A 57,671-nucleotide genomic window follows, 5' to 3' on the forward strand; every position below is an offset into this window, starting at 1 on the left:
TTCGTGGAGAGCACCACCAGGAGTGCCGCAACGAGGAAAAGAATCTTAAAAAAGCCGGCAAATTGGTCATGCATATACATTCCTTGCAGGAATGCCGCATTTCCACCATAGAAGAAATCATAGACAGCATAAGCAAGGGTTCCCAAAAGGGCGAATAAGGTAAGAGGGAACATGCCTTGTCTTGACCCGCGGGGAAGGATGAGACCTACTGCCAATAAGCCAAGGCCAAGGACTGCCATAATGATTTCTGTTGAGAGTAAAGATAATTCGAAACTCATCATTAGAACAACCCTCCCATCTTCGCCTGAGTCACAGCTTCAAGCACCTTAGCTAACCCTGAAGATTGAACCCCGGTGTCGATCAATTGCAGCACTGTGTTCGGGAAGACACCCGTTATGATGATGACAAAGACCAGGACAACCAAAGGAACAAGCTCAGGGCCACGCAGGTCTTTCAGATGATCCCATTCCTTGCGGCGAGGTCCGAAGAGGACATTGGCAATGAGTCGGAGGGAATACACAGCTGTAAAGATAATCCCGGCGATACCAGCCACCGCATGGACCGGCAATACCTTAACCGTGCCGATGAAGATGGTGAATTCACCGATAAAATTCACTGTACCGGGCAATCCCAGACCGGCCATACCAGCCAGCAAGAAGCCTACAGCCAGACGGGGCATCTGGTGAGCCAGTCCGCCCAGCTCCGCAATATTGCGGGTATGGGTCTTCTCATAGATAAAGCCAATCATGGAGAAGAAGAGAGCCGACATCACGCCGTGAGCAAACATCATGGCAACTGCGCCATTGATGCTGGTTATATTAAGTGCCGCCACGGCAATCAGAACATAACCCATATGGCTGACGGAAGAATATCCGACCACATACTTGAGGTCTTTCTGGGCTAAAGCGATGAAGGCTGCATAAAGAACGTTAACGACCGCCAGAACGGCAATCACCGGTGCCCAGAATTTGGCACCCAAGGGGAACACCATCAGCCCCAGACGAATTAAACCATAGCCCCCGATCTTTTTCAGGACTCCGGCATGGATCATACTGACCGCTGTGGGAGCGCCGGCATAACCGTCGGGAGACCAGGAATGGAAGGGGAACATAGAAATCAGTGAACCAAAACCTACCGCCAACAGACCGAAGCAAATGATCTGGAAGGTCTCACTGTATTGAAGCCTTGCCAGTTCATCGAACATAAAGGTTGGCCCCTGGCCCATGGCCGCCAGCTGATTGGTAGCATTGACCCAAAGGGAAACCATAGCCACCAGCAATAAAGCGGAGCCCAGCAGCAGGTAGATGGTCAGCTTCATCCCTGCATACTCTTTGGTCACCCGTTTGGTGCTTCCCCAGATGATAACCATGATATAAATAGGAATAACCACGATTTCATAGAACAGGAAGAAGATAAACAGGTCGCGGGCAATGAAGGTTCCCATAACCCCGGCAATCAGGATTAAGAGCAACACGAAGAACTCTTTGACACGATTCTCGATGTTCCAGGAAGAATACACGGCCGTAAAGGCGATGAGGTTCGTGAGCAAGAGCATCGGAATACTGATACCGTCCACCCCGAAAGCCAGATTAACACCGATATCCGGAATCAGCGGAATCGTGAGATTAAACTGCATACCAGCTAAGGAGCGGTCATAGGCAAAGAATACGTAGAGAGAGAGCAACAAGGAAGTAAGTGTTCCCAGTGCTGCCACCAGTTTGATCGTTTTTCCTTCTTCTTTGGGAAGGAAAACAATGATAAATGCTGCTAGAATCGGTGCTAACAGTGCGAATGGCAGAATAAAGGAGCCTACTTCAGGCTGAAGTGCCAAATACGACATTACTTAACACCTCCTAGCATAGCTGCGGGATTAAGCGCTGAAAGCTGTCCTTCGCCCAGGGCGAAGACAAGATAGATAACAACAATGGCAAAGAAGAATACCAAAGCATAGGTTTGCATCTGGCCTGTGGTGGTACGGCGCAAGACGCGGCCTGAACCCCGGGTAAGGGCTGCCAGACCATTAACAATACCGTCCACAATATAGAGGTCAAACCAGTAAAGGACTTTGGCCACAATGCCATCCATAACCTTATGAATGAACCAGAGATAAATCTCGTCGATATAGTACTTGTTTTTAAGAAGTTTATAGACACCAGGGAAACGGGCCACCACATTCTCAGCCTTGATCGCCCGGGTCACATAAGTGATGTAGGCCAAACCAATGCCCAGAACTCCGGCAATGATTGAAATGGTCGCAATCATCCAGTTAATGCTTTCATGGTGGAATTCACCATAATGCACGAAATATCCGAAGTTATGCTCAGGCAAGGCAACCCAGCCGCCGACAATACTGAAGAAGGCCAAGATGATTAGGGGCAGGGTCATAACCCAGGGAGATTCGTGGGGATGGTTCTCCGGGTTCTCTTTGCCCATGAAGGCCACAAAGAAGAGACGGCTCATATAGAAGGCGGTCAGGAAGGCAGTAAACAAGCCTACCGCAAAGATAATGGGATGACCATGGTAGGCCGCCAACAAGATCTCATCTTTGGAGAAGAATCCGGCAAAGGGCGGAATACCGGCGATAGCCAAGACCCCAATGAAGAAAGTGGTGCCTGTAATCGGCATCTTCTTCCAAAGTCCACCCATATCCCAGATATTTTGCTTATGATGCAGGGCATGAATAACAGAACCTGCTCCTAAGAACATTAGGGCCTTAAAGAAAGCATGAGTCATCAGGTGGAACATGGAAGCGGTTAAGGAACCGACGCCCAGAGCAAACATCATATAGCCCAATTGGCTTAAGGTCGAATAAGCCAGGATGCGTTTGATATCGTCCTGCGCAATAGCTATCGTGGCCGCAAAAATGGCCGTAAAGGCACCCATTCCTGCCACCAGCTGCAGAGCAAAAGGAGATGCGTTATCAAAGAGGAAGAACATCCGCGCCACCAGATAGACCCCGGCCACAACCATGGTAGCGGCGTGGATCAAGGCACTGACGGGGGTAGGACCTTCCATGGCATCCGGCAGCCAAACGTGTAAGGGGAACTGACCGGATTTCCCAACGGGTCCGATGAAGACCAAGACAGCCATGATGGTAAGATAGCTTACGCCGCCGATCAGGGCAAAATCATGGAAGCTGGTCGCCATCTGCACCGATAAGGAACCAGGACCGTAGAAATCCAAAGTACCAAAGGTATTGTAGAGGAACAAAATTCCCAAGAGCAAACCAAAGTCCCCGACACGGGTGGTAATGAAAGCCTTTTTGGCCGCTTCCCGTGCAGACACCTTAAAGAACCAGAAGCCGATGAGCAGATAAGAGCATAGCCCCACCAGTTCCCAGAAGATAAACAATTGCAGAAGGTTTGTTGCTAAGACCATGCCCAGCATGGAAGCTGCGAATAAGGATTGAAAGGCATAATAACGTGAAAAACCGGGGTCCCCATGCATATATCCGATGGAGTAAATCTGAACCATGGATGCCACCAAGGTCACGACAAATAACATCATCGCACTCATCGGATCAATGAGTGTTCCAAAGTCAATATGAAGTCCGCCGATGCTGAGCCAGTTCACAGTGGTCAACACGGGGTTTTCAACGATTTGCGAGCCAGACTGAATAACACCAAGACCGATAGCTATGGACAATCCAAACGAAGTAAGAATCGCCAAAATAGAAATGGTGGAGGACAGTCTTTTGGAACGCTTTGTGACTAAGGCGATGATTAGAAACGACAGGAAGGGCAAAAAGGGAATCAACCATGCCCATTGAAAAAGATCATTCATTTCCTTGAACACCTACCTCTCCATAGACTCTCTACCATTTCAACCAATTGAATTCATCCACATTCGTGGTACGGCGATTGCGATAGATCGCGATAACCAAGGCCAATCCCACGGCAATTTCCGCTGCAGCAACAACGATCACAAAGATGGCGGCTACCTGTCCAATGAGGGGATTTGTCCCGGGGTTAGCCCAGGGGGCAAAGCGGCTAAAAGCAATGAAATTGATATTCACTGCGTTAAGCATCAATTCAATGGACATGAGAATGGCAATGATATTTCGCTTCACGAAAACTCCGTAGAGCCCCAGGCAAAAAAGCATCGCTCCAACCAAAAGATAGGATCCAAGCCCAACGCTTATACTCATTTGCTTTCATGCCCTCCTTTCGCGATAATCACTGCCCCAATCAAGGCTACAGTAACCAGGATGGCCGCCGCTTCAAAGGGCACCATATACCATGACAAGAGCAGTTTGGAGAGTTCTACTGTGGTCCCTCCAGAAAGTGCCGGCATGGCAAGAATCCGCCAATCACTATTGGTCAGAATAACCAAGGCCAAAACAATAAAGACAAGAGAGCTCACTAAAGCCCCTTGGGTCCATTTTTTGGTGACAGGGCTGCTTTCAGCCACATCGCCCCTTAAGGTCAGCATGACTGCAAAGATCACCATAATCGAAATTGCTCCTGCATAAACGAGAAGTTGAACTGCTGCAAGATACTCAGCATTTAAGAGGACATACAGGACGGCAACCCCGGCAAAGGAAAGCGCCAGGAAAAAAGCACTGTGAACAATGTTTTTCGAGGTGACAACTCCCCATGCTGAAGCCACGGCGATTATGGCGAAAATGAAGAACACAATGGTCGCCATAGTACTCATTCGTTGCCCTCCTTCCCATTACGCTTCGAACGCTCAATCATATCCCAATACAAATCCTCAGGATAGAAGACCGAGTTCTCAAACTCTTGAGTCACTGTCAGTGCAGCCGTAGGACATGCTTCCGTGCAAAGCCCGCAGAACAGACAACGGCCTACATCCATGTGATAAGTCCTAAGAACTTTTTTATTGTTTTCGTCCTTTTCACTGGTCAAGGTAATGACCTTATTCGGACAGGCCAAAACACATAATGTGCAGGAGATGCATTTATCCGGTTCCAGTCCCATCGAGCTGCGAACGGTCTTAGGAAGATTCGGCATAACCTCTGGATAGAATTCTGTGACGTTTGGTCCGAGCATCTTCTTGAGTACGATGCCCATTCCCGTTAATAACCCTTTACCTAACACTCTGTCACCCTCCAATCACGAGCTGATAGATATAAATCCCCAAACCCGTCAACAAGATGTTGAGAAGCGCGAGCGGTAACAAGACCTTCCAGGCAAAATGCATTAAGTGGTCAATCCGAATCCGTGGGAATGTCCAACGAACCCACATGGAGATAAAGATCAAGAGACCTACTTTTAGCCAGAACCATGCCCAGCCTGGTAAGATTGCCGGCCCCTGCCAACCACCGAGGAATACGGTTGCAGCCAATGCACACATAGCGACAAGGTTAGCGTACTCACCAAGGTAGAACAATCCCCAGCGCAGTCCGGTGTACTCCGTAAAGGGTCCGGCGATGATTTCCTGGTCAGCTTCGATAAGATCAAATGGCGCCCTGTTGACTTCCGCTTGTCCGCATATCAAAAAGATAATAAATGCTATAGGCTGCAAGAAAATAAAGGGCAATGCTGCCTGTGCTTCAACGATTTTTGTCAAGTTGAAGGTCTGAGTCAGCATGACAACCCCCAGAAGTGAAAAAATCAAGGGAATTTCATAACTGATCATCTGAGCAACCGCACGCATACCGCCCAGCAAGGAATACTTATTGTTGGAACTCCATCCTGCCATTAAAAAAGCAAGAGTAGATAGTGAGGTAATCCCCAGGTAGAAGAATACTCCCAATTCCAGATCAATAACGGTCATATAATAGCCAAATGGAATAATGGCTAAAGTCAAAATGGGGATACCAAAAACAAACATCGGAGCAATTTTAAACATGAATTTATCAGCGTTACCGGGTGTAAGATCCTCTTTACCCAACAACTTCAGAGCATCGGCTATCGTCTGAAACCATCCCCGTGGACCTAAACGGTTGGGACCGGGACGTTGTGATCCCCAACCAGCAATTTTACGTTCGAGAACAATCAGTAAAAGTGCTGAGATGACGATAATCACGATGACAAGTATCATCCCGATCAACGTCATGGTTAAGTCGGCCCAAATCGAATTAGGATCCGTATACAGACCACGGATGGCAGCCGCAATATTCTTTGGCAATTCGTTTAACGCACGTATAGCTTCCATCTTCTTCTCCCCTCGTTGAGAGTATTACTTATCCACTTCTCCAAGTACTGCATCCAGGGATGCAAAACTAACGATAAGATCTTGAATATAGGTCCCCACTGCAAGTTCGCTTAAACATTGCATATTGACGAAGGCACCGGCCCGAATCTTCACCCGCTCAGGTTTCGGAGTTCCATTACTGACAATATAAAAACCCAGTTCACCTTTAGGATTTTCCACGCGATGGTATACCTCACCAGCCGGCGGTTTAATAATCTTCGGTACTTTGGCCATAATCGGACCTTCGGGAATATCCCGTACCGCTTGCCGAATAATCTTCAAGCTTTCGTTCATCTCCATAAACCGGATCAGGTTGCGATCATAGGTATCACAGCCGTAGAGCACGGGAACTTCAAAATCAAAGCGATCGTAGATCCCATATGGTTCCGCTTTCCGAACATCATATTGGACACCGGAAGCTCGCAGAGCAGGTCCTGTGATGCAGAGATTTTCTGCTTTTTCTTTCGTGAGGATACCAACCTTTTTCATCCGGGCTTGAGCAATTTCATTGCCCATATAGATGTTGAAGTATTCCTCAATTTTCTCCGGCATATCATCAAGGAGTGATTCTAAGGCAGGCCAGAACTCTGCGGGAGGCTCTGCACTGACGCCGCCAATCCGCATGCAATTTACTGTTAAGCGACTGCCCGCAATCATTTCAAAGAGGTCGAGGATTCTTTCCCGATCCCGGAAAGGATATCCCCAAGCGGTCCAACCCGCTATATCAAGTGCCGCACTACCGATAAACACTTGATGACTGGCCAGGCGAGCCAGCTCGGCTAAGATAATTCTAAGGTATTCCGCTCGCTCAGGAATTTCAAGACCCATCAGTTTTTCTACGGCTTGGACATAGGCCAGATTATTATGAGGCGAAGCCAGATAATCCAAACGGTCTGTATAAGGAATAAATTGCGGATAGGTACGGCTTTCCGCGATCTTTTCTAATCCGCGATGAAGATAGCCGATTTTGGGCTCAATGCCGGTTACTGTTTCCCCCTGTAAATGAACGATCATCCGAAACACGCCGTGCATACTCGGATGTTGGGGACCCATGTTTAAAAGGAGCTCTTCTGTTTCTTCATTGTATCCATGAGACATGGCTCTACCCCCCTACTCATCTTTCCTGCGCACACGTGTAACATTTCGAACTTCCACAGGCTCAGTTACATAATCCTTGCGAAGTGGGAACCCTTCGAAGTCATCCCACATATAAATACGTTTTAAATTCGGATGTCCTTTGAATTGAATCCCGAACATATCATAGGCTTCCCGCTCCATGAAATCGGCCCCTGCCCAAATGCGGGTTACGGAATCAATCACCGGGTTGTCGCGATCGACAATCGCTTTGACTCTCAGCTTTTGGGGTCCGCGCAAGCTTGTCAATTGATAGACCACTTGGAAATGGTCTAACTTATCCACTCCCCCGATGTCGTGGAGAAAGTCACAAGGTACTTCTCCGAAGCTTTTTGCTGCCGTTAGGGTTTCCGTAATATAAGGTGCCTTAACGGTAAGCACTAAAGTATCGAGGAGCTCTTCGACGGTACCGCCGACTCGGGATGCTAACTCATCCACATGTTTTCTTAACACTTCATTATTTCCCATGTTTCAATAACCTCACCTTGTCTGGGTGATTCACCTTATGTTGAAGCTGAAGCAACCCATATACTAAGGATTCCGGCCGTGGAGGGCAGCCGGGAATATAGACATCGACGGGGACTACTTTGTCCACACCTGTCAACATGGAATAGGAATCCGCAAAAGGGCCACCTGCACTGGCACAGCTGCCCATAGCAATAACCCATTTTGGCTCAGGCATCTGGTCATAAATCATGCGCAGAAGAGGAGCCATTTTGCGGGTACATGTTCCAGCAACAATCATGACATCGGCATGGCGAGGTGATGCCCGGAAGACCTCATACCCAAAACGAGAGATATCAACACGCGGACCACCTGCAGCCATCATTTCGATAGCACAGCAAGCTAAACCGAAGGTTACCGGCCAAAAAGAATGCCCCCGACCCCAGTTCAGAACTTTATCAATACTGGTGAGCAGCACATTTTTTTCCATAAGAGCTTCGGCTTCGCGGAGTTCTTTCTCTTTTGCTACATCCACTCTAATGCACCTTCCTTCCAAGCATACCAGAAACCAACTAAAAGAATGACAATGAATACGAACATTTCAATAAAAGCGAAGGTTCCAAGTTGTCGGAACGACAACGCCCACGGAAACAGGAATACCGTTTCTACGTCAAAGGCTGTAAAAACAAGAGCATAAAGAAAATAATTGCTTTTGAAACCTAACCAGGTCCGTCCGATGGTTTCGTTACCGCTTTCATAAGGTACCGCCTTCTCTGGAACCGGTTTTTTCGGAGCTAAGAGTTTTGGCATCAACATCATAATCAAGTTGATGGCAATTGCCACCACAAGCGCAATCCCCACAGCAGCAAAATTATCTGACATCTCCTTACCCCCCTTCATATTAAAAATAAAGTTTCCGATAAACCAAACTCATTGTGCCATATTTGTTTATGAATAGTCAACATCTATGTATGTCTAATATCTTGAATGCTAATTATAAGTATTTTCAAACAATATCCAGTTGCTGTTGAACCGGAGCAAAGCTTCGGCGATGGATGGGACTCACTCCATAACGGCGCAGAGCCATCAGATGTTCCCTGGTGCCATAACCCTTGTTCTTGGCAAATCCATACTCAGGATAAAGTTTGTCCAGTTCACCCATTAAATGATCCCTGGAGACCTTGGCCAAAATGGATGCGGCTGCGATACTGGCGCTTAGGGCATCTCCATCGATGATACCTTTTTGGGGTATCTTGAGACTGGATAATTCCAAAGCATCAATCAGCAAAAAATGGGGACGGACTTTTAAGCCTTCTACGGCTCTCTTCATGGCTAGTTTGGTAGCCTGAAGTATATTCAAACCATCGATCTCAGCGGGCTCCGCACTGCCGACAGCATAGCCGATAGCCTGTTCTTTGATCTGTTGGAACAGTTTTTCCCGTTTACTCTCCGTCAATTTTTTGGAATCGTTAAGCCCGGGTAAATTAAATTTGGCGGGAAGAATACAGGTAGCTGCGACGACGGGACCTGCCAAAGGCCCCCTCCCCGCTTCATCAATTCCGGCAATATGTAAATACCCTTTGATCCACAGTTGTTTTTCTTCCCTTAACAGGGCTTCGATGCGTTCTTCTTCGACCAGGCGAGCTTCCCATTCCTTATAATAACGAACAATCAGATTCTGTACCCCTTGACGTGAGTCCTGAGCACAGGCTTTAAGAAATTCCTCCGAAGGTTCAGTATTGAGAACCTCGCTCACCTCACGGATACTCATTCTAGATATTCCCTTCAACGTATTTTTCCTCTTTCCTACTCTCTTTTACTGGAATCCTGATGATTCACAAAACAAACCTGAAATTTAAATCAACTCTCATTTGAGATTATTATAAGCTATTTCACAGTGTGATCTAAAGTGAATTTTCCTAAAGAACCTGCCCGGAATTCCCTTAGGAAGATCTGAGCTGCTTTCAAAGTATCCACTTGTCCCCCTTTAACCAAGCAGCCTCTCTTTCGTCCAATACCCTCCAGATCCAAGGTTTGAACATCTTCAGTATACCGTGTTAAAGCCTCCGGATAATTTTCCTTGAGCTGCTCCAGTACCCAAAGGGACAGTTCTTCAAGATTGAGTACTTCATCCCGGATAGCACCTACGGCCCCTAACTTTTTGCCCACTTCAGGATCTTCAAACTTTGGCCAAAGCAACCCTGGTGTATCCAGCAACTCCACTCGCTCATGAATGCGGATCCACTGATTGCCCCGGGTCACTCCCGGTTTATTGCCTGTCTTAGCTTTTGCACTTCCAATAAGATTATTCACCAGGGAGGATTTTCCACAATTAGGTATACCCACGATCATCACCCGGATGCTGCGGGCACGAATTCCTTTGGCCGTCCATTTTTCTATCTTATGGGCCATGAGCCGCTCGACTTCGGGAACAATTTTTCCTACTCCGGCGCCGCTGGTTGCGCTTACCGCCAAGACAGGATTGGATTGTCGAAGTTTACGTGTCCAGATCTCTGTCCAGTAAGGATCAGCCAAATCCACCTTGTTCAGTATAATTATTTTCGGCTTATCTGCCAACATCTCTTGCAACAGAGGATTTCTGCTGCTTTCCGGTAAGCGGGCATCCCCTAATTCGATGACTACATCTACCCAACGCAGCTGTTCCAACAACAAGCGCTTTGCTTTGGCCATATGGCCAGGAAACCACTGAATACTCAACGAAACACCTTCTTATCTACCCTCTACCAAAAGAACTTAATTCTTTGGAAGGGACTATAAACAAACCATGCTTTCCCAATAATATAGCTTCTGGGTAGAACCCCCCATTCTCTTGAATCACCGCTCTCCCGACGGTTATCGCCCAAAACAAAGATATTTTCAGCAGGGATGGTTTCAGGTTCAAAGGGTGAATAATCCCCTTGCTTCAGATAAGGCTCCTGAATCAGTGAGCCGTTGACATAAACCTGATTACCCTTGAGCTCAACGGTCTCACCATCCACAGCAATGACCCGTTTGACAAAGGTGCGGCTGGTATCTTTTGGATAGGCAAAAACCACAATATCGCCCCGGGTGGGGGTTCCGTATTGGTAAGCAAAACGATTCACGAGAATTCTATCCCCTGGAACCAAAGTAGGCTCCATGGAATTTGAAGAAATAGTATAGGGCTGAAGTACAAACAAACGTAAAAGAGCAGCACAAACAACCACTGCTGCCAGGACCCAGATTAACCATCCGATTCTTGTCTTATGCTTCACCGTTTTTCTCCTCCCTGTTTCAAACTCTACACGAGTGTAATGGCGCGTTCACTTTCAGCTGAATGACGCAGGATGAATTTTCAGTCTGCAAGGCGAAGAAGTGAGGCATAGTGGTGCTACGCCGATTGACGACAACGCGGCAGATGGAAATTCAGACAAGTCATTAAGCGAAACGTGAGCGTGTCGCTACACTAGTATGAGCAGAAATTTTAAGGAGCATACAGCATTTTTCAAGACAAGAAAACCCGACTTCACCCGAAGACAAGGCTATCGCACTTGTTTGCCTTAAATGCCTGCTCGCAAATGAGGCGAAGTCGCTGGTTGCTCTTATGCTTTCTGATAGTGCGAAAAAGCGAACGGGATTTTGTATATAATAAAAGGGCCGGATAGCTCCAGCCCATCTTATTGCTAGCGGCGGTCGCGAATCCGCGCTGCTTTACCTGAAAGTTGACGTAGGTAGTAGAGTTTGGCACGGCGTACGATACCGCGGCGTATTACCTCAATACGGTCAATGCGAGGAGAATGCAGCGGGAAAGTCCGCTCTACTCCTACACCATAAGTTACCCGGCGCACGGTGAAAGTCCGGCGAAGACCGCCGCCTTTCATCTTGATAACAACCCCTTCGAAAGCCTGAATACGTTCCCGAGTACCCTCGACAACCTTGACGTGGACACGTACGGTATCTCCAGGACGGAAGGCAGGAAGATCTTTTTTCATTTGTTCTTCTTCAATCATGCGAATAAAATCCATTATTGATTCCCCCCTTCCTTGCCTAGATGTTCATACACTGAGCCGATGTTTCATCACCAAGCTTTTCACAGTGAGCGGACCATCCGTTTTACCGTGATATTGTATCACAAACAATAAGCTGAGTGCAACTTTAAAATCGCAAACACCTTAAAATCTTAAAAATAATATTTAATGTCCTCTTAAGCGATCCAAAATAATGGCTGCCGCAGAGCGGACGGAAAGATGATTCCATTCTCCAGGCCCATAGATCGGTTCCAGAATGATATCACACTCTTCCATAACCTCCCTGAGCAGGCCCCAGCCTGTGCCAAAGAGCAGAAGCAACGGCTCTTCCCCATTCTCGATTTTATCCCGTACGGCTGTATAGCCTAAGGTATTGGGGTATCGTCGGGCATCCGTGGCTATCTTCAAAGGCCTTCTCCCTTGCTCCTTAAAGATCTCCTCTTCAACCTCGGCAAGCTCACTGGCTAATTTAACCCGGGCAAAGGCTTCCTGGCGATTGGGATTATATTCGGCACCAAAGCCTTCCTGCCAATACCCCATAATCCGTTGAGCCAGGGCTCTTTGAGCTTCAGCAGGATGGACAATATAGTAACGCTTCACTCCGTATGTGGTAGTGCTGCGAGCGATATCATGAATGTCCAGATTGGTGATGGAGGTGGCTATGGTTTCCATATTTTTATTATAGACTGGTGCATGAAGCAATGCGACATATAGATCCCCCATAATGGCTCCTCCTATCTGCGTTTTTTGGGCTTAGGCCTTAAATGTTCCCAGCGTAAGCGCTCTTGTGCCAGCTCAGGATGCTCTTGAATCAGCTCTTCTAATAAATTGAAATCGCCTGCTTGAAATTCGACCTTAGCGAACAAATCAGGACGCTTTAAGAAAGTACGGCGCAGGGCTTCCTTTCTTCGCCACCTTTCAATACGCCGGTGATGGCCGGATAAAAGAACATCCGGTACCTCCATCCCCTCAAATACAGGGGGACGGGTATATTGAGGGTATTCCAAAAGCCCTCCGCTATGAGAATCTTCCTCAGCCGAGGCTTTTTCTCCCAGAACACCGGGCAATAAACGAGCTACGGCATCCATCATCACCATGGCTGCCAGCTCTCCTCCGGTAAGAACAAAATCCCCTAAAGACACTTCTTCATCAGCAAGTCTGCGAATGCGTTCATCAAATCCCTCATAGTGACCGCAAATAAAGACCAACTCGTCCAACCAGCTCCATTCTTTGGCCTTCTGCTGTTGAAACACTTCCCCTTGAGGAGAAAGCAAAACAATCCGCCGCCGGCCGCCGCTGGGCGGCAAGTCCCGCAGAGCAGCAAAGAGGGGCTCAGGTTTGAGTACCATGCCCGCTCCTCCCCCATAAGGAACATCATCCACATTCTTATGCTTGCTCGCAGCGTAATCCCGAAAATTAATTAAACCTACCTCAATGAGCTGTGCTGCTTGAGCCCGTTTTAAAATACTCTCATGAACAGGGGCAAACATCTCCGGAAACAAGGTTAACACAGTGAACTTCATCATCGTATTTCTTCACCATCGATGAGTCCGGGGGGCAGTTCCACATCCATCCGCTTCCCGGCTACATCCACATGCTTCACTACCGTTTTCAAAGCCGGCACACAGATCTCCCCTTGATCCCCCTTGACCAGATAGACATCATTGGCCCCCGTCTGAATCACCTGGGTCAAAGTCCCCAAGAGAGCATCTCTTTCATAGACCTGCATACCCTCCAGTTCAAAGTAATACCAGCCTTCCTTAAGCGGCGGAACCTCGGACCGATCCGCTTTAATAGCCCATCCTCTGATGGCTTCAGCCTTATCTCTGGTATTAATCCCTTCCAAAGTCAGATACACTTCCAATTGATGGACTTTGGCATCCAGAACCTTCAAGCGGCGCTGTTCCTGATTCTGCACCAGGATAACTTCCTTAAGCTTCTTGAAGCGCTTCGGGTTATCCGTAATGGGATATACTTTGATTTCCCCTTGGACTCCATGGGGTTTTATGACTTCACCGATTAAGACCTCATCCATAGAACATTGCTCCTTTTTTGAGGAAAGTATACTTTAAACCGACCTGCAAGCCTGAAGCCTCCAGGATTTTGCTTTACGCCGTTCGCTCCATAAGCTGCGCGGACAAAACTAACGCTCAAGCCCTCCACTCCGTCGGGTCCACCTGCGCCGCTAAGTAGTCTCTGTGGCATTGGCGGCTTGGGCGAAACCCTCGTCCGGCTTTCGTGGCCAAATCGCTCCTCGAAAGCACTGCTTTCGCACTTTGTTCTCAATGGCCGGTTGGAAACGTCCTGTTTCCAACCCGACTCCGCCGCAGGCTTTTCGCGAAGTTTTGTTTCCGCTCGCTTAAATTCGCTCACATCTGTAAAGCAAAATCCTTGGGCTGCTTCTCGGGATTGAGTGGCAGGGCGTTGTAGGTTCTTAGCTTAGTCTGCTTTCCAGCCTGAGCAGGTGTTATAGGCCCTTCTCCTAGCCATTCTGTTAGCCTTGCCGACGCCGCTTGCGGCATGGTCGGCGAATTGAGAGAAGGCTTAGACTAAGCCTCAAAAGAAAACTAAAGCAAGACCCGTGAAGTGTAGCTTTACGTACAAAAGACGTGAACTCCGGAGAAGAAACCTTCCGGTGGAAGGTTTTAGGATTCACGCCCGAAGGTAACGGATTTAGCGGAGGGGCGGTTAGGTGAACGTCGCTTTCTTAACGTAGCGCAGCCACGGTTCACATCAGGTATTACCCTGAGGTTTGGCACGAAAGTGTCCAGTGGACAGTTTCGCTCAAGGCGGCATTCCACAGAGCATACTTATCCGCCGCAGATAGCTGTTAAGAAAGCGAGTGAACCAGCCCCGGAGCTATGGAGAACGTGAGTCTCCGATCAAGAAACCTTCCGGTGGAAGGTTTCAGGAGATCACGCCCGAAGGTCCGTTGTGCGTAAAGCTACACAACCCGAGCAAAGCTTAAACGATACCGCCCAAACAAGGCGTCATTCCCCTCCTTATGGATCCCACCAAGCAAGCATGCAAGCCCGGACACTTACAAGCACCTAATGTCAAAAAGGGCTTAAAGCCCTTCTCAACACATCACTGATCAATGTCAACATGCACTCTGCGGCCATCTTTGACTGCAGCAGCTTTTACTAACGTACGTATAGCGTTAGCAATTCTTCCCTGCTTACCAATCACTTTGCCCATATCCTCCGGAGCAACGGTGAGCTGCAGGTGAACGGATTTCTCCGTTTCCGATTGAGCAACCAGAACTTGCTCCGGGTGATCGACTAAAGCTTTCGCAAGGACCTCTACGAGTTCCTTCACAGGAGCACCCCCAATAATCCAATTACTTCTTGGACTCATGGTACTTAGCCAGAACCCCAGCCTTGCGAAGAAGAGACTTCGCTGTATCTGAAGGTTGAGCACCAGTTGCTAACCATTTCATTGCTTTTTCTTCATCAATGTTCAGGACTTCCGGTTGTTTCGTAGGATCATAGAAGCCAATTTCCTCAATGAAACGACCATCGCGTGGAGAATTGGAATCCGCAACGACTAAACGATAGAAGGGATTCTTCTTAGCGCCCATGCGGCGAAGACGAATTTTTGTTGCCATGTTTTTCACCTCCTCATCAGGATACTTATCACCTTTCGGAAAGATAAGCAGAACTAGAAAATTATTTAAAAGGGAAAGGCATACCTAATTTCTTCCCTTTTTTACCCTTTTTGCCCTTGCCCATCATCCCCATACCCGAACCACCGGCAAATTGCTTCATCATCTTTTGCATCTGCTCGAACTGTTTCAGCAAACGTCCCACTTGTTGAACGCTGGTTCCACTTCCTGTGGCGATGCGGCGCTTTCTGGAATCCTTGATCAGGGCGGGTTTTCTGCGCTCTTCAAGAGTCATGGAGTGAATAATGGCTTCCACATGAGCCATATCTTTTTCGTCAACCTGAACGTCTTTCATCTGCTTCCCGACACCGGGAATCATTTCCAGCAGAGAATTCAAGGGTCCCATCTTTTTCAGCTGCTGCATCTGATCCAGAAAATCATCCAGGGTGAATTCCTGCTTGCGCAGCTTCTGCTCCATTTCCCGGGCCTGCTTCTCGTCAAAAGCTTCCTGAGCCTTTTCAATCAGGGTCAGGACATCTCCCATTCCTAAAATACGGGAGGCCATCCGCTCCGGGAAAAAGGGCTCAATAGCATCCATCTTTTCTCCGACACCGGCAAATTTAATCGGGCAACCGGTTACAGCCTTCACAGAGAGAGCCGCTCCACCACGGGTATCCCCATCCAGCTTGGTCAGGATGATGCCATCGACCCCCAGCTCGTTATGGAAGCTTTCCGCTACATTCACGGCATCCTGCCCGGTCATGGCATCGACCACCAGCAGGATTTCATGGGGTTTCACCGAGGACTTAATCTCCCTGAGTTCTCCCATAAGCTCTTCATTGATATGCAGGCGGCCTGCCGTATCGATGATGACCACATCCAGGCCCTGGCTGTTGGCATGCTGAAGGCTGGCGGCGGCGATCTTTACCGGGTTTTCCTGGCCTAAGGAAAACACAGGCACCTTGATCTGTTCACCGAGGACTTCCAGCTGTTTGATGGCTGCCGGACGATAAATATCGCAGGCGACCAAGAGGGGATGTTTGCCTTGCTTCTTCAGCATATTAGCCAGCTTGGCACCGTGGGTTGTCTTACCGGCTCCTTGCAAGCCCACCAGCATAATGACTGTAGGAGGCTTCGAGGAAATATTTATCTTGCTGGAAACACCGCCCATTAAGGCGACCATTTCCTCATTAACAATTTTGATCACCTGCTGTCCAGGGGAAAGAGATTCGAGAACCTCCTGTCCAATGGAACGCTCCTTGACTTTGGCGACAAAATCCTTAACCACTTTAAAGTTCACATCAGCTTCCAATAAGGCCATACGGACTTCCCGCATCGCTTCATTGACATCCGCCTCAGTGAGCTTGCCTTTACTCTTTAACCGCTTGAATGTTTCTTGTAATTTTTCACTTAGACCTTGAAACATACCAGCCCTCACTTTCCGGACTCAACCTAAGAAGCTTCAATATCCCGATATATTTCATCAATTTTTTGACTTATGGATTGATGCCGTTCCCAGGCTTTCTCGTTGGAAAAATCCTTATGCTCGAATTCCTGCACTAATTGGTGAACTTCGGATAATTTATGCTGCTCGTCGGCAAAGCGGCGAATCAGTCCCAGCTTATCCTCATACCCCTGCAGGATCTTTTCCGTCCTCTTCAACAAGTCATACACTGCTTGCCGGCTGATCTTCTCAAGATCAGCAATCTCCACCAGGGAAAAATCCTGTTCATAATGGAGATCCCAGATCCTCCCCTGCTTGGGAGTTAAAAGAGGACCATAAAAATCCGCCAGTAATGCCATTTTTGCAAATCGTTCCAATGCAAAAAGCCTCCCGTAAAGGATTTTTACTTTACTGCGCTATTTTAGGGCATATTCATCAGTTTGTCAAGTAATTTTACTTTCCTGCACTTGTAATTTTTAAAGGACTTAATTTTTAAAGGTAATTTTTCAAACAGCAATTCTTTATATAACACTTGATACGACACTTGCATTTCCTGTTTTAAGAACACTGCACCTATATTCACATATATTAATGAAGGGAAAATTATATTTTATAGAATTTAAAAAACCTATAAGCCTTGTGCTATCCCTTTGGCCCGCCTTTCCACCTCTCGGCAAACCCGTTTGATATCTATGGTCATGAGCTGACGTTCCTGCATGAGAATCTTGCCATCGACCATGACTGTACGCACATCGCCGGCATGGGCGACATAGACCAAATGGGCAGGAATGGAGAATCTCGGGTAAAAATGAGGCTGATCAAAATTGATGGAGATCAAATCCGCCTTATAGCCCGGTGCCAGCACACCCACATCGTGAAGTCCCAAAGTCCGTGCCCCATCCACTGTAGCCATCTGCAGCACCTCATAAGCAGGCAGAGCCGTGGCTCCTTTGACAAGCTTTTGCTGAAAGGCCGCCGAGCGCATCTCCCCGAACATATCCAGATTATTATTGCTGGAAGTGCCATCCGTACCCAAGCCAACCACAACCCCCCGTGAACGGAGTTCGGGAATCGGCGCCGTGCCGCTGTTTAATTTCATATTGCTCTCGGGATTATGGGCCACAAACACCTTGCTTTGGGCCATAATCTCCTGATCTTCCTCAGTCAGGTGCACACAATGGGCGGCCACCACATGTCCTCCGAATAAACCCAGTTCTTCCAGCCATTGAACAGGGGTCTTACCGTATTGCTCTTTGATGGTTTTGATCTCATCTTCCGTCTCCGCCACATGGATATGAATCCCTACTCCCAGACGGTCCGCTTCCTGCTTAACCCGCTGCAGAAACTCTCCGGAACAAGTATAAGGAGCATGGGGACCAAACATAACCTGAATCCGCCCCTGACCTGCACCATGATAATTCTTGACCAAGTCTATGTTCTCGGCAAAAGCTCTTTCTCCATTAGGTGCGTTGCCAATCAAGCCCCTTGATAAAACGCCCCGGGTACCGGCCTCCAAAACGGCTTTCGCCACCTGATCCATAGAAGCATACATATCCAGCATCGTCGTCGTCCCGGATTGGATCATTTCCCCCAGAGCCAGCAAGGTTCCCCAATAGATATCTTCATCGGACATTTTATCCTCAAAAGGCCAAATCTTCGTCTGCAGCCAAGGCATCAAGGGCAGATCATCGGCATAACTTCTTAACATGGTCATAGCCGCATGAGTATGAGTATTAATAAGTCCCGGCATAACCACATCCTCAGGCAGATCGATGATCTGATCAGGAATAAAGCTGCCCGGAGCAGAACCTTTCTCCCCGACAAAGAGAATCCGGTTATTTTCAATCCCTATTTCTCCCTCGGGATAGAAATCTTCCGGGCCGGTCATGGGCAATACCATAGCGCGAATGAGAATTTTGGACATAACTATCACTCCTTACAACCAATGATTTAGACCCCCAATCCATTGGAGGTCTAACAGCCGATTAAGCTCGTTGTCCGTAGCTTTTCTGATAGGCGCGGCGCATGATTTGAATGTCTTCAGGGCTTAGTGCCGCCGGTTCACCCAAGAGCCGGGACATGATATGAATCTGAGCACTTTTCTCTACAACTTGACATACTTTAAACGCTTCAGCCAAGGAGAAGCCAACCCCGACCAGACCATGATTAGCGAGAAAGACAGCATTCTTATCTTCCAGCGCCTGCACAGCACTAAGGGCAAGCTCCAGCGTGCCGGGTAGCTCATAGCGGGCCACCGCCACCTGACCTCCGGCAATCATCACCAAATCCTCCACAATCCCCGGGAGGGGAAGGCGGGATACAGCATGGGCTGTAGCAAATGGAGAATGGGTGTGGACGATTCCTTTAACATCAGGCCGCTGCTTATAGATCTCTCCATGGAGCAGCAGCTCCGAAGACGGCTTGCGCTCTCCCTCCAGCAAAGTGTTATCCATACTCAGCAGGACCAGATCCTCTTCCTTCAAAGAAAAGTAATCCATGCCGCTGGGAGTAATCCAATACCCATTGCGGTCAGAATCCCACGCGGAGATATTCCCCCAAGTCCCGGCGACCATGCCGCTCTGAGCTATTTTTTGGCCGATCTCCAGAATTTTCCCTTTGAGCATCAAGAGCGCACCATCATCTTTAGTAAATTCACAGAGTAAGGTGAGGTTACGATACCCTTTTCCGTAATAATTCCCGTAATCAATTTGGCGGGAGTCACATCAAAAGCAGGATTATACACGGGGACTTCCGGCGGGGCTACCTGAACCCCAAAGACCTCCCTTAATTCCTTAGGATTCCTTTCTTCAATAGGAATATCTTGTCCACTGGGAACTTTCAAGTCAATGGTGGAGGTAGGGGCAGCCACGTAGAAAGGTATGCCATGAGCATGAGCCAAGACCGCCAGAGAGTAAGTGCCGATTTTATTGGCCGTATCTCCGTTGGCTGCGATACGATCCGCACCCACGATGACCAAATCAATATTTCCCTGCTGCATTAAAAATCCAGCCATATTATCCGCGATGAGGGTCACAGGAATTTGATCATTCATCAATTCCAGAGCTGTCAAACGGGCTCCTTGCAAGAAGGGGCGGGTCTCATCGGCGTAAACGTGAACTTTCTTGCCCGCCTGCTGGGCGGCACGTATTACCCCAAGGGCAGTGCCATACTCCACAGTAGCTAAGGCACCTGCGTTGCAATGGGTAAGAATATTGGCTTCCACCGGAATAATTGCGTTGCCATGTTCCCCGATGAGACGATTGACACGACGATCGTCCTCAGCTATACTTTCGGCCTCTGCCACCAAGGCTTGGCGAATTTCCGCCAATTCCTTCGCCTCATGCTGATCCCGCAGCCGATCCTCCATACGGCGCAATGCCCAAAAGAGATTGACAGCTGTGGGGCGGGTCTCCGCCAAACGATGCTGAACTTTTTCCATATGAGCCGACAAGTCTGCCAGCTCACCTGAATAGCCTATTGCTCCCAGGGCGTATCCGTAAGCTGCTGCGGCGCCGATAGCCGGTGCACCCCGAACTTCCATTTTTTCAATGGCCTCCGCCACTTCCTCATAGGTTGCAGCCATTCTATACTTAATTTCTACAGGTAAACGGGTCTGATCCAATATTTTCAAGGAATCTCCCATCCACTCTAATGCTTTCACCTTCGTACCGCCTTTCTAAAACTTACCGACCTCTGCATTAGCCATTTGACACCGACAATTCTGTTCGTGGCGAAGTATCCGAAATGTTTCTTGTATTAAACCGGCTGCCTTGTTTCCGGCAGCTTGCAAGCTTTCAACGACTTCCTGATGGGTTAGGGGGTGATCGGCTATTCCTGCCGCTTCATTGGTAACCATGCCGATCGTAGCATAGCACATACCGCATTCTCTGGCCAAAACCACTTCGGGCACGCTGGTCATCCCCACACATTCTCCGCCGAGAATTTGGTACATCCTGATTTCAGCCGGAGTCTCAAAGCGCGGCCCCTCTGTACATACATAGGTAGCCCCGTCCTGCAAAGGCACCCCTATGGACTCTCCGGCTTCACGAATCACCGCTTGTACAGACCGGCAATAGGGTTCTGTCATATCCACATGGAGTACGCCCTGCCCTCCCCCTTCATAAAAGGTCTGAGGACGGCTCTTGGTGAAGTCCAGAAATTGATCCAAGAGCACAATATCTCCCAATTGGAGTCGGGTGGAAAGAGAACCCACGGCAGCCGTGGCAATGATTTTACGGACACCAAGTTCTTTTAAAGCCCAGATATTGGCCCGATAATTGACCAAATGAGGCGGCACTGTATGCCCTTTGCCATGACGGCTCATGAAGACAATGGGCTCATCATGGGCCTTAAAACGCCCGATCTCCACCGTTACCTTTCCATAAGGGGTAGGGATGCTTTCTGTACGGAGATCCAGCAGAGCAACCGTCTCTAGTCCTGTTCCACCGATCAATGCGAAGGTATTCAGATTTCTTCCTCCTCATCATCCTGAGTCTGATCAAAAAGAGCACTGGCAAAATCTTGGGGAATAAAGGGACGTAAATCCTCCATCCCTTCCCCTACGCCAATCCATTTCACCGGGATATTAATTTCTCCCTGAATCCCCAGGACCACACCGCCCTTAGCTGTACCATCCAGTTTCGTAAGCACAATTCCCGTCACCCCGGCCACTTCCTGAAAAAGCTTGGCTTGCTGGAGAGCATTCTGTCCTGTTGTCGCATCAAGGACGAGGAGAACTTCATGGGGTGCCCCGGGAATTTCCCGTTCAATGACCCGCTTAACTTTGCGCAGCTCTTCCATTAAGTTGACTTTATTATGTAGTCGGCCGGCCGTATCCATAATGACCAGATCGGCACCCCGGGACTTCGCTGCCTGAAGGGCATCATAGGCTACCGCCGCAGGATCGGCACCTTCTTTTTGTTTTATGACTTCCACACCGGCCCGCTGTCCCCAGGCCTCAAGCTGATCAATGGCCGCTGCCCGAAAGGTATCTCCGGCAGCCAGGATAACTTTCTTTCCTTCCTCTTGGAAGTAATGAGCTAACTTGCCGATGGTCGTGGTCTTGCCCACTCCATTGACACCCACCACTAAAAAGATGCTGGGACCATGTTCTGCAAAGTTCATGGACTCTTCTTCTCCCAGCAGTTCAGCAATCAGCTCTTGGAGAACAACCTTTAGCTCTTCCGCCTCCTGTAATTTTCTTTTCTTTACCTCTTTACGCAACCCTTCAACCAGTTCAAAGGAAGTATTTACCCCCACATCGGAGCGAATCAATACTTCCTCCAGCTCTTCATAGAGCTCTTCATCAATTTTCCGTCTTCCCGTTAAAATCTCTTCGACTTTAGTAACAAACTGATCCCGAGTTTTCGTCAATCCGTTTTTTAATTTAGTAAAAAAACCAGCCAACTGGACTTCCTCCTTATGCATAGGCACACCTTTGAGGCTATTGTATCACAATCTGGTCAGGCTCTCAAACTAATCCAGTTTAAATTGAAAAGAGCCATATTCCAACAAAATGGAATACAGCCCCTTTATTTTTCTAATTATTCATCCACTAATTATTCATCTGTTTTTAATCTCTCTCTTGAATTGAATTCTAACCCCAGGCCTCTGCTTTAGCCGCTTCCTGCCCACTAATGCGGCCATTGACAATGCAGTCTGTACACGCTACTCCACCCAGACGCACCGCACCATGGATACCTCCTGTGACTTCACCGGCGGCATAAAGCCCTTTGATCGGTTCGAAATCCTGATTGATCACCTGAGTCTGCAGATTGGTCATGAGTCCGCCCATGGTATGGTGGACCTTAGGCCACATGCGGGTAACATAGAAGGGGCCTTGTTCAGTGGGTTTAGCTCCCTCCATAATCATGCAATTGAAATCATCATCTTTGCCCTTGAGGACAAAGGAGTTCCAACGCTTGATTTCAGCCAGGAAGGGTTCTACCGGAACATTATAGGCTTTGGCCACTTCTTCGAGAGTATCGTACTTCTTAATCGAGCCGTTTCCCATAGCTCCTTCGAGAATTTGGGGCAGAATCTGCAGCTTCACAGCATATTCGTCAGCTACATGAATACCGGGTTCACCCAAAGCAATGATCGCATCCGCTCTGACCTTCCGGTTCCCCGATTCCATAATAAACCGCTTGCCGGTTTTGACGTCGATCATGGGAGCAAAGCCAACCAGTCGTTCGACGAACTGGGGCACATAGCCAAATCCCTTTTCGTCAGGGCTGGTCCAGGGCCCAAGCTGAATCCAATCCATATGCACATCCATAGCTTCATGCTTCAGCGCCTCTCTCAGCGCCTCCCCCGTAGCACCCAGGTGGTTGGTGCTGGTGAATTTGTCGGTGATTCTGGGATCGTGGATGGTACGCATCCTGATGTCCTGGGAGAACCCGCCGGAAGCGATGATTACGGCTTTCCTGGCTTTGATCTGCAGCGGTGTCCCACTGCTCTCATTGCCATATTTATAGCCATCCAGCACTTCTACGCCGATGATCCGTTTCTCATCATTCTCCATGAAGCGGACGAATTTTCTATTGTTCGAAACGGATATACCTTTTCCTTCTAACTTCGCCAGCATAGCCTTAATATACCCTGAGCCGGAAGCCTCTTCCGATTGATGAGCTCTTAATACAGAATGGCCGCCATGGTAATTCAATTTTTCTCTGAATTTCATGCCCAGATAATTCTGACACCATTCCAACGCTTCGTTGGATTTTTCTGCGACAAGAGTGGCCTTATCCACATGATTGATATTGCCGCCGGCCTTTAGCATGTCCGCTACCATAAGTTCGACAGAATCCTCAACGCCTGCGGCTTTTTGCATCTTCGTATTGGCACAGCACATATCTCCGCCATTAATAGCTGAGTTCCCTCCGCTCACAGGCATCTTTTCCAAAATAATGACCTGTGAACCTGCCTCAAGGACTTCCAGCGCAGCTGCCAGACCTGCAAAACCACTGCCGATGACAACCACATCGGTCTCTTCCTTCCATTCCGGACCGGCTTGGGCGGGCTGAGGTGCCGGATTCGCTGCTCCTGCTGAACAACCGGCCAGGGTTCCCACACCGGCAATGGATACACCGGCTAAAGCCATCGTTTTTAAAAATTGTCTTCTATCAACTGCTTTTTGGGTCATGGGGTTAGCTCCTCTCAAAATAGAATTAGAGTTTAGTCCATAGCTCTTCATCCAGTTCATTGATCCAGGGGAAATCATGACAAGTTGAACACATCATTTGTGATTTGGCATGAATGGCATGACATGTGGTGCAGTCAGCTGTGTCATAGTGGTGAGGGCCATGGGGGTTCGGTTCCTTTTCCTTGGTCAGCAGGGCAACCTCTGCCATGCCCTTATGGCAACTTAGGCATTGCTCCTGTTTTACCGGGTTTTCCACACCTTGCTCATGGCATTGCTCGCATTGCAGGCCCATTTTCGAATGACTATTATTGGCCTGCTCACCAGTGTTCACCAGGGCCGCTTGACCGCCTTCTCCGCCACCTCCTTGAGGCTTTGTTTGACTTGCCGCTTGTTGTCCATCACAACCCATTACAGCGATGAAGACAAATAGCAGGCATCCCAACAAAAAAGCCAGTTTAAATTGTGCTGAAGGTCCTTCTTTTCCTGTGCGCACTCCAATCCTCCTTTCTTCCATCATGGGAAAGGTTCAATACTTTCTTGTGCCAAATCATTCTATCTTTCCGGATGGCTCTCCTTCGTAGCATTAGACAAACATAGCCGGGTTTTTTTCAGACAAATATATAATTGTAATTACAAGCACAAGCAGCTATACTAATACATACTAAACTTATATTTTCTAAGGACAGCGCCGGTCTACCCAACACATCACTTCATATTTTCATTTGCAAAGGAGCATAAAGATGGCTCATACCGATGAGGTCAAAGTGTCCTTGACCCATTCAGTTCTTGAAATGAATAATTTGGAGCATGTCCTGAGCTACTTGCGCGAATCCACCGGGCGGAATGTCGTCATCTCGGATTACAAAGGAACGACCTATAGTCTGGGTTCGGACCAGGAGCAACTTCCCCAGAGTTTTTTCGATATCATCTTAAACTGGGATGAAGGCAGCCCTTATCTGTGGGATGAAGAGCTGCTCACTTTATGCTATAAAGTGGGAACCAGTGAAAAGGATGGTTTTATCTTCGTCGAACCGGTCCATTCCGAAGAATGTCACGAACTGATCCCCGGTTTAGAAAAAGCTTCCCTGGCTGTTAAAACCTATTTTAACCTGGCCCATTCCATGGAAAAGCTTAACAATGTCTATACCAATAACTTTATTGCCGATATTCTCTTGTGCAATATCAATATCAAAGAGCTTCTCAAACAAAATTCATTCCTCCTTAATTATGACTTAAATAATCTGTATTATGTTTGTATCATGCTGACCGACCGCATCTTGACGGAAATAGAAAAGCAAGCCCTCCTGGCCTACACCAGAGATTGGCTCAAACTCAACAAGCTGGATATTTTCTGCACCGTTTGGGATAATAAGTACCTGGTTCACATCTGCCCTACCCATTATGATGTGAAAATTCTCGATGTGGACAGCGGCTGGAAAAAATCCCTGGACAATATTACCCGTTATCATGAAGATGTACGCAAAAAATTTAATTTCAAGGCCACCTTTGGCATTGGCAATAAATATCTCATTGATAAACTGCATCTGAGTTATCAGGAGGCCCTCTATGCTATCCATCTCTCCGAGCTGACCGGGAATGGCAACCAAGTCAGACATATCTATGATTTAGGGGTCTACAGTCTGATCTTCAGCAATAGCCTGGATCATCTTAAATCGTTATATAAAAAATACTTAAACGCACTGATCGTTCACGATAGAGTGAACAACAGCATGCTGCTGGAGACCTTGCGCTGCTATTTTGACGCCAATTTAAATATCAATGAAACCGCCGAGCGGTTGTTTCTTCACATCAATACCCTGCGCTACCGCTTAAAAAGAGTCGAGGAACTGACCAATACCAGTTTCCAAAAAGCTTACGACCGAACCAATCTTTACATTGCCCTTAAAGTATACGATGTACTGGGGCGCCTGGAGTTGATTGACCCCTCACAGTGATGTTTTCATCACGATCAAGGACAGATCTTAGCTGCTTTCAGCAACAAAAGATCTGTCCTTATATTTTCTATAACTGAGTAACTGCTCTATACCCACCCTAATGCGTAAACCGTCTGGGCTACCATAAAGCAAACGATAAAGGCAATCACCGTGGGAAGAAGAAAGCCCAGCGCCGTCCACTTTTTGCTTCCGGTCTCTTTATACATACTGAGGAGAGTGGTGGCACAAGGCCAATGCAAGAGGGAGAACAGCATGGTGTTCAGAGCGGTCAGCCAAGTCCAGCCATTGGCTAAGAGCACTTCTTTCAACTCCGCCAGGGTGCTGAAATCTGTTAATTGTCCCGTAGCCAAATAACTCATCAGGAGAACGGGGATCACGATTTCATTGGCCGGTATACCTAAGATAAAAGCCATAAGAATAAATCCATCCAACCCTATAGCCTTAGCTGCGGGATCCAGGAAGGCTGCAATATGGGTAAGAATGCTCGCCTCTCCCACCCATACATTAGCCAGAACCCAGGTGGCCGCTCCGGCCGGTGCCGCTACGATGACCGCCCGGCGTAAGACGAATAAGGTGCGATCCAGCATGGAGCGATACAGAACCGAACGGACCTTGGGCCGGCGGTAAGGGGGCAGCTCCAGGACCATCGAAGAGGGTTCCCCTTTTAAGAGGGTCATGGACAATCCCCAGGACACGCCAAAGGTGACTAAAATGCCGAAGAGCACCATAAGAATGACGGAACCTGCCGCTAAGAGGGACTGGGAAAAAGCCGCCATACCCGCGATAAAAATCGAGGCGACGGCAATCAGGGTGGGAAAACGTCCATTACAGGGAACGAAATTATTGGTTAGAATAGCAATCAATCTCTCCCTGGGGGAATCAATAATCCGGGTGGATACTACACCCGCCGCATTGCAGCCAAAGCCCATGCACATCGTTAAGCACTGCTTGCCGCAAGCCTTGGCTTTCTTGAACATATGGTCCAGATTAAAGGCCACCCTGGGGAGATATCCCAGATCCTCCAACAGGGTAAACAAGGGAAAGAAGATGGCCATGGGCGGCAGCATCACCGCAACGACCCAAGCCAGTGTCCGATACATACCCAGCACCAAAACACCGTGGAGCCAAGCCGGCGCACCTAAGGCATTAAAACTCTGGGTAAGGGTATCCTGAAAAGCAAAAAGCGCCGTAGCCAGGAGTTGGGAGGGGACATTAGCCCCCACGATCGTAATCCAAAAAATCAGCCCGAGGATGCCCAGCATGATCGGGTAGCCAAAGGCTCTGGAGATCACGATCTTATCAATACCCTCCCGCCACCGTCTTGCTTGCTCTTGTTCACGGCAGATCACCCGATTGGCGAGTTTTTCCGAATAAGCAAAAATATCAATAACCACGCGATCCGTGATGGAATGGCCAAAATCCTCGCGAATCGTTTCCGTATCCCGATAAAGCTTCAATAACGGATCAGGATTAATGCTGCTCATAACGCTACCTTCCCCTCCTCGCTTTGCAGGTTAATCTCTTGATCCTCATTCATGGCAACGAAACGGCCGATCTCTTCGATAAAGGCAGGATCGCTGTCCAAAAGGCGGAGGGCGAGCCAGCGCGGGCTAAGAATAGTGCCCATACCTACCTTTTCGATCTGGGGCTGGAGCAGCTGAATGGCCTTCTCCACATCCTCAGAATAAACAATTTGTTTGGGCTGAGTGGCTTGATTGCCCACGGCAATATCAAAAATGGCCCGCTGCAGCTCCTCAAGCCCCTGGTTATGTCTGGCTGCCGTAGCAACCACCGGCACGCCAAGCTCCTTTTGCAGGGCCTCAAAATCAATGACGATGCCTCTTTTGCGAGCCTCATCCATTAAGTTGACACAGACAATGATCCGGGGCGTAATCTCCATAATCTGCAGGGCAAGATTAAGATTTCGCTCCAGAGAAGTGGCATCCAAAACCACCACTGTGGCGTCCGGCTGACCAAAGCAAATAAAGTCCCGGGCAATCTCTTCTTCGACACTATGGGCCAGGAGGGAATAAGTACCCGGTAAATCAACAAGCATGAAGCTTTGATTGTGATAAGTAAAGTAACCCTGAGCGTTGTTCACTGTTTTGCCCGGCCAGTTGCCGGTGTGTTGGCGAAGGCCGGTCAAAGCATTGAATACTGTACTCTTACCCACATTGGGGTTTCCTGCTAAAGCAATAATCCACTGGTCGGCTGCACTGCTTATACCAAAGCTTTCTCTCCGAATTCTTCCTTTTGGCATTAGGGGAGCAGCTTGATCCCCAATTTTTAAATTCATTGCACTCACTCTCCAACACTTTCCATACTAACCGCACGCTTGCTTGGGTTTTCTTTATACTAAAGTTGAATTGACCCGGATCGACCTGGCATCCTCACTCCTGAGAGCAATCACCGTTCCGCGAACTAAGTAAGCGATGGGATCTCCGGCGGGGGCGGTCCCGACACATTGGAGGGAGGTTCCGGGAACGATACCCAAATCCAACACTCTGCGCCTCAACAGGCCGTTTAGTTCAAGATCGACTACATAAGCCTTCTCCCCCTGCTTAAGGGTGGATAAGGGAACAAGTGATTGTGTATCCATGAGTCATAACTCTCCCTTCACTGTTAGACTGAGTTAACTTTTAAATCGATTCCTTTTTTCAGGTTTGAAGTATGTTTTTTAATACAGTATTAAAGATGGAAATAAAGTGTGACTTGGCTAGTAAAGAAACCATGCTGTTTGAGGAATAAAGCCGCTGTCACCATTCCCCGGAACAGCAAAGGGGCCGTTTCCTGCAGTTTATACAGAAAACGCCCCCGTAAAGTGAGTGGTTATGGATTAGGTTATTTTAAAACGGCTTACTGCCTGCTGCAGCTGATCAGCCAACTGAGCCAGGGCTCCGCTTGACGAGGCAATTTCCGTCAGGGCGGAAGACTGCTCCTGGGTAGCTGCCGACACCATCTGGGTTTGGTCGGAGGTCTGCCGACTGATTTCCTCTACCTTGCTGACTGAATTAACCATACTATGGCTGTTCATAGACATGCCCTCCACACCGGCCGATATCTCCATGATCTGATCGGATGCCGTGTGAACCAAGGACGCAATATCAGCAAAAGCAGCACCGGCCTCATTGACGGCAGCATAGCCGGCCTGCACTTCGGAAGTCCCTTCCGTCATAGCAGTCATGGCCCTTTGCGTATCCAGCTGGATGGATTGGATCAGAACGGCAATCTGTTTGGCGGCCTGTTGGGATTGCTCGGCCAATTTGCGGACTTCCTCGGCGACAACAGAGAATCCGCGCCCTTCTTCACCAGCCCTGGCCGCCTCAATAGCGGCATTGAGCGCCAGAAGGTTAGTTTGAGCCGCCAATCCGGAAATGGTTGACACAATCTGATCGATTTCCTTGGATCGGGTTCCTAATTCTGAGACGACCAAAGCGGAATGTTCAACACTTTGTTTGATATCCGCCATTTTGACGACCACTGTGTCGATTTTGTTGCTGCCCTGAACCGCTGCCTGGGCAGCCTTTTCAGCGATCAGCGTCGCGCTGGTGCTGTTGGCCGCGATTTGCTCTATTACTTTGGCCATATTTTCCACGGTTGCCATGGTCTCAGACAAAGCGGTAACCTGTATTTGCGCACCATCGGCAGTTGCGCTGACCGCATGGGCAACCTGGGAGCCGGCCTCGGCAGCATGTCCGGCGCCGGCGTTTAACTCCTCGGAAGATGCGGCTACCATTCCGGCCGATTCCTGAACCTGGTGAATTAAATTCCGGATATTCTCAGCCATTGTCTGAAATACCATACCCAACTGCCCGATTTCATCTTTGGCTGTCCGGTACTTGGCCGGAATTTGGCTGACTAAATTGCCTGAAGCAATCTCATTGGCCGCCTTGGCCAAAGCGGACAGCGGGGTGCTGATCAGTCTGGAAATGGTGACACCCAGTACGACAGCCAGGACTCCAGCCCCCAGCACAAAAATTATCGTCTGCCAGAAGGCGGATTCAGCCCTTGCTTTATTGGCAGCCGCCACCTCATGGCCGGTTTGTTCCTTAATCAGGGACAAATTATCGATGGCTGCGCTGAAATTGGCCGAGAGCTTCGGGCCATCCTGAGCTAATACGGTATATGCAAAGGTTTTGTTGCCATGGCGGCAAAGTTCCATCACTTGGTCCAGGTGGTAATCGAAATTTTCCAGGACATTGTCCAGATAAGTAAACTGCAGCGTCTCCTCTTCGGTGCGCAGGCTTTGTTCAAAGGTTGCCAGCGCCTGGTCAATTTTTTGCCTGTTTTGCTCAATGGCTTTTAAGTGGGTTTCGATCTGAGCAGGATCTTCTTCCAGGATAATATCTCTGATGTATGCCCTGTTTTCTTCGAATGAGCCGTGAATTACCCGCAGCTCCAGCAAAGGCAAGGTCTGATAAGTGTATAGTTCCTGATCCATTTCCTGGAGGCGGAGTGTATTAAAGACCCCCAGCCCTCCCACCGCAAAGGTGATCAGGGCCAGCAAGCAGAAGCTCATCACCAGCTTGGTACTGACCTTAAGATTAGCAATAGCTTTCATGAGTCTCCCTCCCCGCTCTCCTGGCTGCCTTCCGGTATATGGGAGAGATAAACCGTCCCTTGGCTGCCCTTTTCCGCCGCAGCATAGGCTGCCTGGGCCAACTGCTTAAACTCCTGGGAGGAGGAAGTGGCACCGGTGATTCCGTCTACCTGAGCCGGATCCTGATAGATGATCAGATTCTTGGCAAAGCGCGGGCAATATGTCTTGGGGCCTAGTCCGTTGGCAGCCGTCATCCGTTGGTTATAGTCGGCATCCTGGGTTTTGAAGGCTCCCTCCGTAGATATGTAATCAAAATTGACCGCCGCGATTTTTCCTTCATCATTTATTTCCATAATCAAAAATGGCGTCCAACCCCGGCTGTCAGGCTGGTCGAACTCAGCGCGGTAGGTACCGGATATTAACCGGGTTTTTGGCTCCTCAACAAACTGAGCATTCTCTGTTTGAGGGGAGCAAGCTATCAAGGTGCCTGCTGTTATCATCCAAAGCACCATGGTCAACAATTGTTTCTTCATCTCATTCCTCCTCATACCATTAAAATTCGACTTAAAACCTAAGTATATACCAATATTCACATTATAATTCAATTATTGAATTTATACAATTTTTATCAGATTATTTTTTAGTAATTATTATCTATTTTTGCGAAAAAAAGAAACGTTCAGAAAAAGCCTGACCGTTATTCAAATCTATGTTTAATTTTGTTTATACTCAAAGCGGAGGAAAGCTTCATAGCAAGCTGGGTTTTCCTTAAAAAAAGTAACCAGCCGGCGTAAGGATTGGATCGTTGAATCCGATATATAGTGCTCGATGGCTTCAGTTTCAGCGGGAATATCGCATTGGCTTTGAATCAGGGCCAGAAACTCTTGCAGCATTTGGTTTCTCTCCACTAAGTAATTGCCTTTCAGACATCCCTGCTCGGTAAGGACAATTTCACCATAGCGGTGATAATTGATATAACCCTGATTATTGAGTTTATGCAGAGCCTTGGACACCGAGGGCAGAGATACGCCCAGCTTCTTGCTGATATCCGTTACTCTTACCACACTATTCTCCATAGAAAACCGGTAGATTTCTTCCAAGTAATCTTCCAGGCTGGGGGACAGCACCCTCCTCACCTCCAAGGCATTCCCTTTCTAATACTATATGTCTGGGATAGTTTGCCTTATGACCATGTTCTCCAGGGCAAATTGCTCAAGCTTTCTCCCCTCTTGTGTTGTCAACTTCGACCTCTTAAAGCCAAAGCTAAGCACAGAGGCAAGTAGCGGAAAAACTAAACGGTCTGCAGATGCAGGCCGTTAGCTTTAGCATCTAGTCCGATCTCCCAGGATAGATAAAGTATTAGCCATATGGTGTATGAACAACAAGACGGCTTCTGACATCCGCCAGTCGCCGTCTGCAAAAGATGCTATCATGCTGTCAACAGTATCAAACAACCAGCCTGTTACTCCGCCAGCAAGGCAAGCTTCTCGGCAATATCCCCCAGTCCCAGGAATTCCGCCCAGGTAATTTGGACAAACTCTCCATCCTTATTGACAAAGGGTTTTTCTTTGCGCTCGGGGTTATAACGGAAATCAGAACCAATCCGCCCTTTGAGACAGAGAGGCCGTCCACTGGATGCTGATTTGGCAGTAACTGCGATGACTTTGCCGTCTTTGGAATTGATTTCGAACTTACAACCTGCTTCACAGAAGGTGCAGATGACTTCTTCTTTCCGGACCTCCCAGGCTCTGCCTTTACCAAGGGTGTTTTTATCAATTAAAGCTCCAACCGGACAAACGGCCACACAGCGGTTACAGTAGACACAAGTGGAATCCTTCAGGTCGGTATCCATAACGGTAGCCACTTTGGCATGAAAACCACGATTGGCAAACCCGATGACACTTCTTTCTGCCACAGCTCCACATGTGGCAACACATTTTCCGCACAGGATGCATTTGTTCAGATCCCGCAAAATATAAGGATTGGAATCTTCGATGGGAAGCCGCCGCCTCTCTCCCCGGTATATTTCACCCTTTACCCCGTACTCATAGGCATACTCAGCTAAAGAGCAATCGCCCATTTTCTGGCAGGTCATACAGTCCAATGGGTGATTGGCCACCAACAGCTCTAAAATAGTTTTGCGCGCTTTTCTTACTTTCTCATTTTGAGTATGAACCACCATGCCCTGGGTTGCTTGGGTAACACAGGATGGCGGCAGATTGCGCATGCCTTCAATCTGAACGACACACAGGCGGCAGGCTCCGGCAGGGGTAAGCTCCGGGTCGTGGCACAAGGTAGGAATCGTGATATCATGCATTCGGCAAGCTTCCAGCACAGTCGTTCCTTTAGGTACGCTGACTTCGCGCCCATCAATACTTAGGGTCAGCCATTCCATTTCTCTCACTCCTCATTTTTATATTGCTAAAATAGTCACCAGCTATTGTTGTACTCTCTTTAAGCAATATCTTAATTATAGCCATTATAAGAATATTTTGCAATTTCTTAATATCCATCAGAGCATAGTTAATTTGATTCTACTCAAACCAGACGAATAGCTTCCCCTAGCCTTGGCGCTCCTGTTAAATTTAAGAAACAATGATCTTAGTAATGCTTATGAGTAAAATATAGTACTTTTACCTAATATTGATTAAGCGTTTTCATTTCTAAATCTAAGGCTTTGTGTATTGGGACTTTGAACCAGATACAAGTCCCTTTTTCCAATTCGCTTTCGATATGCAGGCCCGCTTCCTCTCCAAAATGATGAATCAGCCGCTGGTTGACATTGTATAAAGCCAATCCCGTTCCCTCCTGAGATTGAATCCGGCTGTGCAGAAGCTCCCCGACTCGTTCCGGAGAGATGCCAATCCCATTATCCCGAATAGCGATCAGCGCATATCCGTCCTCTTCCCGAACACTGATAATGAGCTCCCCGATTCGTTCCAAGCCCTTAAGACCATGCCTGATCCCGTTCTCGATCAAAGGCTGCAGGGTAAGGGGCGGCAGGGGCACCTCCTCAAGCTGAGGGTTAAGTTCGGTTTTCACGCTTAAACGCTGGCCAAAGCGAGCCTGCTCGATATCCAGATAGGCCCGGGCGTGAGCAAACTCTTGTCTGAGCGTGACAAACTCATGGAGAGAAGCGTTGAGATTCTGACGGAAGAAATGCCCGAGCTGAATCAGCAGCTTGCGCGCTGAATCCGGCTGGCTCCGGATCAGGGAAACGATCGTATTTAAGGAATTAAAGAGAAAATGGGGATTGATTTGGGCTTGCAGGGCTTTAATTTCCGCTTCGCGGATCAATTGAGCCTGATTGCGGGCGGAGACCACTTCCAGCTGGTGGGACAAAAGCCTGCCCAGCCCCTGGGCCACCTCTTCATCAACCGGCTTTATCTGCTTGGGGTTGGAAAAGTAGAATTTAAGCACCCCGACCACCTCACCCGCTTTTTTCAGCGGCACGATGATCGCTACCGCCAGAGGGCAGCCTTTTTCCGGGCAGTGAATTTCATCAATGGATTTGGGAATGGACATTTTGCCGCTCTGCAAAACCCGCTTGGTTGCTTCCGTCAATACGGCGTGACCGGGAAGATGATGGTCATCCCCAATTCCCACATGAGAAAGAATCTTCTCATGATCGGTAATGGAAACAGCAGATACCCCCGTGGTTTTCAAAAGCAGCTTGGATATCTCGGTGGCCGAAGCTTCAGTCAACCCGGTTTGGAGATGAATCAGCATCTGATCCGTAATACCCAGGAGCTTTTGGGCCTGGCTCGCTTCAATCCTATCCTCTTCAATAACCGCAGAGCGGATAATCACCACGAAAATAGCTATGCCAGCACTATTGGCCAGAATCATCGGCAAAGCAATAACCTGAACCAGAGCCAAAGCGTTTTCCCAGGGTCTGGCGATGAGCAGAATAATCACCATCTGCATCATCTCAGCCACAATTCCGGTCAGCAGGGCTTTACCCGGGGTAATAATGCGGCGGTTGCCCAGTTTCATATGCACAAAACCGGCCAGCAGACCTTCAACAATCGTGGCCATCCCACAAGCCAGCGCGGTAAATCCACCCAGGGTAATCCGGTGCAGACCGGCAATGACCCCTGCTCCCAAGCCTACCCAGGGGCCTCCCAACAACCCTCCGATGACCACACCGACAACCCGCGAGTTGGCCAGAGCTTCATCAAAAGCCATCGTGTCAACACGGGGAATCCAGAAAAGAGCATCGGATTTAATCTGGACAGAAATTCCCGTATAGGTTCCGATAATTCCAAACAAGCCAAACAGAATAGCAAGCTTGACCAGAGTCCAGGAATCATGCTTATGGTCCATCAGGTCGCGGAACATACTGAAGCGCGTCAGGATAAAGGCGATCGCCACAATCAGTCCTATATGTTCAATCATGAGAAACAGCAGATACACAGTCAGTACGCTCCTTTCTGCCGGTTCGTTCAGCAATTGACCACTGAGGCACCGGTTGATGATTTCAGGAGGCAACCAATTTTCGCCGCCAATCCGATGATTCAGCGGTTGACTCAGGCGCTCTTTATTTAATAGAATAAGTCATAATCAGAGAATAGACAATATTAGAAAACGGCGAGGTGACTGAAGAATGATCCATGTACTTGTTGTGGATGACGAGGCTCCGGCCAGGGATGAATTGATCTTTCTGCTGGAACGGGTACCAGGGGTGGTTATCGATGATACGGCCGACAATGGTCAGGAAGCCCTCCGGAAAATACTTAAGCTGAGGCCCCAGGTTGTTTTTCTCGATATTCAGATGCCGGATATGACCGGACTCGCCGTATGCCGGGAACTGCTGACCATGCTCAAGCCTTCAGAGCTTCCCATCATTATTTTTGCCACAGCCTATGATCAGCATGCACTGGAAGCCTTTCAGGTCAATGCGGTGGATTACATCCTCAAGCCTTTTGATGAAGAACGCCTGCAGATGACCATGGAAAAAATCCGACGCCTCCTCAGCCGGCCTGCTGCCGATTCTCTGAACCGCATTCTGGCTCTGCTGGAGAAGCCCCGGGACGCGAAAATACCGGTAGAGCTGAACGAACGGATTCTATTGCTGAATCCTCAGGAAATCATCTTCTGTTCTATCACTGCGCGTCATGTCATGATCATGACCTGCAACGAAGAATACAAAACCAACTATAATCTCTGTGAGCTGGAAGATAAGCTGGGTTTTTTACGCACCCACAAAAGTTATCTGGTCAATCCGGACAAGGTCCGCGAGGTGATCCCCTGGTTTAACGGAACCTATAATCTGCTGATGGCCGATGACAAGGCCTCTTCTGTTCCAGTGAGCCGGACTTATCTGAAAGAGGTACGCCAGCGCTTGAATTTTTAGCCGGTCTTTACTTCCGCCCAGCTTTTGACGATTCTAATCCTTGACAGAGGATTGGAATCGTTTTTATTTTTACTGCTTTTTGACTTCGAACCAATGCCAGGAGATCCTGCCGCCATGCTCTGCCCTCAGGTCAAACAGGAAATCCTGCTTGTTAAACACTGTTTCTTATGTTTTTTGCAGCAATTCATTCGAAATAGAGGACGGCAAGTATACTAATGTTGTCGCAATTAGCGAAACAAACTGAGAAAGAGAAGGAGTGAAAAAAATGCATGCCCTTTATCTGCTTATTGCTGCAGCATGTGTACTGGTGTTGGGGTACAGACTCTATGGAACGTTCCTGGCTGCTAAAGTTCTGGCAGTCAACCCCAATCTTCCCACACCAGCCAGGCGCCTCGAGGATGGCCATGACTTTGTTCCCACCAACCGCTGGGTAACCTTCGGCCACCACTTTGCCGCTATTGCCGCAGCGGGGCCCTTGGTCGGTCCGGTTCTGGCAGCCCAATTTGGCTTCCTCCCCGGTGCTCTTTGGATTCTGATCGGCGGGGTGCTGGGAGGCGCGGTCCATGATATGGTGGTCCTCTTTGCTTCAATACGTCACAATGGAGAATCTTTGGCACAAATCTCCAAAAAAGAAATCGGCCCTATTACCGGGGTCGCAGCTGGGATCGCGGTCTTATTCGTTCTGCTTATCACTATGGCCGGGCTTTCCATTGTCATCGTCCACGCCCTCAAACACAATCCCTGGGGGACATTTACTGTAACAATGACCATCCCCATTGCCATTTTTATCGGAATTTATATGCGTTATCTTCGCCCCGGAAAACTTGGTGAAGCCTCTTTCATCGGTGTCGTTCTAATCCTTCTGGCTGTTTTTTTCGGACCCTATGTGAAGGGTTCGGCCCTTGGTGTGTTTTTCAACTACAGTGAAACCGTGATCAAGCTGGGGCTCCCTATTTATGCTTTCTTCGCCGCTGCTTTGCCGGTCTGGCTCCTCCTGGCTCCTCGGGATTACCTGAGTTCCTATCTGAAAATCGGTACCATCGGAGCGCTGGCTTTAGGCATTATTATTGTTAACCCGGTTCTGGAAATGCCGGCTGTCACTGAATTCATCAATGGAGGCGGCCCCATCATCGCCGGCAAGGTTTGGCCCTTTGTGTTCATCACCATCGCCTGTGGAGCAATTTCCGGGTTCCACAGCACCATTGCCGCCGGAACGACTCCCAAAATCCTGGATAATGAGAGGGATATTAAAATCGTCGGTTTTGGCGGGATGCTTGTTGAGTCTTTTGTGGCCATCATGGCTTTAATCGCTGCTTCAGCGCTTCCTGTCGGTGATTACTTTGCCATCAACACTTCTCCTGAGGTTTTTGCCAAGCTGGGGATGGCTGTCGATAAACTGCCCATGCTTTCCCAACTGATTGGTGAAGAATTGGCGGGGCGTCCCGGCGGAGCCGTTTCCCTGGCCGTGGGCATGTCCTATGTCTTCAGCAATATTCCCGGTTTGAATCATCTGATCGCCTATTGGTATCAGTTTGCCATCATGTTTGAAGCGGTATTCATTCTAACAGCGGTGGATGCCGGAACCCGTTCCGCCCGTTATGTGGTTCAGGATATGATTGGAGCGATTTATAAACCTTTTAAGCAAGTGAATTGGATGCCGGGAGCACTGATTTCTGCGGCACTGGTCTCTTTTGCCTGGGGTTACTTGCTTTACGGAGGAGATATCTCCACGGTCTGGCCCCTCTTCGGTGTCTCCAATCAGCTCCTTGCTTCCCTGGGCTTAGTCGTTGGAACAACGCTTATCCTCAAAAATACCGGGAGAATATCTTACGCTTTAGCGACTTTCATTCCCTTTGTCTTCCTCTCGATCACAACCTTATATGCTTCCTATTTTAATCTGACCCAGGTCTATATACCCGGGGGCAAGACCGTCAATTCTATTATTTCCATCGTACTGGCCGGGCTTTTCATAGTCATTGTGATTGACGCCTTTATTAAATGGTCAAAAATCATCAGCGATAAGAAAGGCCTTGCTGAAAAGCAGGCAGCTCACAACAAGCTGGTCAGTGAACTGACAGCCAAATAACTCTATTGAGCTGAACAGGCGGCAGTTGAAGACCTCGGTCTAAACTGCCGCCTGTTTATGTAATCGTGAGCAGAGAACCAGATGTCCCGCGTCTTTGCCTGATGATTACTCTGTAATAAAGCTGCAAGGCACAGGACTGCTATAAATGAATGAAAGCAATCATAACTATTAATGGATTTGCAACAGTGTATTATATACATCATAATACACTTAAGGGGTGGTTTGATGAACTCTAGCGATGAACGGATGCTGAAATCAATACCCAATTGGCTGTCATTAAGCAGGATATTCCTTTCCTTGGGTTTGCTTTTCCTGGAGCCATTGAGCCTGAGCTTTTACGTCATGTATATTGCCTGCGGACTCAGCGATATGCTTGATGGTTTTATTGCCAGGAAGACAGGAACCACAAGCACCCTTGGGGCAAAGATTGATTCCTTGGCCGATCTGGTCATGGCCGGGGTATTGCTCGTTATACTTTTGCCAATCCTCAACCCGGGGACAGCTATTCTCCTGTGGGTTATTTTTATCGGTGTCATTCGCTTGGCGGCAATGATGGTTGCCCGGATAAAATATAACAGTTTGGCAAGTCTTCATACCTATGGCAATAAAGCTACAGGTTTGCTCTTATTTCTATTCCCATTACTGCTTTCTTTTTCACATTCAGAGGTATTGATGTACATTATCTGTGTTTTAGCGAGCATTTCGGCGCTGGAGGAACTTCTCATCCATCTGACATCAGATGAACTTTTGCTCAACAGAAAAGGCTGGTTTGAGGGGAAAAAGTGAATTACTGTCTCTTTATAACAATACAGAGAATGCCGTAAAGGGTTGCACTCGTTCGCCGATACAGCACTATATTTGATAACTATGCAGCTATAAAAAGCCTCTGAACGCATCTTAGGGATTGTTCTCTTCTATTTGATCTTTTGTGGGCATACTAATTATTGAACAAACCTATCGAAGGTGGTATGATATGGATAATAAGGAAGAAAGATTGTCAAATGAGGAGGACGAGAACATGAACGGTGCTGTAAAAGACCAGGGATATAGAAAAACATCACTGTCATCACAGAAATTAAAGGAAATCTCTGTTCGACCAGTGGCAATTAAGGATGGGAAATTTCTGTTCGATAGAAAGAATAAAGACCACAGATATATTGTAAATGAGGGAGAGTAAAAGGGCTTAGATGCACTGGTTTAGTTTAGGCGATGTTTTTTATTTTGATGTTGGGTTCGACGATGTACCAGAGGAATCCAAGAGAAGACCCGCCATAATCATGATGCAGGAAGGCGAAGACCTTTTCATCTTAGTATCTACTACAAGTATTCCTCCCAATGATCCTCCTAAATATTTTGATCAATTCAAAATACCTATTTTAAATTGGCGAAGATCAGGTTTTTTGAAACCTTCATGGGGGCTTGGGTTTAAATTAATACACGTTACGAGGCAAGAACTTATGGGTTCGGTTAAAAAAGAAGATATTCTTGGGAAAATTCACGTAACGGATTTCGATATGTTGTTGAATGAAATCGAATATATTCACAGGAATTCTTCACGATAATTAGGATTCGCAAAATTCGATGTTGTCGAATTTTGGAAGGGCATGTTCCCGAGGGGAAAGGCTGACCGGATGGAAGGCTTTTCCCCTCGGCCCGTCTTACTCATTTATCATGCCTTTGGCACCTGAACTCTGCAATAGTTTGCTGTACTTATCTGAATATTCAGAGTAATATAGGAGTATCAATATAAAAATAGAGGAGAGTGGTAAGGGATGGAGGATTTAGCTTTAGAAGCCCGTAATCGGACTGGAGACAATTTCAAACAAGGTTTTAACTGTGCTGAATCGATCTTCAAGGCTTTTAATGAAATGTGCAATAGTCCCATGAGTCCGGAGGTATTGAAATTGGCAACAGGTTTTGGCGGAGGATTAGGCCATGCCGGATGTATGTGTGGAGCATTGGCCGGTTCGACTATGGTACTGGGGATATTAAAAGGGCGTACCCGTACTGAAGAAAGCCGAGAACCCTCTTATGAACTTACTAAAGAGTTCCATGATCTTTTTGAATCGAAATTTGGAGCAACATGTTGCCGGGCACTTAATCCTTACACTTTTGATACTCCGGAGCACTTGCGAAACTGTCTCAAAATAACGGGGGGGACCGGAAAATTACTGATGGAATTCCTTAAGGAAAAGAATCTCCTGACAGATTGAGTGACCCAGATGGGATCAGTTGGCAAACCTAATTTTTTACTTGAGCAAAATCCAGAATGAAAAAAGCGGCTGTCTGCCGCTTTTCTATTTTATCGTTTCCGATGAACTTCTGCTTAACAGAAAAGGCTGGTTTGAGGATTGAGCCACGTGCTCTTCCACAGAGCGCTTACTTTGCCGCCTTTGTCAGTGCATCGGCCAGAGCAGCTTTAAAGGCGGTGCTGGTCATCGTGGCACCTGAGACGGAATCCACAGTGGCGGCGTTGGCGGAAACAGCCTGCTCAACCAGTTCGGGCAGAGCCTTGCCACCGATTTCAGGGGTCTCGTTGTCGGTATAGGTGAGCGAAGCCAGTTTGCCGTTCTCAATGGTCACTTCCACTTTGACATCGCCGCCCATCCCCCCGGAACCAGTTCCGGTATAGACACCGTCGTTGTAAGATGCATCCCCACCACCCAAAGAAGCCATGGATGATCCGTCATTCTGAGCAGATTCATCTTCCGGAGTGCTGACGCGCTCGATCCTGCCGCTTCTGAACTTGAAGTTTTGATCGGCTAAACGGCGGCCCAGGATATAAGACAAGCAATTGCATACACCACCAAGGTTCTGCCCGGGCATAACGAAATTATAGGTGCCTGCATAATAGTCACCGACCATGATACCGGTGTTGAACAGCCCATCGATGGGGGTGTCGTCATCTTCGCACACCTGCATATATTCGTTAGTGCGCAAACCGCCTGTAACACACAGGAAGGTCATGGCATCCTTGCCAAAATGGGTGCGGGCCGCATAAAAAGGCGGCGTTTTAATAGGGTGAAGTACGGAGGGATTGACATGGTATTCTTCATCCCTGCCCTGCTCGGCGTACTTGGTGTAATTGTTGATGGATTCGATGGCATTGGCCCGGGCTTCTCCTTTAAATCCCATCTTGTCCACCAATTCCTCAATGGTGTTCGCTTTCCAGCAGGTACCTGCTTCCACATCGGCTTCCCAGCCGGCGATCATCTGCTCCGGTGTGGCGCCCAGGATGCCGTTTTCATTGTTCACTGAACAGCCGAAGGTTTCCCAGATGTCCTGAATATAGGCATAGCGGGAATCCCACACTGAGTAAGCAATATGGTCGGGCAGCTGCAGGATGGCGATGGCACCATAGGAGAAGTTCGTCACTTCGTTGTGGTAGCGCTTGCCGTCGCTGGTAAGGTTGATACCCCAGAAATTGTCGATAGAGTTGACTTTAGGGCCCGGTGCGCCGCAATTGATCATGGGAGCGTTGGGATAGGTCTTCTGCCAGCCCGCACCGATCCACAAACCCATTTTGTGGCCATCCCCCGGGTACAGTCCGTTAAAAGCCAGCGCTACATCGTAATCCACTTTAGTGGTATCGATGCTGTTACGGTAGAGATTCCAGGCCCAAGGGGAATACTTGGCCATCATATCGGGGTCCTTGGAGAAATCTCCGGTGGCCAGAACGACTGCCCTGTTGGCACTGTATTTGATATATTCCCCAGTCTCCAGGTTCTGCGCCACAACAGCGGAAACCCGGCCGGTGTTATTATCATCACGAATAAGGTAGAGTGCCCGGGTTTGAAAATCGATCTCGCCTCCCATGTCCTTGAAGATATCGGCGTAGGCTTGGGCGCACAGAGGGGCGCCAAACAGCATACCAAAAGGAACTTCTTCGTTGTAGAAGCTGTGGGAGGCAGCCGGAACGGTCAGAATACCGTCCGGGTCCACATAGCCCGGCTCCAGGCAGACTTTCAACCCTTTAGAGGCCATTTTATCGATCATCCAATCCATGGCGGGGCCGGAGTTGTTGATCCAGGTGGACCACTTGCGTTCGTCGATGTAGCAGGCCGCGGAGTGCTTTTCCACCTTGGCGGCATGGCGGCCGCTTGCCGTGTCGGGCGTATAGTCGATGCCCAGCTCCTTCTGCTTTTTCGAACCGATGGCGTGGTTGGAGCCGCCGCGGCTGATGGGACGCTTACCCGCGGAAATGACACGAACATCCGCGCCGCTTTCCTTAGTGGAAACAGCGGTGCACAAGCCGGACATGCCGGAGCCGATAATGATAATATCATGAGTAATAGTTTTGATTATTTTCTCTTCGGGAATAGGGTATTCCTCAGGCATCACTTCAAAATTCCACTTCAGGTTGCGGTATGTCTGATCAGACAGCACCATGTTGTCGGCAGTGCCGGCACCGCTGGGACTGTTGCCTGCCGCTGCCGGACTGCAAGCGGTCAGGCCCATCGTCATAGCACCGGCGCCGGCAGCGGCCGCCCCCTTAAGGAAATCACGCCGTGAAAATTGCTTACTCATCTGCTTCTACCTCTCTTTTTCCGTATTCTTTCTCCTACTTTTTTAGCCAAGGGCAAAGTTCTTGAACCCTTATGTCTTATATATCACAAAGCCTCTTGTGAAAAAAGCAACATAAAAGACCGCAGAGCAACCAAACGTTGCGCAGCGATCTTTTAAAAAACACCTTGATTATTTTTCTCTGCCGGCTTGAAGCAACGCTTCCCGCAGATTAAAGCAGGCCTGCCGCCGCCTTTTATCACGGACGGCCTGCTCGGTAACGGCACAGTAAAAGTTATCGTAGTCGCTGGGACCGTGATACGGTAAAAAGACGATACCCTGCATCGGTTGGAGAACAGCCAGCTCCGGCACTGCGAAAACCCCTTTGTTCTGACGCACCAGATCAAAGGCCAGCAGGATATCATTCACCTCATAATCGCCTTTCCGGCAATTTTTATCCAGCCAAAAGCTATCCTCATAGCCGTTCATATAGTAAATGAGCGGAACGTGAGTGAGATCACCCAGGGCTAATGAAACCTTACCAGCCAGTGGATTCTTTTCATTCACAGCAAATAAGATCGGAGAAGTAGCCACCAGCCTGTCCTCGGTTCCCGGACCAAAGCGCAAAAAGGAGACAGCCATATCTACCAGGCTGCTTTCAAACATCATGTGGCACTGGGCATCCAGGCAGTTGATGACATCCACCCTTAGCCGGTCCTCATTTTTGACCAGAAAGGGCTCCAGTGCATTCCAGAAATAATGGTATGTCGTGAAGGGGAAACAGATGCGCACACGGCAAACCTGCTCATCTTCCCGCATATCCGCACTCAGAACGTCAAACTCGCGTACCAATGCCTCCGCCCGGTCTACAAAACGTTGTCCCCGCTCATTGAGCATGATGCCGTTATGGGTACGCAGAAACAAAGGCTGGCCCAGTTCGTTCTCCAGCTGGGCCAGGGCTTTGCTTACCGCCTGGCGGCTGATGAACATGGCATCGGCCGCGTCCTGTACCTTACCGTATTGCGCTACCGCCACAAAATAACGCAGCTGCTGAATATCCATAGTAGCTTCCTTCCCTTTAGTTTTCCGATGTCCAAAAGTTGAACAGCCTTATCTGTTAATCCTGCCGTTTCCTTTTGTTCTCTTATGTACATTTATTATAGCATATTTGTTCAAGGCAGCGGCTATCTGCTCATTCCTGATGGGCACAGTGTCCTAAGACAAGTAGAGATATGGCCATAAGGGAAGTATATTCAGCAACTTCAGGGCTGTAAAAACCTCTGGATGCATCTCCTAATCATTGAGTATGCTTCTGAGGTTATGGCTGAGTTCACTGATTGAAGTCATAGCATGAGCTACTTCACTGATTTTGCTGTTCTGATTCTCAATGGAAGCTAATATTTCTTCCGTCGAAGCAGACTGCTGTTCCGAAACTGTGGATATATTCTCAAGTTGTCCTTTGATCTCTGCGAAAGCGGCGGCCAGATCACTGATCATAGCATCTTCTTCTTTAACGCTGTCGGCGATGGATTCGGCAGATTCTTCAAGATGCTCAAATCTTTCCTGAATCTGAGCTATGACTTCTGTTCCGGCATCAACGGCATGTTTACCGTGGGTAGCCTTCGCCAAGGATGCCGCTGTCGTCATTTGAACCAATTCGATGATTTCAAATATTTCCTTGACGGTAGTAGCGCTCATTTCGGCAAGCTTACTGACTTCATTGGCCACTACGGAAAACCCTTTACCCGCTTCACCGGCTCTGGCAGCCTCAATCGCAGCATTCAAAGCAAGCAGGTTGGTTTGAGCTGCAATGGTCGTGATATTGGCAAGGGCATTGTTAATTTTGGTCATGTGCTCCTGCAACTCAGATACGTTGACCAACGTTGCTCCGATCGCCGTATCGATGGTATTCATCTGCTCAACCATTTCCTTGATGCCATAAGCATTTTTTACAACAACATCTTTCATCATATGGGCTTCTTTCGTCGTTTCAGTGGATAATTTCCTGGTCTCTTCGATAATGGCCACAGCCTCATTGGTCTGATCGACAATTTTCCCCGTACTCACAGAGTTCTCGCCAACACCTTTAGCGATTTCTTCAACAGCCATTGTGGTCTGTTTGCTCATTTGCTCGATGTCCTGAACATGTGTATAAGACTCGCTGATACTGTCATTTAATACAGAAGTATCCTGGTCGATCCTGCCCATGGCCGCTGTTAATTTCAGCAATAATTCCTGAGCGTCCTGTTCTTTGGCATAGGAAGCCATGATATATTCATTCCCCCATTTGGTAAGGAAAAAGAAAATAATGATGATTAAATCCATAACCGCTACCCTGCGGGCAAACTCCATCACACTATAATTTGGCCCGAGCAGGCCCTGCGGATCGATAAAATAAAAAACGCTGAGAAACAAGTTTAACAGCACTGCATAGGTAAGGAGCAGCCTCACTCTGAAATACATGGCGATCATGGCCAATGAACCTAAATAGACAATGAAAATAGTTGCCGCAGTTGCCCCGTGAATCATATGGCCCAGATAGCTGGCCGATACTACGATAGAAAAACTAATGATAAGCGCCGTAATATTCTCATGTTTATTGAATTTTAAATTGAAAAGCAGCGCCAGGGTTGCCACAAGCGCTGCTCCAAAGGTGCAGGCCAATACTTTTACTCCATAAACCGTACCCATGGTCAGAAAAGATTGCCCTGAGAGCAGGGTGGATATAATCCAGATAAGGATGACATTAAATCGGTTAACTCGTTTGACATTGGATTTTAGAATTGAGCTATTCTCCATAACTTCCATCTCCCCGTGCTTAGTCCTTCTTGCTCTTTTAGTCGTTTTCCCTCTTTTAAGCGCCTTCAAAAGCAGCCTCTCCCTTATAATTCAATTCAAACCCAGATAAGTCCATATCCTTTGTGCCCATCTGCGCCCAGGCCTGACGGATTTTTTCCGGACCTTCCGCAAGTGCTTTGCTGTACAGTACATCTAAATTGCGGGCATACTTTTCCTGAATCCAGGATAGCTCATCCGGCAGGGACATAGCCGAAAATTTCCCGCGGCTGCCGGCAATAGCCTGGCAAACACTCAAAATCCTTGGCTGATCCAGCAGCCAGATGTAACTCCGTTGAGATGATACACATTTTTTGATCGTTGCTGTGCTCATGCCGGGCCAAAGTTCAGCCATGGCCTGAAAATCCAACCCGGAGGACGGGATTGCGCAATGCCGCGCCGTATTCTGTCCGGACCGGGCGAGAATATGCCGGTCATAAGCAGCTTCCATCAAGTGATGCTCGGACATGTCCGAACTGTGTTTGTAAACATAAGGGTGACAGTTTGTGTCAAGAGTATAGTGACAAATCAAGCCCACCAGATAGGCCAATGTCCCTTTATGGCGCACTTTTTCCAAAATCGGTCTGAACATTTTAATGGCCGGCTGGTCATGGCAAGCATCCCCGTAAGCTGCAATCTCAGTTTTGCGGTAAGGCTTATAGAAGAAAAAGATATCCGGTCCTTGAAGGCCTACATCAAATTCCCCTTGATAAGCAAGAGCACATGATCTTAATTCCGGGTCAAGTCGGTCCAGAATCTCCTGGCCAAACTGGTAATGGGTTAGGCAGGCCGGCATAGGTTCCCTTCTTTCTGAACGATAGTTTCGCTAAAACGCCTGAGCATTTTTGGCCTCACGGACATGATGGCGCAACGCCCAGAGACCCACTCCAAACAAAACCGCCAGCCCCAGCACACCAAAACGGGAATGGCCGGTGATTTGGGTGATGACACTTATCAAGAGCATACCGAAAAAGGCAGCGCCTTTGCCAAAGATATCAAAAATTCCAAAAAACTCATTGGCTTTTTCTTTAGGTACGATCCGCGCAAAATAAGAACGGGACAGAGCCTGAATTCCCCCTTGGAAGACAGCCACACAGACTGCCAGCAGCCAGAATTCCCAGGCTTTATCCAGCTGAAAGGCAAACAAGGTGATCGCCAGATAGCCGATAATCGAAGCAGAAATTAATCTTGTCGCCTCAAATTTCTTCGTCAGACGCGCAAAGAGAAGGGCAAAGGGAAAGGCTACGACCTGAGTAAGCAGTAAAGCCATCAGCAGGTTATGATCAGAAATGCCTACATCTTTTCCATAGGAAGCCGCCATGGCAATAATGGTATAAACCCCGTCGATATAGAGAAAGAAAGCGATCAGAAAGGTAAAGACACTTTTATGCTTTTGCACATGGGTAAGGGTATGCCATAACCGGGATAAACTTTCACGAACGGGACGGCCGCCGCTTTCCAAAGCGTAGACCTGACGGTAGCTGCGCATAAGCGGTACGGTGCAGAGAATCCACCATAAAGCAGTGATCAGGAAGGCCAGCTGGGTGGCGGCAGCCGCACCCAAACCTGTTCCATCGGCAGTCAGAATCAGCCCGAGGCAGATCACAAAGGGAATACAGCTGCCGATATAGCCCCAGGCATAGCCATGGGAACTGACACGATCCCCCCTCTCCTCAGAAGTGATATCCGGCAGCATAGCGTCATAAAAAATCAGGCTGCCGGAAAATCCGGACTTGCCAATGATATACAAGCCGCGGGCTGTATTCCCCATTGGGATTCCTGGCAAAGGTTATAACGGTGGGAATGGCTCCGCTGCCGCTGGTCCCGGTAAAGATACCATTTTCAAAACCAAACCAGCCAATGCTGGCTACAGTGTAGGCAATCACTGTCTCGTCCTTTTCTTCGACTTCAAGTATCTTGTGGCCTTCGGTCAGGACCTCTCCCTCAAGGTATCCCTTCCCTTTTTCTTTAACAGCGAGACTTACAGCTTCCTCAATGGATTGACCAATCACGGGCTGAGCCGCTGAATTTTGTGAGATGGCATCGCTATCATCACCGTTATCATAAGATGTTACCCGGGCCGAAGCCGATGTCCACAAAAGGCCGCCTAAAATCACCACGCAGAGAATGCCGGTGAGAATAACCCTTTTTCTCCTGCTCTTAAAAAAATCAGCCATTTTAATCATCCTGATCCTTCTCTCGATATTTTTCCGTTCATCGACCATACCGATTAATCTCGGCATTAATCGCGTTTTTGTATTGATCGTTTCCAGCACCGCCAGCAGGGCTTTCCCATACTCCTTATGCTCGCTTGCCTTCAATAAACTTAAAACACCCTCATCTGCCGCAACTTCCATGTCCTGGCGGATATGCATAAAACAGTACCAGATTACAGGATTAAACCAATGGATAATTTGCAGGGTTAGCAGTAGATAGTTAACCCATACATCCTTTCTCCTGTAATGGCTGAGTTCATGCAGCAGGATATAGGAAATATCCTGTTCTTTCAGGCGTAACGTATCCGGAGTCAGTAAGATCCTTGGTTTAAACATGCCGACTAAGGAAGGAACTTTGACGATATCCTGAATAAAGACAGCGATATCCCCTTTTATTTCAGCCCTTGTTTTGCATTCCTCTAGTAGGGACTGAACAGCGGGGGACGCCGGCTGGGCATGGGTCTTTAGCTTTCCGGCAAAGGAAAAACCGGCATAGATCAACCAGGCAAGCATCAAAAGCAACCCTGAAAGCCAAATAGTAGGGAACGCATCTGCCACATATGTATGGAGATTTTGGGCTGAAGCAGCGGGCTCTTGGGCCGGCAGCCCAGACCGTTCATCTCCGGCTTGAGTCCCCTCCGGTGAATAGATGCCTGCATCGCTGACTGCTTCCGGCACAGAGGAAAATTTGATTTCCTGAGACAGGGGTTCAAGAAGGTTATATAAACTGAAGGCGCTTTCCGGGCCGAAGGGAATGATTAACTTGACCAGCAGGACTATCCACAGCAAATAATGCCAGCGGGGATTGAGCTTATCTTTCAACAGATTTTTAACAAGAAGTATGACCATCCCGACAATGCCGCCGTAGAAGGATGTGGTTAAAACTATCTTAAAGATAGCTTCCATGTTTACATCTCCTCATCCAACATTTTTTTAAGCTCTTCTATCTCGCTTTTGGATAGATGCTGCTCCTTAATGAAGCTGGCCAGCATGAGATTTAGTGAACCGTTATAGAGCTTATGCAAAAAGGATTGATTGGCATAGCGTTTATATTCCTCTTCACTGACGCCAGGCGAATAGAGATAGGATTTACCATCGATTTTGACGGCGCTGACCGCCTCTTTGGAGACCAGCCGGGTAATCAAGGTATGAATGGTCTTGGGTTTCCAGTCCGATACTTCCGCTAATCTTTCTATGATCTGAGTGCTGGTGCAGCTTTTTAATTCCCATAGTATTTTCATGACTTCCAGTTCCGCCGCAGAGATTTGGGGGATTGTCTTCAAGATAGGCACCTCCAACGCTATATTCCAAAATAGATTACCACTCTATCACGGCATTTCTTACACTTGTAAGATAATTATATATTACATGTGTAAGAAATATAAGTCAATCCTGAAAATCCGACTGAATTTCCCTATTCACTGCCTCCTCAGCACTTATTTTTTATTTCTTTATAATCCCTTTGCCGGTGTAATAAGTTGTCACACCTGTCATGTCAAGTCCATATACTATACTAAAAACCCGGGAAGGAATTGTCATGAATGATTTGGTAAAGGAACGCACTCCGCAGATCATCGCGGCGGAGATCAACAACTATAAAGAGTCCAGCGGGAGAATCCAGTTATCCTGTGCTGTGGAGATAGGCCGGCGGCTGATGGAGGCCAAAGCGTTTCTTCCTCACGGAGAATGGGGAAAATGGCTGCAGGAGTATGTGAGTTATTCTCAGCTTACGGCAGAGAGATATATGAAAGTCGCCCGGGAGTACGGGCAGGCCAGGGGGGACTCCCCAGGGGAGGAAAAAGCAAAATCATCAACGTTGAAGATTTTATCCTACTCCCAGGCACTGACTCTGCTGGATGTCCCGGAAGAAGAGCGGACAGAATTCATCGCCGAACTGGATATCGAAAATATGTCTGTACGCCAGCTGCAGAGGGCCATCAAGGAGCGGGAGCAGGCCAGGCAGGAAAAAGAGGAGACGGAACAGGAAAACAGGGAGCTGCAGAAAGCTCTGGAGGGCGAAAAGGCGGAAAACAGTGAGCTGAAAAAAGAACGTGACGACCTGGAGGCCAAGGCTGGGGAACTGGAGAAGGAAAAACAAAATCTGGAGCAGGATGTGGAGAAAAGGAAGGCTGAGAACAGCAAGCTCAAAGAAAAGCCGCTCTTCAAGAGCAATCAAAAGTTGAGGGCTGACCTTACTGCCGCCCAAATTAAGAACGCTACCCATAAAGTTGCTTTTAAATTTGAAGCTTTGGAAAGGGCATTCAAAGAACTGACTTATGAGCTGAACCTGCTGCTTATGATTGATAAGGATGTGTATGGGGAGTATCGGAAAACTCTGCGGAAGTTTCTGTTGAAATGTCTGGATGAGAAAGTGGGAAATTGATGGATACGCGCAGTGCAAGGAAAAGCGAGTCTTTTGGCGTAAAACCCAGACTCGCTTTTTTCGTTTTATGCTGCTTATTTGTATAATTTATCGAATCATGAGAGGGCTTGTATGTTCATAGGGTGCTGGTTATAATAGGGGAAATTAAAAAGAAATTCATACATAACAGCGAAAGGTGGAGCATCATGCCTGCCAGAATGAAATTGACCGATATTGATTTGATCGAGGCCTTGGGGTCACCGGAATACAGTGACCTTCTATCCATATTTCAGGAGCGGACTTTCCAAAAGAAGCAGATCATCTCTCTGCCCAATCACGAAGAGAATTTAGTCATGCTCGTTAAAAAAGGACGGGTGCGGGTTTTTTTATCTTATGAAGATAAGGAGTTTACCTTATCTATTTTAGAACCAGGAGATATCTTCTCCATGCATACCAGAGCCTTTACCCAGGCTTTGGATAATGACACCGTACTGTTGGTGGCCAAGACGAAAAAGTTTGGTGAGATGATCACCCGCTATCCTCAATTCTCTCTGATCATGATTAAAGTATTGGGGGATCTTTTGAAAAACTCTATTACTATTATCAATGGCTTGGTCTTTCAGGAAGCCCACACCCGATTAGCCGAATTTTTAATCAATGCGGCCAAAGATAAAGGGTGTCAGGTGGCTGAGGGAATTCAGCTGGAGTTGGGATTAAATGTGGAGGATATCTCAACTATATTAGGAACAAGCCGCCAGACCGTATCCTTTCTGCTCAATGATTTTTACAAGAACGGCCTCTTGCTGAAAGTGAATAGGAGAACCCTTATTATTAAAGACATGGACATGTTAAAGAAGATGCTCGATAAGAATGATCAGCTGAAATAGAACCAAGCAGTCAATGGAATAGTTTTTATATACAAAGGAGAGCGAAAATTCGCTCTCTTTTGTCAACTGATTGACATTATTCTGCAATCGTTCATGGTACGATGAATCGACATAATTCACCCTTTCTAGCGATGAAAGGGCAGAGAGATGAGGAGGTGTTGCTTTATGTCTAAGGGAAAGAACCGTTTCATCCATGCTGATCTCAGCCGTTGTTTAAGCTGCAAAAGCTGTGAACTGGCTTGTGGGCTGGCCCATGCAGGATATGAGATCGAAGGAGCGGCGGCTGGCCAAATGAAGCTTAAGCCAAGAGTAAGTGTAGTGCAGCAAGGAACTACGGTGGCGCTCACTCAATGCCGGCAATGTGAGGATGCCCCATGTGTTAAAGTTTGCCCGAACGGATCACTGTATCAAGAAGAGGGGCTCGTCAAGCTTAACCGGGAAACTTGTATTGGCTGTAAGCTTTGTGCCAGGGCCTGCCCCTTCGGTTCCATCACCATGACCACGGAAGTTGTGGAAAGAGCGGATGGAAGAAAGAACAACCGGACCAAAGCCCTCAAATGTGACCTGTGTTTTAGCCGGAATAAAGAAATTAAAGAAGCAGGCTGCGCTTGTATTCAGGCCTGCCCGACAAAAGTCCTTTCGCTCAGTCTCTGAAAGGGATAGCAAATGCAGAGTATCGTAGACTAAAGGAGGACGGATCATGAACTTAAGATTTTCCATTGATGAAGCAGTCCAGAAACTGTTGCCTGTGGCAGAAAAAGACAAGATTCAAACCGTTTGGGATCGCCATAAAGATCAGCAGCCTCAGTGCGGTTTTGGCAAAATGGGGATTTGCTGTCGCATTTGCTGGAAAGGTCCCTGCCGGGTCGATCCCTTTGGCAAGGGAGCCCAGCGGGGTATTTGCGGCGCCGATGCTCATACTATCGTGGCCCGCAATTTGATCCGCGGTATTGCTGCCGGAGCAGCAGCTCACTCCGACCACGGCCGTCATATTGCCCTGACCATGCGGGAGGTCGGCAAAGGAAATGCCCCTGCCTATACAATCAAAGACGAAGAAAAGCTGAAAAGAATAGCTCAAAGGCTGGGGATCGATTGGGAAGGGAAAAGTATTCGCGAATTGACCAAAGAAGTAGCTGACACGTCCCTGGAGGATTACTCTCGCCAGGATTCTAAAGTTCCCTGCCGTTGGGCAGAATTGACCATGACTGAAGAGCGGGCAGCCAAATTAAAACAATGGGGGGTCATGCCTCACAATATCGATGCTACCGTTGCTGAAATTATGAGCCGGACTCATGTGGGGTGTGATGCCGATCCGGTGAATATTCTTTTGGGAGGAGTAAAAGGAGCGGTGGCCGATTATACAGGAATGTACATTTCCACCGAGCTTTCCGATGCTCTCTTTGGAACTCCTGCACCCACGGTGACCGAGGCCAATCTGGGAGTCATTAAGGAGGATGCCATCAATATTGCCGTCCATGGGCATAATCCCCTGCTCAGTGAAGTGGTGTGCGATGCGGCGGCGATGCTGAATGACCTGGCTAAGCAAGCCGGAGCACCGGGCGGATTTAACATCGTTGGTGTATGCTGTACCGGGAATGAAGTGATGGTACGCCATGGAGTGCCCCTGGCGACCAACTATCTTTCCCAGGAGATGCCTATTCTGACAGGCGCTTTGGAAGCCATGGTGGTGGATGTTCAGTGTATTATGCCTTCCCTGGGAGCGATTGCCCAGTGTTTCCATACAGAGCTCATTACGACTATGTCTACCACCAAAATCCCTGGGGCTACCCATGTTCAATTCGATAAGGAAAATGCGGTGGAGTCGGCCAGAAAAATCCTGGAACTGGCTGTGGAGGCTTACCAGCGCCGGGATCCCAAGCGGGTGAATATCCCTCAGGTTAAGGAAAAAGCTATCGTCGGTTTCAGCGCTGAAGCAGTGATCGGGGCCTTGAGCCAGCTTGATGCCCACGATCCTCTTCAACCTTTATTGGACAATATCGTGAATGGCAATATTCAAGGGATCTGCCTGTTTGCCGGCTGCAACAGCACCAACACCCTTCAGGATCGAAGCTTTGTTGAACTGGCCAAGGGGCTGGCAGCCCACAATGTTCTTCTTTTAGCGACAGGCTGTGGAGCGGGTGCTTTGGCCAAGCATGGACTGATGACCCAGGAAGCAACCCTGGCCTATGCAGGGGACGGGTTGAAGGCTGTCCTGACGGCCATCGGCCAGGCCAATGGTTTGAATGGCCCTCTGCCCCTGGTTCTCCACATGGGATCATGCGTAGACAATACCCGTGCCGTTTCCGTGGCTGTAGCCATCGCACAAAAGCTGGGAGTCGATCTGGATCGCTTGCCGCTGGTGGCCTCCGCTCCTGAAGCTATGTCGGAAAAGGCAGTAGCCATCGGCACCTGGGCCGTAGCCTTAGGCCTGCCCACTCATCTGGGAACTGTCCCTCAAGTCCTGGGGTCCCAGGTGGTAACGGAAGTGTTGACGGAGAAGATCAAAGATATTACCGGGGGCTATTTTATCGTTGAGACCGATCCGGAAGAGGCGGCTAAAAAATTATTCGCCGTGATTCAGGAAAAACGGGCGGGATTAAATCTATAGAAACAAAATAGGGGGTTAGAGTGATGAAAATAGCAGTGACAGGCAAAGGCGGCGTCGGCAAGACAACCCTTTCCGGAACCTTGGCCCGCCTATTGGCAGCTGACGGTTACCGGGTATTGGCGGTGGATGCAGACCCTGATGCTAATCTGGCTTCTGCTCTGGGCATTCCTGAGGAGAACTACCGGGGAATCACTCCCTTCGCCAAGATGAAGGCACTGGCTGAGGAGCGGACGGGAGCCGACGGTGGCTATGGCACCTTTTTCATCCTCAACCCTAAAGTGGATGATTTGCCGGAGCAGTTTTGCGTGGAGCATGAAGGTGTTAAGCTGCTTTTGATGGGTACGGTGGAGCAGGGCGGCTCAGGATGTGTCTGTCCTGAGCACACCCTGATCAAGCGGCTGATGCAGCACCTTCTGGTGCAGAGAGACGAAGTGGTCATTATGGACATGGAAGCCGGCATCGAGCATTTGGGCCGGGGAACGGCAGGTGCGGTGGATGCCTTGATCGTGGTGGTCGAGCCGGGGCGGCGGAGTGTCCAGACGGCACGTCAAATTCAGGAGCTGACCCATGATCTGGGGATTCAAAGGGTTTTTGTGGTGGCCAGCAAAGTAAGGAGCGCTGAAGATTTGGCGTTTGTGGGAGAGGCTCTCAGTGATTTTCCCCTGCTGGGCCATGTCACTTTCAGCAGAGAGATTATGGATGCCGACTTGGCCGGCCAAGCCCTCTTTGATCTGGGCGGTGAGCCGGTCAAGGAGATTAGGAAGATAAAAGAAAACTTGATTCAGTTGATCAGCTCAATGGATGAGTAAACTATAAGTCCTCGTAAGCAAACAGAGTCCTGAATGACCGGAGGTGACATTCAGGACTCTGTCTTATCGCCACTCTAGAATCTTATTAAGAAAATTCTTCAGCTCCAGGCTTTGCGGTTCTTTAAAAATTCTTGCGCTGGATCCATGTTCAATAATTTGGCCATCGGCAATAAAAAGCACATAATCGCAGGACTGACGGGCGAACCCCATCTCATGAGTCACCAGAATTAAATCTTGGTTCTGCTCCTGCAGCTCTTTAATCATGTCCAGAACCTCGCTGGTCAGCTCCGGATCGAGGGCCGAGGTCGGTTCATCAAAGAGCAAAAAACGGGATTCAATGGATAAGGCCCTGGCTACGGCAATACGCTGCTGCTGTCCTCCCGACAATTGATGGGGTTTCTTATCCATATGCACTTTTAATTGAAACCGCTCCAGCAGCTCCAAAGCGATCCTTTCGGCTTTCTCTTTGCTGAATTTATGAACAACCATCAAAGGCAGGGTGATATTAGCCAGGGCTGTCAGATGGGGAAACAGATTATAAGACTGAAAGACTACGCCAATCGTTTTGCGGTATTCCTGCAAATGGATTTCCGAATAGTCGATTCTTTCGCCATTTATGTGGATTTCCCCACGATCGGGCCTTTGCAAACCGGCGATCATCCGCAAAAGTGTGGATTTACCGCCTCCTGAAGGACCAATAATCGCCAGGGAACGAAAATGTTCCAAATCGATATTGATATCTTTAAGCACTGTTTTGCCGGCAAAAGCTTTTTCCAGATTGCTGATTTTAAGCTTCATAATTGAATTTCCTTTCCAAAACCTTCGAGGCATAGGAAATCGGTACGGTCAGGATCATGTATAAAAGCGCCAGCACAATGTAGTTCTCAAAGGTGGCAAAGGTGAATGAATCGACCTCCTGAACGTTCTTGGTCAGCTCGCTGACGGCAATTACCGACAAAAGTGAAGAGTCCTTGATCAATGACACCAGCTGGCCGGCCAACGGCGGTAAGATCCTTTTGAACACCTGGGGAATGATGATATAACGATAGCGTTGGTAGGATGTGAAACCCAGCGATCGCGCAGTTTCGATCTGGGACGCTTCGATGCTCTCAATCCCTGCCCGGATAATTTCACAGATATACGCCCCGGAAAAAACCGATAAAATGACAACCCCCAGGACATAACGATTGCTGAGGTGCATCGCGGTAGCAATAATATAAAAAAACACATAAATCTGGACCAGCAGCGGAGTTCCTCTGATGATTTCCACATAGGCCTTACTAAAATAATGCAAAGGCAAAAATCTTGATTTTCCAGCAAACGCCAAGAAACTCCCGATGATCAGGCTTAGGATCAGGGAAAAAAAAGCAATAATGATCGTCATCAGGAAGCCGTCGATAAACTTGGCCCTATACAGATAAACGGTGTCCAGCCGCAGCGTATAGTCGAGGCTGTAAAAAGCCCAAAGCAGGACGCCAAGCATAAAGGCGCTGACCAGTGCGATATTGAAGGCTTGCTGCACACGAGTGGGATGATGAGATTCTTCATTTTTCCACAATAAATTAGGCCGATTCAATCCAGGATTCCCTCCTCTCCCGCTTCTATTCGTCTTTTATTCATCTTTTATTCATTCCTATTCGTTCCAATTATTATCCTTACCGCAAAATCGAGAACTCCGCGCCGCAATGCTGCGGCACGGAGTTTGCACGGCAATCCATGACTTTAAGTGAGCAGACAAAAAATTAGTCGAAGAAAAATTTCACGCCCAGAGCAGCGAAGTCTTTCTTCTCTTGAGGCAAATATCTTTCCGCTAGTCTTGTGAAGCCGCCATTTTTCTTGTACTCGCCGATGAACTGATTGACCTTAGCCGTCAATTCCTTATCATCCTGACGCAAGGCAACGCCCCATTCTTCAACTTTATCCTGGAATGGGTTCAAATTGGCCCGGGTCGTTTTTTCGTTCTGTTTCCAGGCTCTGTAAATGCTCAAGGTATCATAGATAAAAGCATCGGCTTTCCCTTGGCTGACTTCGAGAATACAAGCGCTTTCTTTCTCAAAAACCATGATTTCTGCTTGCGGCAGATTGGCTTGGGCATAAATATGCCCTGTCGTACCATTCTTGACGGCCACCTTACGCCCCGGCGCATTGAGATCCTTAACCTCTTTCACCGAAGATTGCTCATTGATCAACAAGGCCAGCCAAGCTTTGGCATAGGGTTCAGAAAAATCAACGGTTTTTTTCCGTTCGTCCGTAATCGTCATTGAAGAAATAACCATATCAATTTTCTTGGTTTGCAAAGCCGGTATAAGACCGCTGAACGCCATGTTTTCGATTTTAACCGGTCGGTCCAAAGCCGCGCCTAAGTCTTTGGCAAAATCAACACTGACACCTGTCGGGTTCCCTTTTTCATCGGTCATCTCAAAAGGCGGATAGGCCAGTTCCATACCCACTATGAGCTCTTGCGCCGCCGCGTCATTGCCCGTTTGGGACGGCTGGTTTGCCGGTGCCTGGCTCTTGCTGCACCCCAATAAAATTGAACTTATCAGCAAAGCCGCCGTTAGCAGCAGAAGGTAACTTTTTTTCATCTTCCCGCTCCTCTTAGCTGTATTCTTTTTCCTAAGTATACCATTTGTTTTAGCAGATATCAAAAGCAAGCGAGCAATGCCGAGCTCTTTCGGTGACATTGGAATTACTTTCTCCAAGATGACTTTGAGTCAACAATTAAACGTATCTTTCCCCATTTAGCCACAAACCGGAAAAATTATTGAATGACCAAGTCTCCTATGGTTAAGACACTCAGGAGTTCCCACTCCTCATCGACTCAACTCAGTCCTGAACCTCTGTTGTCATTTTCATGCCCCCTTCTCTCTGTTATTCCGCATAGATAAGATGATTTGAGGGGCAAAGGTTACATTCGCTTAGAAAAATCAAAGGATACCTCTCTTCTAAAAGAGAAGTATCTTTTTCTATTTAAGGCTTGCTAAATATAAACTGTAGCCGAAGCAGGCCCTATCTATCTTATCCTCATCTTTTTGCGGACTTCAAGCTGTCCATCATGAATTCTATGATAGCCTTATTGACTGCTTGCGGCTGTTCGATCATAGCCATATGACCCGCCTCCGGAATGAGCACAAGTGATGCCTGAGGTATTTGCTGAGCAAGATATTCAGAATACTTAACCGGCGTCATTCTATCCTCCTGTCCGCAAATAACCAAAGTCGGCAGATTAATCCGCTGAACACTGTCTATTGCATTAAAATTATCGCAGGCTTGAAAATCCGCCCATAAAACCTGGGTTGATACAGCTTTCATTTCTTCAGCAGCATCTTCCAGGATCTTTGCAGCAGCCTTAGGAGAATAGCTGAATTGAATACTCTCCAAGGGATGTTCTCCCCGTGACAAGCTTTCCAGCATCACAGGGTTCACCCTCAACCTGCCGCCGCTGTCAACAATGATCAGGCCTTTTAACCAATCCGGATAGTCCAAAGCAAACTGCAGGGCAATTGCGCCGCCCATGGAATGCCCGGCTATGACAAAAGATGCTAACTTCATGGCTTGGGCAAATTCCCAGATGCTTT

60 protein-coding genes (2 of these 60 cut by a window edge) are annotated in these 57,671 nt (G+C 48.2%); 12 read left to right on the plus strand and 48 right to left on the minus strand.

Annotated elements, in window-relative coordinates:
• The 29 genes from BUA14_RS11165 to BUA14_RS11310 all read right to left on the minus strand — a co-directional run.
• Positions 1-281, minus strand: partial view of an NADH-quinone oxidoreductase subunit N gene (locus tag BUA14_RS11165; RefSeq protein WP_072772678.1) — the 5' portion only. The gene continues 1,210 nt to the left of window position 1, outside the view; the window shows 281 of its 1,491 coding nt (coding positions 1-281); its start codon is at positions 279-281; its stop codon lies beyond the left edge, outside the window.
• Positions 281-1,840 carry a complex I subunit 4 family protein gene (locus BUA14_RS11170; protein WP_072772679.1) on the minus strand — a complete coding sequence of 520 codons (1,560 nt, stop codon included), beginning with the start codon at positions 1,838-1,840 and terminating at the stop codon, positions 281-283. Before BUA14_RS11170 ends, BUA14_RS11165 begins: the two co-directional genes overlap by 1 nt.
• Positions 1,840-3,795, minus strand: a complete 1,956-nt coding sequence (gene nuoL, locus BUA14_RS11175; protein WP_072772680.1) for an NADH-quinone oxidoreductase subunit L — start codon at positions 3,793-3,795, stop codon at positions 1,840-1,842. The genes BUA14_RS11170 and nuoL overlap by 1 nt, the downstream gene beginning before the upstream one ends.
• 19 nt (positions 3,796-3,814) lie before the next feature.
• The gene (gene nuoK, locus BUA14_RS11180) at positions 3,815-4,147 is read right to left on the minus strand and encodes an NADH-quinone oxidoreductase subunit NuoK (RefSeq protein WP_005813222.1); all 333 of its coding nucleotides are present in this window, start codon (positions 4,145-4,147) and stop codon (positions 3,815-3,817) included.
• Positions 4,144-4,656, minus strand: a complete 513-nt coding sequence (locus tag BUA14_RS11185; protein ID WP_072772681.1) for an NADH-quinone oxidoreductase subunit J family protein — start codon at positions 4,654-4,656, stop codon at positions 4,144-4,146. Before BUA14_RS11185 ends, nuoK begins: the two co-directional genes overlap by 4 nt.
• The gene (locus BUA14_RS11190) at positions 4,653-5,060 is read right to left on the minus strand and encodes a NuoI/complex I 23 kDa subunit family protein (protein ID WP_072772682.1); all 408 of its coding nucleotides are present in this window, start codon (positions 5,058-5,060) and stop codon (positions 4,653-4,655) included. The genes BUA14_RS11185 and BUA14_RS11190 overlap by 4 nt, the downstream gene beginning before the upstream one ends.
• Positions 5,061-5,064: 4 nt before the next feature.
• A complete protein-coding gene (nuoH, locus tag BUA14_RS11195; RefSeq protein WP_072772683.1) occupies positions 5,065-6,120 on the minus strand; it encodes an NADH-quinone oxidoreductase subunit NuoH in 1,056 nt (351 codons plus the stop codon).
• 24 nt (positions 6,121-6,144) lie between these two features.
• Positions 6,145-7,257 (minus strand): NADH-quinone oxidoreductase subunit D, encoded by a 1,113-nt coding sequence (locus BUA14_RS11200; protein WP_072772684.1) that lies wholly within the window; start codon positions 7,255-7,257, stop codon positions 6,145-6,147.
• A 12-nt stretch (positions 7,258-7,269) separates the two neighbouring features.
• Positions 7,270-7,761 carry an NADH-quinone oxidoreductase subunit C gene (locus BUA14_RS11205; RefSeq protein WP_072772685.1) on the minus strand — a complete coding sequence of 164 codons (492 nt, stop codon included), beginning with the start codon at positions 7,759-7,761 and terminating at the stop codon, positions 7,270-7,272.
• On the minus strand, positions 7,751-8,272 hold the full coding sequence (locus BUA14_RS11210; RefSeq protein WP_072772686.1) for a NuoB/complex I 20 kDa subunit family protein: 522 nt from the start codon (positions 8,270-8,272) through the stop codon (positions 7,751-7,753). Before BUA14_RS11210 ends, BUA14_RS11205 begins: the two co-directional genes overlap by 11 nt.
• Entirely contained in the window at positions 8,263-8,619 is a 357-nt protein-coding gene (locus BUA14_RS11215; protein ID WP_072772687.1) for an NADH-quinone oxidoreductase subunit A, read from the minus strand. Before BUA14_RS11215 ends, BUA14_RS11210 begins: the two co-directional genes overlap by 10 nt.
• A 124-nt stretch (positions 8,620-8,743) precedes the next feature.
• The gene (locus BUA14_RS11220) at positions 8,744-9,526 is read right to left on the minus strand and encodes a ribonuclease HII (protein WP_178371677.1); all 783 of its coding nucleotides are present in this window, start codon (positions 9,524-9,526) and stop codon (positions 8,744-8,746) included.
• A gap of 98 nt (positions 9,527-9,624) precedes the next feature.
• Entirely contained in the window at positions 9,625-10,455 is an 831-nt protein-coding gene (gene ylqF, locus BUA14_RS11225; RefSeq protein ID WP_072772689.1) for a ribosome biogenesis GTPase YlqF, read from the minus strand.
• 23 nt (positions 10,456-10,478) lie between these two features.
• Positions 10,479-10,991, minus strand: coding sequence for a signal peptidase I (lepB, locus tag BUA14_RS11230; RefSeq protein WP_011460443.1), 513 nt, complete (start codon positions 10,989-10,991; stop codon positions 10,479-10,481).
• A 408-nt stretch (positions 10,992-11,399) separates the two neighbouring features.
• Positions 11,400-11,741, minus strand: a complete 342-nt coding sequence (gene rplS, locus BUA14_RS11235; protein WP_072772690.1) for a 50S ribosomal protein L19 — start codon at positions 11,739-11,741, stop codon at positions 11,400-11,402.
• Positions 11,742-11,909: 168 nt separating this feature from the next.
• Positions 11,910-12,467: an RNA methyltransferase gene (locus tag BUA14_RS11240; protein ID WP_072772691.1), complete on the minus strand. Its 558-nt coding sequence runs from the start codon at positions 12,465-12,467 to the stop codon at positions 11,910-11,912.
• Between the two features lie 11 nt (positions 12,468-12,478).
• Positions 12,479-13,270: a tRNA (guanosine(37)-N1)-methyltransferase TrmD gene (trmD, locus tag BUA14_RS11245; RefSeq protein ID WP_072772692.1), complete on the minus strand. Its 792-nt coding sequence runs from the start codon at positions 13,268-13,270 to the stop codon at positions 12,479-12,481.
• Positions 13,267-13,779 (minus strand): ribosome maturation factor RimM, encoded by a 513-nt coding sequence (rimM, locus tag BUA14_RS11250; protein WP_072772693.1) that lies wholly within the window; start codon positions 13,777-13,779, stop codon positions 13,267-13,269. Before rimM ends, trmD begins: the two co-directional genes overlap by 4 nt.
• Positions 13,780-14,831: 1,052 nt before the next feature.
• Positions 14,832-15,062, minus strand: a complete 231-nt coding sequence (locus BUA14_RS11260; protein ID WP_011460446.1) for a KH domain-containing protein — start codon at positions 15,060-15,062, stop codon at positions 14,832-14,834.
• Positions 15,063-15,084: 22 nt separating this feature from the next.
• Positions 15,085-15,351 (minus strand): 30S ribosomal protein S16, encoded by a 267-nt coding sequence (gene rpsP, locus BUA14_RS11265; RefSeq protein WP_072772695.1) that lies wholly within the window; start codon positions 15,349-15,351, stop codon positions 15,085-15,087.
• 61 nt (positions 15,352-15,412) lie between these two features.
• Positions 15,413-16,774 carry a signal recognition particle protein gene (gene ffh / locus BUA14_RS11270; RefSeq protein ID WP_072772696.1) on the minus strand — a complete coding sequence of 454 codons (1,362 nt, stop codon included), beginning with the start codon at positions 16,772-16,774 and terminating at the stop codon, positions 15,413-15,415.
• Positions 16,775-16,800: 26 nt separating this feature from the next.
• Positions 16,801-17,169 (minus strand): YlxM family DNA-binding protein, encoded by a 369-nt coding sequence (gene ylxM, locus BUA14_RS11275; protein ID WP_018210951.1) that lies wholly within the window; start codon positions 17,167-17,169, stop codon positions 16,801-16,803.
• A gap of 251 nt (positions 17,170-17,420) precedes the next feature.
• A complete protein-coding gene (locus tag BUA14_RS11280) occupies positions 17,421-18,716 on the minus strand; it encodes an amidohydrolase (protein WP_072772697.1) in 1,296 nt (431 codons plus the stop codon).
• A gap of 61 nt (positions 18,717-18,777) precedes the next feature.
• Positions 18,778-19,416, minus strand: coding sequence for a class II aldolase/adducin family protein (locus BUA14_RS11285; RefSeq protein WP_072772698.1), 639 nt, complete (start codon positions 19,414-19,416; stop codon positions 18,778-18,780).
• Positions 19,416-20,453, minus strand: a complete 1,038-nt coding sequence (mtnA, locus tag BUA14_RS11290) for an S-methyl-5-thioribose-1-phosphate isomerase (protein ID WP_072772699.1) — start codon at positions 20,451-20,453, stop codon at positions 19,416-19,418. Before mtnA ends, BUA14_RS11285 begins: the two co-directional genes overlap by 1 nt.
• Positions 20,454-20,468: 15 nt before the next feature.
• Positions 20,469-21,245 carry an S-methyl-5'-thioadenosine phosphorylase gene (gene mtnP / locus BUA14_RS11295; protein WP_072772700.1) on the minus strand — a complete coding sequence of 259 codons (777 nt, stop codon included), beginning with the start codon at positions 21,243-21,245 and terminating at the stop codon, positions 20,469-20,471.
• An 11-nt stretch (positions 21,246-21,256) separates the two neighbouring features.
• Entirely contained in the window at positions 21,257-22,198 is a 942-nt protein-coding gene (gene ftsY / locus BUA14_RS11300; protein WP_427846686.1) for a signal recognition particle-docking protein FtsY, read from the minus strand.
• A gap of 190 nt (positions 22,199-22,388) precedes the next feature.
• A complete protein-coding gene (locus BUA14_RS11305; RefSeq protein WP_072772702.1) occupies positions 22,389-23,936 on the minus strand; it encodes a flavocytochrome c in 1,548 nt (515 codons plus the stop codon).
• Between the two features lie 25 nt (positions 23,937-23,961).
• A complete protein-coding gene (locus BUA14_RS11310) occupies positions 23,962-24,429 on the minus strand; it encodes a cytochrome c3 family protein (protein WP_072772703.1) in 468 nt (155 codons plus the stop codon).
• 247 nt (positions 24,430-24,676) lie between these two features.
• Here BUA14_RS11310 and BUA14_RS11315 point away from each other — a divergent pair, with 247 nt between their 5' ends.
• Entirely contained in the window at positions 24,677-25,891 is a 1,215-nt protein-coding gene (locus BUA14_RS11315; RefSeq protein WP_072772704.1) for a PucR family transcriptional regulator, read from the plus strand.
• Positions 25,892-25,977: 86 nt separating this feature from the next.
• On the opposite strand, the gene BUA14_RS11320 is transcribed toward BUA14_RS11315, so the two are convergent.
• The 8 genes from BUA14_RS11320 to BUA14_RS11355 all read right to left on the minus strand — a co-directional run bounded on the left by BUA14_RS11320 (position 25,978) and on the right by BUA14_RS11355 (position 34,922).
• Positions 25,978-27,375, minus strand: a complete 1,398-nt coding sequence (locus BUA14_RS11320; RefSeq protein WP_072772705.1) for a nucleoside recognition domain-containing protein — start codon at positions 27,373-27,375, stop codon at positions 25,978-25,980.
• A complete protein-coding gene (locus BUA14_RS11325; protein ID WP_072772706.1) occupies positions 27,372-28,187 on the minus strand; it encodes a FeoB small GTPase domain-containing protein in 816 nt (271 codons plus the stop codon). The genes BUA14_RS11320 and BUA14_RS11325 overlap by 4 nt, the downstream gene beginning before the upstream one ends.
• 54 nt (positions 28,188-28,241) lie before the next feature.
• On the minus strand, positions 28,242-28,490 hold the full coding sequence (locus BUA14_RS11330) for a FeoA family protein (protein ID WP_005813176.1): 249 nt from the start codon (positions 28,488-28,490) through the stop codon (positions 28,242-28,244).
• A gap of 237 nt (positions 28,491-28,727) precedes the next feature.
• Entirely contained in the window at positions 28,728-30,452 is a 1,725-nt protein-coding gene (locus tag BUA14_RS11335) for a methyl-accepting chemotaxis protein (RefSeq protein ID WP_072772707.1), read from the minus strand.
• Positions 30,449-30,964, minus strand: a complete 516-nt coding sequence (locus BUA14_RS11340) for an FMN-binding protein (RefSeq protein WP_072772708.1) — start codon at positions 30,962-30,964, stop codon at positions 30,449-30,451. The genes BUA14_RS11335 and BUA14_RS11340 overlap by 4 nt, the downstream gene beginning before the upstream one ends.
• Positions 30,965-31,144: 180 nt before the next feature.
• Positions 31,145-31,558 carry a metal-dependent transcriptional regulator gene (locus tag BUA14_RS11345; protein ID WP_072772709.1) on the minus strand — a complete coding sequence of 138 codons (414 nt, stop codon included), beginning with the start codon at positions 31,556-31,558 and terminating at the stop codon, positions 31,145-31,147.
• Between the two features lie 335 nt (positions 31,559-31,893).
• Positions 31,894-32,826, minus strand: a complete 933-nt coding sequence (locus BUA14_RS11350; RefSeq protein WP_072772710.1) for an NADH-quinone oxidoreductase subunit G — start codon at positions 32,824-32,826, stop codon at positions 31,894-31,896.
• Positions 32,827-33,068: 242 nt separating this feature from the next.
• A complete protein-coding gene (locus BUA14_RS11355; RefSeq protein WP_242954633.1) occupies positions 33,069-34,922 on the minus strand; it encodes a LytS/YhcK type 5TM receptor domain-containing protein in 1,854 nt (617 codons plus the stop codon).
• 115 nt (positions 34,923-35,037) lie between these two features.
• Between BUA14_RS11355 and BUA14_RS11360 the strand changes: the two genes are divergently transcribed.
• The 6 genes from BUA14_RS11360 to BUA14_RS11385 all read left to right on the plus strand — a co-directional run bounded on the left by BUA14_RS11360 (position 35,038) and on the right by BUA14_RS11385 (position 40,086).
• On the plus strand, positions 35,038-35,787 hold the full coding sequence (locus BUA14_RS11360) for a LytR/AlgR family response regulator transcription factor (protein WP_072772711.1): 750 nt from the start codon (positions 35,038-35,040) through the stop codon (positions 35,785-35,787).
• Between the two features lie 265 nt (positions 35,788-36,052).
• The gene (locus tag BUA14_RS11365; RefSeq protein ID WP_072772712.1) at positions 36,053-37,873 is read left to right on the plus strand and encodes a carbon starvation CstA family protein; all 1,821 of its coding nucleotides are present in this window, start codon (positions 36,053-36,055) and stop codon (positions 37,871-37,873) included.
• A 225-nt stretch (positions 37,874-38,098) separates the two neighbouring features.
• Positions 38,099-38,659 carry a CDP-alcohol phosphatidyltransferase family protein gene (locus BUA14_RS11370; protein WP_072772713.1) on the plus strand — a complete coding sequence of 187 codons (561 nt, stop codon included), beginning with the start codon at positions 38,099-38,101 and terminating at the stop codon, positions 38,657-38,659.
• Between the two features lie 187 nt (positions 38,660-38,846).
• Positions 38,847-39,050, plus strand: coding sequence for a hypothetical protein (locus BUA14_RS11375; RefSeq protein ID WP_005813162.1), 204 nt, complete (start codon positions 38,847-38,849; stop codon positions 39,048-39,050).
• A gap of 10 nt (positions 39,051-39,060) precedes the next feature.
• Positions 39,061-39,435, plus strand: coding sequence for a hypothetical protein (locus tag BUA14_RS11380; protein ID WP_015944782.1), 375 nt, complete (start codon positions 39,061-39,063; stop codon positions 39,433-39,435).
• 210 nt (positions 39,436-39,645) lie between these two features.
• A complete protein-coding gene (locus BUA14_RS11385) occupies positions 39,646-40,086 on the plus strand; it encodes a C-GCAxxG-C-C family (seleno)protein (RefSeq protein ID WP_072772714.1) in 441 nt (146 codons plus the stop codon).
• Positions 40,087-40,252: 166 nt separating this feature from the next.
• On the opposite strand, the gene BUA14_RS11390 is transcribed toward BUA14_RS11385, so the two are convergent.
• From BUA14_RS11390 to BUA14_RS11420, 7 genes are all read right to left on the minus strand, one after another.
• A complete protein-coding gene (locus BUA14_RS11390; RefSeq protein WP_072772715.1) occupies positions 40,253-42,400 on the minus strand; it encodes an FAD-binding protein in 2,148 nt (715 codons plus the stop codon).
• A 168-nt stretch (positions 42,401-42,568) separates the two neighbouring features.
• Positions 42,569-43,438, minus strand: a complete 870-nt coding sequence (locus BUA14_RS11395) for a LysR family transcriptional regulator (protein ID WP_072772716.1) — start codon at positions 43,436-43,438, stop codon at positions 42,569-42,571.
• 231 nt (positions 43,439-43,669) lie between these two features.
• On the minus strand, positions 43,670-45,175 hold the full coding sequence (locus BUA14_RS11400) for a methyl-accepting chemotaxis protein (protein WP_072772911.1): 1,506 nt from the start codon (positions 45,173-45,175) through the stop codon (positions 43,670-43,672).
• A gap of 55 nt (positions 45,176-45,230) precedes the next feature.
• On the minus strand, positions 45,231-46,007 hold the full coding sequence (locus BUA14_RS11405) for a zinc dependent phospholipase C family protein (RefSeq protein ID WP_072772717.1): 777 nt from the start codon (positions 46,005-46,007) through the stop codon (positions 45,231-45,233).
• 30 nt (positions 46,008-46,037) lie between these two features.
• Positions 46,038-46,982: an MFS transporter gene (locus tag BUA14_RS11410; protein WP_242954634.1), complete on the minus strand. Its 945-nt coding sequence runs from the start codon at positions 46,980-46,982 to the stop codon at positions 46,038-46,040.
• Entirely contained in the window at positions 46,912-48,333 is a 1,422-nt protein-coding gene (locus tag BUA14_RS11415; protein WP_242954635.1) for a M56 family metallopeptidase, read from the minus strand. Before BUA14_RS11415 ends, BUA14_RS11410 begins: the two co-directional genes overlap by 71 nt.
• Positions 48,334-48,335: 2 nt before the next feature.
• Positions 48,336-48,710 (minus strand): BlaI/MecI/CopY family transcriptional regulator, encoded by a 375-nt coding sequence (locus tag BUA14_RS11420; RefSeq protein WP_072772718.1) that lies wholly within the window; start codon positions 48,708-48,710, stop codon positions 48,336-48,338.
• Positions 48,711-48,964: 254 nt separating this feature from the next.
• Between BUA14_RS11420 and BUA14_RS11425 the strand changes: the two genes are divergently transcribed.
• The 5 genes from BUA14_RS11425 (at position 48,965) to BUA14_RS11445 (ending at position 54,093) form a co-directional block, all read left to right on the plus strand.
• Positions 48,965-49,810 carry a DUF3102 domain-containing protein gene (locus tag BUA14_RS11425; protein ID WP_072772719.1) on the plus strand — a complete coding sequence of 282 codons (846 nt, stop codon included), beginning with the start codon at positions 48,965-48,967 and terminating at the stop codon, positions 49,808-49,810.
• Positions 49,811-49,995: 185 nt separating this feature from the next.
• Positions 49,996-50,676 (plus strand): Crp/Fnr family transcriptional regulator, encoded by a 681-nt coding sequence (locus BUA14_RS11430; RefSeq protein WP_015944790.1) that lies wholly within the window; start codon positions 49,996-49,998, stop codon positions 50,674-50,676.
• A gap of 165 nt (positions 50,677-50,841) precedes the next feature.
• Positions 50,842-51,330 (plus strand): 4Fe-4S dicluster domain-containing protein, encoded by a 489-nt coding sequence (locus BUA14_RS11435; RefSeq protein WP_072772720.1) that lies wholly within the window; start codon positions 50,842-50,844, stop codon positions 51,328-51,330.
• A gap of 46 nt (positions 51,331-51,376) precedes the next feature.
• Positions 51,377-53,284: an anaerobic carbon-monoxide dehydrogenase catalytic subunit gene (gene cooS, locus BUA14_RS11440; RefSeq protein ID WP_072772721.1), complete on the plus strand. Its 1,908-nt coding sequence runs from the start codon at positions 51,377-51,379 to the stop codon at positions 53,282-53,284.
• A 23-nt stretch (positions 53,285-53,307) separates the two neighbouring features.
• Positions 53,308-54,093, plus strand: a complete 786-nt coding sequence (locus BUA14_RS11445; protein ID WP_072772722.1) for an ATP-binding protein — start codon at positions 53,308-53,310, stop codon at positions 54,091-54,093.
• 63 nt (positions 54,094-54,156) lie between these two features.
• Here the strand turns inward: BUA14_RS11445 and BUA14_RS11450 are convergent, their stop codons facing one another.
• The 4 genes from BUA14_RS11450 to BUA14_RS11465 form a co-directional block, all read right to left on the minus strand.
• Entirely contained in the window at positions 54,157-54,891 is a 735-nt protein-coding gene (locus BUA14_RS11450; protein WP_072772723.1) for an amino acid ABC transporter ATP-binding protein, read from the minus strand.
• Positions 54,881-55,669, minus strand: a complete 789-nt coding sequence (locus BUA14_RS11455) for an amino acid ABC transporter permease (RefSeq protein WP_072772724.1) — start codon at positions 55,667-55,669, stop codon at positions 54,881-54,883. Before BUA14_RS11455 ends, BUA14_RS11450 begins: the two co-directional genes overlap by 11 nt.
• A gap of 166 nt (positions 55,670-55,835) precedes the next feature.
• The gene (locus tag BUA14_RS11460) at positions 55,836-56,678 is read right to left on the minus strand and encodes a transporter substrate-binding domain-containing protein (RefSeq protein ID WP_072772725.1); all 843 of its coding nucleotides are present in this window, start codon (positions 56,676-56,678) and stop codon (positions 55,836-55,838) included.
• 439 nt (positions 56,679-57,117) lie between these two features.
• Positions 57,118-57,671, minus strand: the 3' portion of a protein-coding gene (locus BUA14_RS11465) for an alpha/beta fold hydrolase (protein WP_072772726.1). 223 nt of this gene lie beyond the right edge of the window; only the last 554 of its 777 coding nucleotides appear in the window; its start codon lies off the right edge, out of view; the stop codon is at positions 57,118-57,120.

This window comes from Desulfitobacterium chlororespirans DSM 11544 (assembly GCF_900143285.1).
Lineage (GTDB): Bacteria > Bacillota > Desulfitobacteriia > Desulfitobacteriales > Desulfitobacteriaceae > Desulfitobacterium > Desulfitobacterium chlororespirans.

What these genes read in the sequence shown, in the direction of transcription:
- BUA14_RS11385 (WP_072772714.1), top strand. Translation starts at nt 39,646, where the DNA reads ATGGAGGATTTAGCTTTAGAAGCCCGTAATCGGACTGGAGACAATTTC.
- BUA14_RS11185 (WP_072772681.1), bottom strand. Translation starts at nt 4,656, where the DNA reads ATGAGTACTATGGCGACCATTGTGTTCTTCATTTTCGCCATAATCGCC.
- BUA14_RS11395 (WP_072772716.1), bottom strand. Translation starts at nt 43,438, where the DNA reads ATGGATATTCAGCAGCTGCGTTATTTTGTGGCGGTAGCGCAATACGGT.
- BUA14_RS11430 (WP_015944790.1), top strand. Translation starts at nt 49,996, where the DNA reads ATGCCTGCCAGAATGAAATTGACCGATATTGATTTGATCGAGGCCTTG.
- BUA14_RS11330 (WP_005813176.1), bottom strand. Translation starts at nt 28,490, where the DNA reads ATGGATACACAATCACTTGTTCCCTTATCCACCCTTAAGCAGGGGGAG.
- BUA14_RS11450 (WP_072772723.1), bottom strand. Translation starts at nt 54,891, where the DNA reads ATGAAGCTTAAAATCAGCAATCTGGAAAAAGCTTTTGCCGGCAAAACA.
- BUA14_RS11285 (WP_072772698.1), bottom strand. Translation starts at nt 19,416, where the DNA reads ATGCTCAAAGGGAAAATTCTGGAGATCGGCCAAAAAATAGCTCAGAGC.
- BUA14_RS11315 (WP_072772704.1), top strand. Translation starts at nt 24,677, where the DNA reads ATGGCTCATACCGATGAGGTCAAAGTGTCCTTGACCCATTCAGTTCTT.
- rpsP (WP_072772695.1), bottom strand. Translation starts at nt 15,351, where the DNA reads ATGGCAACAAAAATTCGTCTTCGCCGCATGGGCGCTAAGAAGAATCCC.
- rplS (WP_072772690.1), bottom strand. Translation starts at nt 11,741, where the DNA reads ATGGATTTTATTCGCATGATTGAAGAAGAACAAATGAAAAAAGATCTT.
- BUA14_RS11410 (WP_242954634.1), bottom strand. Translation starts at nt 46,982, where the DNA reads ATGGGGAATACAGCCCGCGGCTTGTATATCATTGGCAAGTCCGGATTT.
- BUA14_RS11305 (WP_072772702.1), bottom strand. Translation starts at nt 23,936, where the DNA reads ATGACCCAAAAAGCAGTTGATAGAAGACAATTTTTAAAAACGATGGCT.
- BUA14_RS11360 (WP_072772711.1), top strand. Translation starts at nt 35,038, where the DNA reads ATGATCCATGTACTTGTTGTGGATGACGAGGCTCCGGCCAGGGATGAA.
- BUA14_RS11390 (WP_072772715.1), bottom strand. Translation starts at nt 42,400, where the DNA reads ATGAGTAAGCAATTTTCACGGCGTGATTTCCTTAAGGGGGCGGCCGCT.
- BUA14_RS11415 (WP_242954635.1), bottom strand. Translation starts at nt 48,333, where the DNA reads ATGGAAGCTATCTTTAAGATAGTTTTAACCACATCCTTCTACGGCGGC.
- BUA14_RS11405 (WP_072772717.1), bottom strand. Translation starts at nt 46,007, where the DNA reads ATGCCGGCCTGCCTAACCCATTACCAGTTTGGCCAGGAGATTCTGGAC.
- BUA14_RS11350 (WP_072772710.1), bottom strand. Translation starts at nt 32,826, where the DNA reads ATGGAATGGCTGACCCTAAGTATTGATGGGCGCGAAGTCAGCGTACCT.
- rimM (WP_072772693.1), bottom strand. Translation starts at nt 13,779, where the DNA reads ATGGATGAGGTCTTAATCGGTGAAGTCATAAAACCCCATGGAGTCCAA.
- BUA14_RS11460 (WP_072772725.1), bottom strand. Translation starts at nt 56,678, where the DNA reads ATGAAAAAAAGTTACCTTCTGCTGCTAACGGCGGCTTTGCTGATAAGT.
- BUA14_RS11365 (WP_072772712.1), top strand. Translation starts at nt 36,053, where the DNA reads ATGCATGCCCTTTATCTGCTTATTGCTGCAGCATGTGTACTGGTGTTG.
- BUA14_RS11425 (WP_072772719.1), top strand. Translation starts at nt 48,965, where the DNA reads ATGAATGATTTGGTAAAGGAACGCACTCCGCAGATCATCGCGGCGGAG.
- BUA14_RS11375 (WP_005813162.1), top strand. Translation starts at nt 38,847, where the DNA reads ATGGATAATAAGGAAGAAAGATTGTCAAATGAGGAGGACGAGAACATG.
- BUA14_RS11280 (WP_072772697.1), bottom strand. Translation starts at nt 18,716, where the DNA reads ATGTCCAAAATTCTCATTCGCGCTATGGTATTGCCCATGACCGGCCCG.
- ffh (WP_072772696.1), bottom strand. Translation starts at nt 16,774, where the DNA reads ATGTTTCAAGGTCTAAGTGAAAAATTACAAGAAACATTCAAGCGGTTA.
- BUA14_RS11435 (WP_072772720.1), top strand. Translation starts at nt 50,842, where the DNA reads ATGTCTAAGGGAAAGAACCGTTTCATCCATGCTGATCTCAGCCGTTGT.
- nuoK (WP_005813222.1), bottom strand. Translation starts at nt 4,147, where the DNA reads ATGAGTATAAGCGTTGGGCTTGGATCCTATCTTTTGGTTGGAGCGATG.
- cooS (WP_072772721.1), top strand. Translation starts at nt 51,377, where the DNA reads ATGAACTTAAGATTTTCCATTGATGAAGCAGTCCAGAAACTGTTGCCT.
- BUA14_RS11205 (WP_072772685.1), bottom strand. Translation starts at nt 7,761, where the DNA reads ATGGGAAATAATGAAGTGTTAAGAAAACATGTGGATGAGTTAGCATCC.
- BUA14_RS11325 (WP_072772706.1), bottom strand. Translation starts at nt 28,187, where the DNA reads ATGAATTTAAAAATTGGGGATCAAGCTGCTCCCCTAATGCCAAAAGGA.
- BUA14_RS11445 (WP_072772722.1), top strand. Translation starts at nt 53,308, where the DNA reads ATGAAAATAGCAGTGACAGGCAAAGGCGGCGTCGGCAAGACAACCCTT.
- BUA14_RS11370 (WP_072772713.1), top strand. Translation starts at nt 38,099, where the DNA reads ATGAACTCTAGCGATGAACGGATGCTGAAATCAATACCCAATTGGCTG.
- BUA14_RS11170 (WP_072772679.1), bottom strand. Translation starts at nt 1,840, where the DNA reads ATGTCGTATTTGGCACTTCAGCCTGAAGTAGGCTCCTTTATTCTGCCA.
- BUA14_RS11240 (WP_072772691.1), bottom strand. Translation starts at nt 12,467, where the DNA reads ATGGGGGATCTATATGTCGCATTGCTTCATGCACCAGTCTATAATAAA.
- BUA14_RS11340 (WP_072772708.1), bottom strand. Translation starts at nt 30,964, where the DNA reads ATGAAGAAACAATTGTTGACCATGGTGCTTTGGATGATAACAGCAGGC.
- BUA14_RS11335 (WP_072772707.1), bottom strand. Translation starts at nt 30,452, where the DNA reads ATGAAAGCTATTGCTAATCTTAAGGTCAGTACCAAGCTGGTGATGAGC.
- BUA14_RS11380 (WP_015944782.1), top strand. Translation starts at nt 39,061, where the DNA reads ATGCACTGGTTTAGTTTAGGCGATGTTTTTTATTTTGATGTTGGGTTC.
- BUA14_RS11320 (WP_072772705.1), bottom strand. Translation starts at nt 27,375, where the DNA reads ATGAGCAGCATTAATCCTGATCCGTTATTGAAGCTTTATCGGGATACG.
- nuoH (WP_072772683.1), bottom strand. Translation starts at nt 6,120, where the DNA reads ATGGAAGCTATACGTGCGTTAAACGAATTGCCAAAGAATATTGCGGCT.
- BUA14_RS11200 (WP_072772684.1), bottom strand. Translation starts at nt 7,257, where the DNA reads ATGTCTCATGGATACAATGAAGAAACAGAAGAGCTCCTTTTAAACATG.
- trmD (WP_072772692.1), bottom strand. Translation starts at nt 13,270, where the DNA reads ATGATGAAGTTCACTGTGTTAACCTTGTTTCCGGAGATGTTTGCCCCT.
- BUA14_RS11215 (WP_072772687.1), bottom strand. Translation starts at nt 8,619, where the DNA reads ATGTCAGATAATTTTGCTGCTGTGGGGATTGCGCTTGTGGTGGCAATT.
- BUA14_RS11400 (WP_072772911.1), bottom strand. Translation starts at nt 45,175, where the DNA reads ATGGAGAATAGCTCAATTCTAAAATCCAATGTCAAACGAGTTAACCGA.